Origin of the sequence: Psychroflexus salarius (assembly GCF_900129035.1) — a bacterium.
GTDB lineage: Bacteria > Bacteroidota > Bacteroidia > Flavobacteriales > Flavobacteriaceae > Psychroflexus > Psychroflexus salarius.
The window spans coordinates 115,344-173,014 of record NZ_FQTW01000003.1; the positions used below are offsets into that span (position 1 = coordinate 115,344).

Sequence of the window (57,671 nt, forward strand, 5' to 3'; positions counted from 1 at the left end):
ACATATTATCTACAAATTGAATTTTATCACCAAGTTTTTGCTTTACATTTTCCATCGCTTCTGGGTCAAAGGCTTTTATTTTTGCTCCAGCTTCAAGTAATTTTTCTATCATATAAAGTGATGGTGCTTCACGAATATCATCGGTTTCTGGCTTAAAGGCTAAACCCCAAATACTAATGGTTTTGCCTTTTAAGTTTCCACCAAAATGGTTGTTGATTTGAGGAAAAAGTATAGTTTTTTGGGCTTCGTTAACTTCAACCACAGCATCGAGAATTTTAAATTTATGGTTAACGTCTTGACCTGATTTATGAAGTGCTTTAACATCTTTAGGAAAACATGAACCGCCATAACCAATACCTGGAAATAAAAAGCGTTTACCAATTCTGGAGTCGGTTCCCATACCGATGCGAACTTTATCGACATCAGCGCCTACAATTTGACAGTAGTTGGCAATTTCATTCATGAAGGTAATTTTTGTGGCGAGAAATGAATTTGCAGCGTACTTGGTAAGCTCAGCTGACTTTTCGTCCATGAAAATAATTGGGTTTCCTGAGCGTACAAATGGTTTGTATAAGCGATGCATGATTTCTTCGGCGCGTTGACTACTTGTGCCTACGACAATACGCTCTGGTTTAAGGAAATCGTCTACAGCAAAACCTTCACGTAAAAATTCAGGATTTGAAACCACATCAAACTCAGTTGAAGTATTTGCGGCAATAGTAGCCTCAACCTTTTCGGCAGTTCCAACAGGAACGGTACTTTTATCGACAATTACTTTATAATCGGTAATATGTTGGCCAATTTCTTGAGCAACGCCAAGGACGTATTTTAAGTCGGCTGAGCCGTCTTCATCTTCTGGGGTTGGTAAGGCTAGGAAAATAACTTCAGCATGGTCAAGACCTTGAATTAAGTTTGTAGTGAAATTTAGTCGACCGGCTTCTATATTGCGCTCAAATAAAACATCAAGATGAGGTTCGTATATGGGAACTTCTCCATTTTTCATTCGGTTAACTTTGTTTTCGTCTATATCGACGCAAATAACGTTGTTACCATTTTCGGCGAGGCATGTTCCTGTAACAAGGCCTACATAGCCTGTTCCTACTACTGTTATATTCATAGAATTGTAATTTTATGGGACTGGTTAGTAAATTTAAAGTTTAGCCAAAAGTAGTTTATCTGTTAAGTTTTTGCAAATAAAGAATGCTAATATTGGCGTTATTTATTAGATAGATAGAGTTTATATTTTAAAGATTAACACTCATTATTCTTTTACTTTATTTTTATATAAAATTTCAAGTTTGAAAATATTTTTTTTCATATCGAATTCATTTTCGAATTTTACCTTAGACCGATTTTCAAATTTTCTCCTTAGACTATCATCGTTCAACAAAATATTTATTTTTTCAGAAAAATGAGAAGGATTAGAATTAGAGATTACAAAACCATTTTTACCATTCTCAATTAAATCTCGATTGCCATCTGCATCTGATACTACAGCGGCTTTACCTAAAGACAAACATTCGATTACAGAATAGGGTAAACCTTCATATCTTGCTGTAGATATATAGAGTTGTGAGTTAGAGATAATATTAAATATATCGCTCCTATTTGTCCATTCTAGTAAAGTAATATTCTCTTTAAGCTTATATTTTTCAATTAATAATTTCACTTTTTCAAGATTGGGTGAATGATAACCAACTCCCATTAATACTAGATGAATATTCTTTTTTGTTTCCTTTAATTCTGAAATAACCTTGACCATCAATTCTATATTTTTCTGAAAAGAAGGTCTACCTACAGAGCAAATATACTCAGGCGGCCATGTTTTTGGAATTTTTAAGCTTGGTACTTCTTCAATCGGGATAATAGAATTTGAAAACACCTTTACTTTTTTAGGGTGATAACCCACTTCATTTATCGCTCTATTCCTTTCTGAAACTGATGATGCTAAAATGCTATTATTAAAATTTGAAAAAAGTTTTTCAATGTTTAAAAATATAATCCTTTTTAACTTACTTTCAGCACTTAAGTAAGAATAAGCTTGTGGAGTGTGATAACATGGTATTTTTGTTAAAAATGAAGCTAATTTACCTAAAATGCCTCCTTTAGCACTGTGGCAATGAATTAAGTCGGGTTTCTCTTTTTTTAATATTTTTAAAATAAAAGAAAGTGACTTAACATCATTTATAGGGCTTATACTTCGCTTTATTCTAGTTTGGTAAGCGGTTATTGGTTTATTTTTATTGTTTTCAAAACCTATCTTGGTGTCCTCGTAACCATGAATAACAATACTCTCGAATTTACCTGAGTCTAGGTTGTTTAAAATTAAGCGAAGTGAAACATCTACACCTCCTACAGAGTGAAGAATGTGAATTATTTTAATTTTCCTTGTTTTCATGAATTAAATTTGATTTTGAAGACAAAAAGCCCAGAAAAAACCCCATTAATTGAGCTCCTAATTGTCTGTATAGCACGTTTTCAAAAATGAAGAATAGTAAGAATAATAAAAGTATAATGCTATATACTGAATGAATAGAATTATACAATGAAGATAAGAAGAATCCTAAAAGTAGAAGACAAGCCAACCAACCTCCTAATAATAGAAAACCTAAAAATTGATTATGAGTGTTAAATGATTTCTCTTTATAGAATTCAATTTTGCTTGATTGTCGATGAGGTATCTTAGACGTATAACATTTAGTTTGTTGAGCTTTAAGCTTTTGATAATTACCAACTCCTATCAATGGGTTTATTTGTTGGATAAGTTCAGTTGCACATTCCCAAATAATAAATCTTGGTTCATAAGCTTTAAATTTAGCAAAAGAAGATTTTAAATCTTTATCAATACGCATTCGTTTTTGAAAGTTATCATTAAAAAAAAGACTAACTATAACGGCCAAAGACAAGACTAAAACGCTTAACAAAAGATAGATTCTTTGATTTTTTAAAATAATATACAAGTGATAAACTAGTAGTAAAATACATAATAAAGTGGCTAACCTTGCTGAGATAAAAAATACATATGTAATTGCTATTGTTACCCAAGCGTAAAGCCATTTTTGCTTTAATTCACGTATGAGATATAAGCTAAGATGAACGCTTAATGCAAGTGTAAAACCTAAGTAAGGCCTTTCAGCATTTAAAATGGAATTTACGTCTTTCCCAATCGCTAATTTCACAAAACCATTTTCAAAAAAATAATTGAAAATCCCATATGTTGAAATTATAAACTTTACTATTACTCCTGCAATAAAGGCAAATATAACTTTCAAGGAATCTTGATTTATACTCCTAGAGACAAAAAAAATACCGATAAGCATATAAAACTTGGTCAGTAACTTTAGACTTTCTTCAATACCATTTTGCAATAAGCTAGAAAAGCTGATCCAAACTACGGCTGAAATAAAAAAAACAAAACTGTCTTTCTTAGTAAAATTTATGTTATTGTATTTTTTTAAAACTATGAATAAAATTGCTATAGGAATCAAGACCAAATTTGGAAAAGCTTTCGAAAATGGTAATACAAATACAAAAAGCATCCATAATAATGAATAGAGCTTATCAAGATTCTTACTGTTTATCATGAGTATTAAAAGGCTTGATGAAGGTATAATTTTGTTTAAAATTCAAAAATGCAATTTTTAAAATTAATCTTACCATTTTGATTATTATTTTGAAAATATGTAATGCTATATTTGTTGAAAATTATCATCAATTTACAATTTACATCATTTATAATTGTATTTTGATGTTTTATATAAAGACGATTGACTTTTATGTCAAATTAAATAAGCATTATACTTTAGAAGTTATTGATGAATAAAAAGCATGAAATAGTAGTTTTAGTACCACATTTCAATAATCCAGATGGATTACTAAAAAGTTTACTTTCAATTAATAATTTTGACGATAAAGTCTTTGCTTTAGTTGTTGATGATGGTAGCAACAATAAAAAAATTAATAAGCTAGATATACAAGAAAAATGCAAAGTTCATATAGATTTTCTGATGCTTGAAGAGAATCAAGGTATAGAATATGCTTTAAACACTGGGTTAACTCATATACTTAATGAATATAAGAATGTAAAATATATAGCTCGTTTAGATTGTGACGACATTAATTTAGAAAATAGATTAAAACTTCAGTATGACTTTTTAGAAAGAAATAGAGATATAAGTTTTATTGGTTCTAGTGTAAGGTTTGTAGACACAAATAATAAGCATCTTTTCAATTTAAAGTTACCTGCTTCAAATAAAGAAATAAAAAAGAAAATGTACTTCAATGCTATGTTTATTCACCCTAGTATCTTTTTCAGAAAAGAAATCTTAAAGACAACAGGTCTTTATCCAACTAACAAAAAATCTGCTGAAGATTATGCATTCTTTTTTAATGTAATACAACATTTCAAAGTTGCGAATATTCAAAAGGCTTTAGTTGAATGTGTAATGAATCCAAATGGCATTTCTGGTAAAAAAAGAAAAGAACAGGTTTTAAGTAGAATTTCAATAATTAAGCAATACTTTTACTTTGGCTATTATCCTATAATAGGATTAATTAGAAATACTATGCTTTTAGCTGTTCCACAAAATTTATCGAATAAAATTAAGGCTTTATTAAAACCTTAATCTACACAACTTTTGATATGCTTTTTGCCAAATATTATTTTGTTTTGGGTTAAAATGGTAAATAAAGCTAAGCAAATCCAGAAACCGAAAACTCTAAAAGTATCGACTTGAAGCCAGTTTATAGCATAACCCACAAAAGAAACTAAAAGAACAATATAGTAAATGGAACTTTTATCTTTTGAACCTATTTTTTTATAACTCACATAAATTAAGATAAAAACAAAAATCGCAAACAAAAAAAAGCCTATAATTCCAGTTTCAGCAAGTAATCTAGTATAAACATTATAGTTTGGTGGAAATGTTTTATAATTATCATTCAAGTATTTTTGTTCAAACTCCCAGTTATCTTCTGTCGCCCATTTTGGATATAAAGGTCGTGCTGCGTAGGCTTGCATTCCAAATCCAACTCCTTTTATTGGGTTTTCAAGAAAAATTAATCCAGATGTATATATCATACCTAATCTAGATTTATTTGATACGGAGTGTTTACTTTCTTCTAAATCAAAAGAAGTAACTTTATCTGTAATAAATTCGCCAATGGCAGGACCTTTAAGAAGTAAAATTGGAATTGAAATTACAGTTACCAGAAACCCTACTTTAATTAAGTTTTTATGATATTTTCTTTTCTTTATAAAATACAATGAAAAAATGAGTAACTGAAAACCAACCATTACTAAAACTGAGCGTGAATCTGATAAAATTGCAAATAGAACAATTAATATACTTGGAAGAAACTTGAAGAGGCTTTTATGGGTTATAATGTAACTAAACATCCATCCAGCAATAGTCATTAAGTATATACCGAAAACAGGTGGTGCATAGCTTACTGAAGACAACCTTTGGTTTTTATAATCTAACCAAACTTCAGTGAAAGGAAAATAGTCGAATAATTTTATAAATGGCTCAAGAAAACTTAATTTTAGATAAACTATGCTAATCTCAATTAAAGTATATATTGAAACTACTATAAAAGAGTAAAGAAATACTTTGCGAATTATAATAAAAAGTCGGTCTATTGAAAAGCTTTTAAATACATTGTAATAGGTTAAGTATAATATTAATGCAGAAATAATTAAAGCGCCATACTGCCTAATAAATCTATTATTCCCCGTTGTTTTTTTTATGTAATAATCCTGTATGTCTAAAAAGTTGAAAAAATAACTAAGCAAAAACCAAAATAATACAGCCAATAGAAGAATAAAAATAGGATGCTTCCAGGGTATACTAATTTTTTGAGTTAGGATAATTTTGAAGCCTTCAAATAACAATGCTAATGCAAAAAATAAAAAACAAGATTCCTGAGCAAATTCACCCAAAAAGGGAACACCTTCATAAGAATTGAACGGTAAAAAAAACAAGCCAACTAAAATTAAGGTAAGTGTTAAATACCTGTAAGGATAGTGCTTTAATTTATTTTTGGTGCTTTTATCCAATTTGAGAGATCTCTATTTAATAGTTTTTCAAGTTCTAAAATATCATCTTTAAATAAAGCATTATATTTTTCAACAACATCTTGATTAATAACAATATCCTCTTTCTTGTTAGACGTGTTTAAATGTATTATTTTCCATCTTATTTTCGCCTTTTTCTCTTCTGAGAGAACATATGGCAATATTTTATTGACGATGGTTTTTTTTATTTTATTTTCTCCTAAAAGGAAACTCTGCAAAAACTTAGATTTCACACTGCCGGTTTTATTATGCTTATTAAACACAGGAGTGAAATTGGAATTTATAGATAAAAATTTAAAGATGCCTTTTATTGTTTTTTCTGGTTCAGTTTTAAGATCATCGTATAAAATTACCTTGAGTTGGTCTTTACTAAAGTGTTTCAAAAATCGATTGATTTGAGATGCATAAAATCCATGATTTATGTAGGTGCATTCAGATTTAATCTTTAAATCATCTGTGAGCATTCTGTCTTTTTCAGCTTCTAAAGCATCTTCAAAATTTAATTTTTCATAATTAAATTTTCGAGCATATAAAAAGCTTGAAATAGCTCTTTCCATAGGTTGCCTTAAGATTAAAACAAATTTAGCATCAGGATTAAATAATTTAATTCGTTTTAGAGCATCTTCAAAAAATATATAATGGACACTGCCTTGCAACTTAATTTTTTGGTCTTCTTGACAATTTTCATAATGCTTAAGTAAATAGTCAATTCCCTTTTCTTTATAAAACATTGGTCTTGTAAAAAAAGAAATATCTTTCATTGCAATGGGTGCACAAACTTCAGGATGTTGAGACAACCAATTATATATAGAAGTTGTTGCTGCTTTTTGAACCCCAATTAAAAAAGTATTCGGTTTATTCATCATCATTGGTTAAACTTTTATTCCAATACTCTAAATCCAAATCATATTCCTTTTGCAATTTAGATACATCTTCTTTAAATTTATTTACTAAGTATTTTTCAGTTTCTTGAGTGATTGCAGGTGGTTCTTTTCTGTATTTATTAATCAAGCTTTGTTTAAAGTGTTTCATAGCTTTAGTAATTGGGATAATCCTTTTTATAAAGCTCCTTAATGCTGACTGTCTAAAGAAAAATTGTGTTATAAAATTACTTTCGTAAACACCACCTGCGTTATAGTTCTTATCTAAATTTGAAGGTTCAAAATCTTTTACACCTATAAATTTAAATATTTTAGAAAGTGTTTGTAAAGTATTATTTTTTAATTCTTCTGTTGTTATGATCAAAATATCGTCAAATGCCTCATCATAGGCTTTTATTTTCTCATAATAAAATGAATTGAACGAATAATACCAAAAATCTGAGTATTTGTTCTCCATTCTTTTTTGCTCCGCCTGGAGTGCTTCATAAAAAGATAAATTTTCACGTTCTTCTCTAACCAAATGTAAATAATTAGAAAAAGCTCTCTGTATAGGGTCTCTGATTAAAAAAATGAGTTTTGGATTTCCCAAATGGTGTTTAACCTTTGGTATAGTTTGACTTGGATAATTAATGTAAGAAGGCGAGACTTCTCCTATTACTTGATTATTACGAGCTTTTGTAAATTGATTTTTATAATCCTTAAAATTACTGATATGAAACGAATTAACAACTTTATCTTTTGGTCCTTGATCTAAAGAATTTAGTATATCAAAAGTTAAATAGTGTATTTCTTTCTGCTGGGGCATAAATATATCTGGGTGCTCTGCCAAATAATAATATAAGGAAGTTGAACCACACTTAGGAGAACCTGCTAAAATGAAATTAGGAACTTTCATAAACTATCAACTTTATTTTATCCTTGTACTTTTTTTATCATATTAATTCAATCTATAATACGTTACAATATTCATCTTTCTCTTCAAATAAATCGCGCTCCCAATATTCCAAAATACCATACTGATCACCGTTGAAACTGCAGCGCCAACGCCACCATATATTGGCGTTAAAACAAAAGTAAGCATAAGATTTATGACTAAAGCGGCTAATACAAAGTTTTGATATACTTTTTGTTTCCCAATCATTTGTAAAATAACGCCAACCGAACCCGAAAATGAATTGATAATTTGGCCGGCACAAAAAATAAATAAAATAGTTGCACCAGCTGTAAAAGCTTCGCCAAACATGCCTAATAGAAACTTATGAAAAACAATAATGCCTACTACAATTACACCACTAATCATAAAATTTAACTTCGTAGAAAATGCTATTAAACGCTTATAATCTGTCTGGCCTTCTGCATAGCTTTTTGCTATCTTAGGTGCTAAAATCGAATTAATGGCCTGCAAACTAAATACAGATAAACTCGCTACTTTTAAGCTCACATTGTAAATTCCTACATTAGCATCAGTTTCAAAAATGCCCATCACTAAGGTATCCATCCAGCCTAGTAAGATTAATATGGAAGATGAAAGCATCATCGGAAGTGAGTCTTTAAGAAAAAACCAAGAATTGGTCTGCGTTTTCAGTTGAAGTGTTTTCAAGTAATAGACTACTAAACCAAAACTCAAGACCGCCGAAATAGCCACAGCATAAAAATGCGCTTTAAATATAACCATTGCCTCTTGCGAGAAACTATAAAAAATAATTAATAAAACTAAACCAAATAAAAATCGGCTTGGATTATTAAACAAAGCAAAAGCATTGTTTTTTTTCTTGGCTCTTAAAAAACTTGCACTAATAATGGTAACACTCCACAAGGGAATTGCTGCTAACACCCAAGGTAAAAAAGGAATTAACTCTGGCTTAGGCTCTTTAAAAAAATCGAGAACTATAGTCTCTTTAAATAGGTAAATTACACCAGCTAAAAGCGAGCTTAAAACAAAAGATTTTAAAATCGATTTATAAAAAATACCCGATTCCTGATCGTTAGTGTCTTGAGAAAAAAACTTGATCATATTTGTATCTAAGCCCAATCTGCCAACCACACTTAGAATTAAAAACATAGAAAACCCAATGGCAACCAAGCCATAAATATCTTCACCAAATTTATTTGATATGAATAAAGTAAAAAAATAACCTGCAAGTGTACCACCAAGCCTAAACAATAAAAAAGAAAATCCCTTGGTTAGGATTTCTTTAAAATCGGCATCTTTTAAAATATCGCTTAGACGTTTGTTCACAAGTAGTTGTTAGGTTGGTGTTAGCATCTATTAAAGACGGTTAATAAGCGCGGTCACTTTTGCCTTCATAAAAGTTCATAAACGCTTTATTAACCACTTTATTGCCACCTGGCGTCGGATAATTTCCTGTAAAATACCAATCTCCTAAATTTTTAGGACAAGCTTCATGAAGGTTTTCTATGCTTTGGTATATGACGCTTACTTTAGCATTAATACTATCATCACTTAATAATTCGGCTATTTTAGCTGATATATCTTTAGCACTAAAACCTTTATAAACTGCTTTTACATGATTGGTCACTTCATGACTTGGTAAGTCTTTTTCAGCAACACAATTAGTGTAAACTTCTTGCATGACTTGATCGTAAGTTTGGTGGTCTTTATGCAAAGCTAATGCTGCTCTAAAAGCTACAAAATCTTCTAATTTAGCCATATCAATACCATAACAATCCGGATATCTTATTTGTGGTGCTGATGATACAATGATGATGTGTTTCGGACTTAACCGATCTAACATTTTTAAAATACTTTTTTTAAGCGTTGTACCCCGAACAATACTGTCATCTATAACCACTAAATTATCGGTTGGTTTTACAACTCCATAAGTAACGTCATAAACATGCGCCACTAAATCGTCTCGGCTACTATCTTCGGTAATAAATGTGCGCAATTTAGCGTCTTTTACGGCTATTTTTTCAGTGCGTAGACGATAAGCTAAAATTTCAGATAAACGCTCATCTGTAAGTTGATTTTTTTCTTTTAAAATCGCTTCATTTTTTTGTCGATTTAGTTCGTCTTGTGCCGCTTCAACCATGCCATAAAAAGAGGTTTCAGCTGTGTTTGGGATGTATGAGAAAACCGAGTTTAAGGTATCAAAATCTATAGCTTTTAAAACTTCAGGCATCAACAGTGACCCTAATTTTTTGCGTTCAGTATAGATCTCGGCATCACTTCCACGGGAAAAATAAATGCGCTCAAACGAGCAAGCTTTGCGTTCACGTGGTTCTAGAATTTGTTTAAAGCTTACCTCACCACTTTTTTTGGTGATTATAGCTTGACCTGGATCTAGTTCTTTCACGTCATCATAATCAACATTAAAAGCCGTTTGAATCACTGGACGTTCAGATGCAATGACCACAATTTCATCATCTTTATAATAATAAGCTGGACGAATGCCGTTTGGGTCTCTTAATACAAATGCATCGCCATGACCTAACATTCCGGCCATAGCATAACCACCATCCCAATCTTTTGAAGCTTTGCGTAGTATTTTATGTAACTTAATTTGCTCGACAATATGTGGTGAAGCTTGTTGTTTGTTGAAGCCTTCTGCTTTTAGTTTTTTGTAGAGTTTACGAACTTCAGAATCAAGAAAATGGCCAATCTTTTCCATAACGGTTACCGTATCTGCCTTTTCTTTTGGATGCTGACCTAGTGCAACTAAATTCTGAAATAACTCAGTTACATTGGTCATGTTGAAGTTTCCAGCTAAAATTAAATTACGATGCATCCAGTTGTTTTGACGTAAAAAAGGATGAACGCTTTCGATACTATTTTTACCAAAAGTGCCATAACGAACGTGACCTAAATAAACTTCTCCTAAATAAGGTAAATTTTCTTTTTGCAGGTCAACATTGTCTTTTAAAGCTGGATTATCTTCTAAACCTTGATTAATACGTTGATTAATGGTGCCAAAAATATCTTGAATAGGCTGCGCTGCATTAGAGCGTACACGACTAATGTAACGGTGACCAGGCGCTACATCTAACTTCACACTGGCAAAACCAGCACCATCTTGACCACGATTGTGCTGCTTTTCCATCATTAAATACATTTTATTGATGCCATAAAACGCTGTGCCATATTTTTCTTTATAAAAGCTCAGCGGTTTTAGTAATCGCAATTGTGCGATGCCACATTCGTGTTTAATTAATTCGCTCATAAGGGTACAAAAAAAGCCCTGAAAAACAGGGCGAAATGATTAGGTTAAATTTATTTCAAATTGTGTGAGCGACTTAAATTGTTTTAAGCGATCATTCACAGCTTTTATATCGAGTTCTTGCATTTTCTCAGTTCCAAATTTTTCGACACAAAATGACGCTAAATTAGAACCATAAATAATAGCATTTTTCATGTTCTCAAACGAGGTATCTTTAGTCTCAGCTAAATAACCAGTAAATCCGCCTGCAAAGGTATCGCCGGCGCCAGTAGGATCAAACACTTCTTCAAGTGGTAAAGCTGGCGCAAAGAACATTTCATTGCCGTGAAAGAGTAATGCACCATGTTCACCTTTTTTAATCACCACATATTTTGGCCCCATTTCACTAATAATTCGAGCCGCTTTAACTAAAGAATATTCACCTGAAAGTTGTCGCGCTTCTTCGTCGTTAATGGTAATAACATCAACTTTTTCTATTACCTCTTTAAGTAAATCAAGTGTGGTGTCCATCCAGAAATTCATTGTATCTAGTACAATAAGTTTAGGCTTATTGACTTGATTAATGACTGATAATTGAACCGCTGGATGTAAGTTGCCTAACATGACAATATCTGCATTTTTAAAATCATCTGGAACAACTGGTTGAAAATCGGCCAAAACGTTAAGTTGTGTATCTAAAGTGTCTCGCGTGTTCATGTCATTATGATAACGACCACTCCAAAAAAACGTGTCGCCACCATTAACGACTTCTAAACCTTCTAGGTTAATATTATTGCGTTGTAAAAGGTTAATATGTTCTTGCGGAAAGTCATCACCAACAACCGAAACAATTGCGCTTTTTGCTTTAAAATTTGCGGCACTTAGACCTATATAAGTGGCTGCACCACCTAAGATTTTATCAGTTTTGCCAAATGGCGTTTCGATAGCATCAAAGGCAACTGTACCAACTATTAATAATTTACTCATGAGAAGTTTAATTTTGTACAAATATAAAACAATCGTATGGAGAATAAGTTATTCACTAAAATTTCTAACTAGAACTTGTAAATCTGCTGCGGTGTAATGCAATAATCAAGCTTTTGGTCATGAGATTCTGCTTTAATCTTAGCTTCTGGTGGAAATAATGAAACGCCAACTTTTAAGGTGGTTTTACTACATTGTTTTAAAAAAATATCATAAAAGCCTTTACCATAGCCTAGACGATTGCCGTTTTGATCAAAAGCTAATAATGGTATAAACACAACATCCAGCTGAGTTGGTTTAACCGCAATACCTTCAACTGGTTCGGGAATTCCAAACGCATTAACTTCAATTTTTGTAGCATCCGTAAGTAAAATATGTTGCATTTCAAGCTGTTCAAAATCAGATTTCGACACTGCAATTTGCTTGTCTTTACCTTGTAAAATATGAAGCAGATATTCTGTATTAATTTCTTTTAAACGCTTAATCGGAAGAAAAACATGGTAGTAAGTTTGTTGCCAAAGTGCCTCTAATTCTAGACTTTTATTGGCAATTTGTAAGCTGAGTTGGTCTAAGGTTTCTTCTGAAATTTCTTCTCTAAGTTGTTTGTAATGTTTTCTTAAAGCTGGCTTCATAGTTAATTTAACTCGGTTGAAATATGAAATATAGCATCACCTTGATACACAATAGGCGATTGGTTTACGTTGATGATATAGCCATTATTTGTAGCTTTAACCTTATAACGCAAACTGCCGTAAGCATCGGTAATAAAAGCAATGATTTCGCCTTTTTCGACGTATTTACCAATAGGTATTTCACTGTGAAACATACCGCTATACTTCGCTCGCATCCATTTGGTTTTACTAATAAAAGTGCTGTATTCATTTAAAGTTGTGATGCTAAAACTGCTTTTAAGCATATCGAGGTGATTTAATATACGTTTGACACCTTCAACGCCATATCGGGTAATATCACTGTTTTTATCGATTGATTTGCCACCTTCAAATAATAGAATAGGAATGTTTTTTTTCTCACAAATTGAGCGGTACGAGTTTTTTAAAGTTTTAGAGTAAATGGTAAATGGGGCATTAAAAATGCTAGCTAAATGCTTTAATTCAGGTTTGTGTTGTGAAATTCGAATTTGTGCTGCATTAAATCGACTTGCGCCTCCAGTATGAAAGTCGAGACAATAATTAGCAACGGGTAAAATTTCTTCAACAAATTGATAGGCGAGTCGGCTGGCTAAAGAGCCTTTTTTTGTCCCGGGAAACATGCGGTTTAAGTCGCGACCGTCTGGAAATTGTCTTGATTGATTTAAAAATCCAAATACATTAATTATAGGAATACAAATAATAGTTCCGATTCGTGGTGTATTGATACCTTTAGCAATAACTTGACGGACAATTTCTACGCCATTAATTTCGTCGCCGTGAATGCCAGCGGTAATTAAAACTACTGGACCTTTGCGTTTAGCACGCCTAATAATAACAGGAACTTCTACCGCTGTATTAGTGTAAAGCTTGGCTGTATTAAAATTAATCCGTGCTTTTTGCCCAGGTAAAACTTCTTCGCCAAGAATGTGCAAGACATTTTGCTCGTCTATATGCGGCATTAAATATTTTTTTCGATGTATTGTATAATGGTTTTAGCAATATCTTTGCCTGTTGCTTTTTCTATACCTTCAAGTCCTGGTGAAGAGTTAACTTCTAAAATTAAAGGACCTCGAGAACTTTGTAGCAAGTCTACACCGGCAACGCCAAGTCTCATCGCTTTTGCTGCTTTTATGGCTGCAATTTCTTCTTCATCACTAAGTTCAATCACTTCAGCTGAACCGCCTTGGTGAAGGTTAGACCTGAATTCGCCTTCTTTTCCTTGACGTTTCATAGCACCAACAACATGACCGTCTACCACAAAAACACGTATATCAGCACCTTTAGCTTCTTTTATAAATTCTTGAACAATCACACGTGCTTGCAAACCGTTAAAGGCTTCAATAACCGATTTTGCAGCATTTTTGGTTTCAGCTAAAACCACACCTAAACCTTGTGTACCTTCAAGTAATTTAACCACTAAAGGCGTACCACCAACATGTGCAATCACGCCTTCTACATCACGAGAATAATTTGTGAAAACGGTTTTAGGTAGACCTATTTTGGCACGTGATAGAACTTGTAAACTCCTTAATTTATCACGACTTCTAACCAAAGCTTCAGAGTCTATCGTGGTAAATGCGCCCATCATTTCAAACTGTCTTACAACTGCTGTTCCATAAAATGTTACTGAGGCGCCAATTCTAGGGATAATGGCATCAGTATCTTTTAAATAATGACCTTTGTAATAAATATTTGGATTGCGTTTTTCAATCACCAAGTCGCATTTTAACGGGTCAATAATTTCAACCTCGTGTTTACGCTTTTTAGCAGCTTCAACTAAGCGTTTTGTTGAATAAAGATTTGGGTTTCTAGATAATACTCTAATGTTCATGATGTTGTAGTGTTGTGTGATAAATATTCTAAATCAGTATCGACTATAAATTTTTTATTCAAAAATTTACGGCCTATTAAAACCGGATTTTTCATGCTTGATCTGTCGGCCAAAGAAAGTGAAATTTTATAGGTTTTTCCAAATAATTGTATGGTCGATTTTATTTGATAACGGTGTTGCACAATACCATTACTACTTTTAACTTTTATATGTTTATAGTCTTTAAAAACAAGTTGTTTATGGTTGCTTTGCTTATCTTTTGGGTTAAGGAAACGACAATGCAACTCATTATTGATTTCTTCAATTTGGTCACAATGTATAGATGAAGTGTAGGCGCCAGTATCAATTTTTATATCAACATGTGCTAAACCAAGATTTGGAAAATTTGCTACATCACGTCTACCAATTATTTTTTTACTCATACCCTAATTTCAATACCAAAATTAAGTGTTGAATTTTAATTAATAGTATATTTAATGAAAAAATATTTTTAATTATGTCAACAACTGATATTTATGATTTACAAAGTCCTTCAACTAATCTTAATCATTTTGCCAATTTGGTGAATCTAGCAGCTACAGACGGCACGATAACCGATTTAGAAAAAGGTTTACTCAAACGATTTGCCCGAAAATTAAACATCGCAGAACATGATTATGCCAAGGTAATCAGTAATCCTGCTAAGTATCCTGTTGAAGGTATTAGCTCACGCGAAAAACGATTAGAGCATTTATTTGACTTGTTTAAAATTATTTATGTTGATGGCGTGATGGATGATGCCGAAGCGGTTTTATTGAAGCGTTACGCGATTGGACTTGGCTTTGACGAAGCTACAGCTGGTGAAGTATTAAATAAATCAATGGTTTTATTTAGTGGTGCTTTTAGTTTTGAAACTTACTTGAATTTTATTGATGGTAAATTTTAATTTCTTAGGCGCACTAAAACACTACTTAATTAAATAAGCTAAATCTCGACCGACTTGGCTACCAATGGCAATGCCCATTCCACCCAATCTAAAGGCACAATGCAAGTGATTTGAAACCGATTTAACCATCGGTTTTTTTTGTTGCCCAACACCTAGAATTCCACTCCAACGTTGGGTGATTTCTACATCTTGATCTGGCAAAATCACCTCTTTTAACAATGATTCAAGCTTGGTTTGTATGAGTTTTGTAAGCTTAAAGTCTGTTGTTGTTTCGGTTTCTGGTGCTAGATTTCTAGCGCCACCAAGTAAAATACGATTGTGAATATTTCTAAAATACAAATAACCTTCATCTAAATGAAAGCAGCCTTTAAGTTGTAAATTATGAATGGGTTGAGTGATTAAAACTTGATTTCTAGCCGGCGTGACCTCAACATCAAGCAGATCTTTTGCAAAAGCATTTGTCGCTACAAAAGTGTGTTGTGCTGTAAATTCTAGGTTGGGAAGTTGAATTTTTACTGAAGAAACTTCAGCTGAAACACTTAAAACTTCGGCTGAATTTAAAACTAAAATACCTTCAGATTGCACTTTTTGAAGTAATTGCTGCATCATTTTTCCAGTATCAATTTGGCCTTCTAACTGATGTTGAATTAATTCGGGTAGGCAGGATTTAAAATTGAAGGTGTTAGGCTTCAGTTGAAACACATCGGTTTTAAAAATAGGATGTAACAACTAATTTAATCGCTTCATTTGCTGATAGCATTCTTCAAAACGCTTTTGGTCAGGATTTAAAAAGACTTCATAACCGCCATATTGTTGATAATCGATGGCTTTATCGCCTAATGTATTGCGCAATAGTTGTAAACCTTTGTAACGCTGATTCACCAAATTGAAAACCTCTTCTTCGGTATGATGTTCTAAATCGGCTAGGAGTTCACTCACACTGCCATAACAGGCAAAACCTGCGTTTTTAGTACTTGCACCTTGTGGTAATTGACCGCGTTCAAGTACAAGAATTTTAGCTTTTGGGTATTTTTGACGTAAGGCTAAGGCACAATTTAAGCCAACAATGCCGCTACCAATCACACAATAATTGACCTTAGAAAACCACGATTGCTGCTCCCAATACGATAAATTCATACTTGCTTATTTAAAGTAATCTTTAATTACTTGTTCAGCTTTTGCTTGGTGATTATGGTCTACGTAAACTTCAATATAACCAAACAATTTGGCGTGTGCAGAATCGGTTTTATTAATCATATGTGGAACAATACCTTGCTCTTCTAAAGCACGCACAATACCGTTGGCTTCAATCTCATTTTTCGAACTATACACACGTATTTTTTCCATTCTATTAATTTTTATTGATGATTGAAAGATAACTTAATCGTCACAAACTTGGTTGTAATATTTTACAAAAGCTATAAATTCTTTCTTAGAATTGATGTTTTTAATTTTTGAAGTCACTTTAGGGCAATCCTTAAAGAAAGTAGATAATTTGTTAGCTTTAGACCTGATTACATTTAATCCTGAATGATAAATTTTTTGAGCGACTTGATCTTTACGTTGATGTTTTATTGCGTAATAATTAATAACAAAACTCGGATTATAATAGTTTGAGATTTCATCATAATTTTTCATTCAAATCTTGTCTTCCAACAATTATTATTATTTCAACAATATTTTCGTTGATTTTATAGTAAATACTATCAACTCCACAAACGCAACGTCTGTAACCTTTTTTTATATAATCAACAGATTCAAAAGAAAAAGGTCGTTCAGCAATGATGTCAAAATATTCAAAAAAAGATGCAAAATATTTATCCGCTTGGGTCATTCCGAATTTTTTAACTCCGTATTGGTGTATCCGAATCAAGTCATTTTTAGCTTCATTTGTCAGTTTGTATTTAGCCATTTAGCATAGACTTTGATTGAGCCAAAATATTTTCTTTTCTGTCATTCGTAAATCCGCTATTTTCAGCATTCTCAATTTTAGCTCGAATCCAGTCAATTTGAACTTGCTGTTTTCGGGCTTGCCTAATCAAATCGTTAACTAATTCGCTTTTGCTTGAATATTCTTTATTGTCCACTTGGGCTTTTAACCATTCATCGTTCGGCTTTGTAAATGATATACTTTGTCTCGTCATAATTTAATTATTTGGTGTAAATATACATCAAAAACGAATCATTTTCAAAATTGTAGCCAACTCGTAAAAACAACAAACTTACGAGGCATTAATAAAATTCCGGTGGTAATTTACTATACAAAAAGTGTTCATAATCTATACTTTTTAAATTGAAAACCAATGATTTACATGATAAAGTTATGCTTTCAATTTTGTTAAATACTTATTATAAATAAACCTAAAAGCTTTCATTTTAGCTTAAACTAAACTTTATTGTATTTTAGAGGTCAAAGTTTCAACCTATAAAATTTAGTTTATGAAATCGGTTTTTTGTATTGGTCTTGCCTTTATTTTAAGTCAGTTTAGTTTTGCTCAAGATCACCAGCTTGATTATTTTTTGCCAACAACTGTTAGCTATAATTCTGAAATACCTAAACCTAGTGAAGTTTTAGGTTTTGTACCTGGTGATTGGCATGCTTCTCATGATCAAGTTGTGCAATATGTGTACGCCTTGGCTGAAGCTTCGCCACGTATAAAAATTGAAAACCGCGGATTTACCTATGAAAAACGGCCGCTAATATTGCTCACGGTAACTTCAACTGAAAACCACAAACAGCTTGAAAATTTAAAAGCTAAACGTGACGTTTTAATTGATAACGCACTTAACAATGCCAATTTTGAGGAACTTCCTATTGTTGTTAATCAGGGTTTTTCAGTGCATGGAAACGAGCCTAGCGGCGTAAATTCGGCTTTAATTTTAGCCTATTATTTAGCAGCGGCTGAAGGTGAAGACATCGAGCGTTTATTAGATGAAACTATTATTTTACTAGACCCAAGTTTTAATCCTGATGGCATACAACGTTTTGCACATTGGACTAATTCTAACCGAAGTTTACATGTTAATCCAGATCCGCAAGACCGTGAATTTGATGAAACTTGGCCAGGCGGCCGAACCAACCATTATTGGTTTGATTTAAACCGGGATTGGTTACCAGTTCAGTTGCCAGAAAGCCAAGCACGTATTGCTACTTTTTATGAATGGCGCCCAAATGTGTTGACAGACCACCATGAAATGGGTTCAAATTCTACGTTCTTTTTTCAGCCAGGTATTCCGCAACGTACCAATCCTTTAACACCACAACTTAACCAAGATTTAACCGCTAAAATTGGCGAGTTTCATGCTGAAGCACTTGATAGTATTGGGAGTTTGTACTATTCTAAAGAAAGCTTTGACGATTTTTACTATGGTAAAGGCTCAACTTTTCCAGATATTAATGGTAGCATCGGAATTTTATTCGAGCAAGCCAGTTCACGCGGTAGTGCACAAGAAACCGACAACGGTATTTTAGAATTTAAATTTACCATTAAAAACCAGTTTACCACTGCTTTATCAACCTTAAAGGCAGCAGTAAATCTAAAACCAGAATTACTGAAATTACAAGATCAATTTTATTACAATGCTTTTAAAAATGCTGAAAAAGGTTATTACATCTTCGGAAAAGAGAAAAATCCTTTTTTAACAGAAGAACTGGCTAAAGTTTTACAGCAGCACCAAATTAAATTACAGCATTTAGCGTCTCCAGTTGAAGTTAATGGCACTAAATTTACCCCTGAAACCAGTTTAGTGATTCCTAAACAACAAGCCCAACAACGCTTAGTTAAAGCTATGTTTAATTCTCGAACAAGTTTTAAAGATAGCATTTTTTATGATGTTTCGGCTTGGGATTTTAAACATGCCTTTGGCGTAGATTTTGAAGAGACTAAAAAATTAGATCTTGGTAAAAACTTTGAAGGAAACCAATTTTACCAACCAAAATTAACTGATAAAAGCACGTATGCTTATGCGATTAGGTGGAGCGATTTTAATGCGCCAAAGCTCATTAACAAATTACAAGACAAGAATTTACGTTTAAAAGTTGCTAAAAAGCCATTTAGTTCAGGCCAAGACAAGTTTGATTATGGTACGATTTTATTACCTGTGGCTAACCAAAAGCTTAACGCACAAGAAATTTACAAGTTAGTGTCTAAGTTAAGTCAAACATATAAAGTTAAAGTAAGCGCTTTAAACACAGGTTTAACTCAAGGTATTAATTTAGGAAGCCCAAATATGGCTCATCTTAAACAACCCAAAATAGCCTTAATCGTTGGTGAAGGTATATCTCCATACGATGCAGGTGAAATTTGGCATTTACTTGACGCACGTTTAGAAATTCCGGTAACCAAATTAGATACAAAAAACTTTAATAGAACTGATTTAAGTCGATATACGCATTTGATACTACCAAGTTCTTACGGAAATCCTGTTAATGTAAAAGGATTAAAACAAATTAAAACTTGGGTGAGATCTGGCGGTACATTAATCGGTTATCGAAATTCTGTAAAATGGTTAAATCGCTCAAAATTGATTGATTTAGAATTTTTGAATGATAGTATTAATGCTAAAAATATTAGTTATGATGAGCGTTCTAGTTTTTATGGGGCTAAACAAATTGGTGGTGCTATTTTTGAAGCTAAAATTGACCGAACGCATCCAATAAATTATGGTTTTAACACCCAAAAAATAGCTTTATTTAGAAACACTGAGTTATTTATAAAACCTGATGCATTAAGTTTTAATAATCCTATTCAGTATACTAAAATGCCTTTATTAAGTGGCTATATTAATGATGAGAATTTAGACTTACTAAAAGAAAGTGTTCCGTTTCAAACTTCTGGTTTTGGTCGAGGTCAAGTCATCGCGTTTACTGATAATACCAACTTTAGAGCTTTTTGGTTAGGTAGTATGAAATTACTCATCAACAGTATTTACTTTTCTGAAGAAATGTAATTTAGCATATTTAAATTAATTAACTATAAATCAATATATTATCTGTTAAAGGTAATTCATTTTTATGAATAGCATTTCTTTTTATGTAAATAAACATATTTATTATGGCTCTTTAGATTTAAATATTTAGCTTTATGGGTGAATAAAGCTAGTATTAATCATTCCCCATAAAAGCAAAGTTGATGCTAAGTTCATTTTTAAATGCTCAGAAATCTGCCTACATCGTTTTACAGGTTGAAGATGAAGCCTATTCAATTATAGACATAAACACAAAAGCAACAGAGTGTTTTGGAGGTTTTAAGCAGACTAATTTTAATGCTTTTTTAAAGCAGCATCTTGTTGATAAAAATTTATTAGCATCAACGCTAACAAAGTTAAAACAACAACCCGAGACACTTCAACTAGAACTTAAAACCAATTGCGATTCAGGTCAATTTCAATTAGAATTTCAGTGGTTTTATGAAGGCCAATCTCAATTTGTTTCCATTAAGTTTCTGCCTTTACAAAGTATAGCTCAACAAGCTGGCGATGTGAGTTTTAAAATTTTTGAATTAAGCCAAAAAGTGGCTCACATAGGTAGTTGGTACTTATTTGTAGAATTTAAACAATTAATTTGTACCTCTAATTTTAAACGTATTCTTGAAGTTAAAAAAGACTATAAACCTGTTTATGGTGATGAATACAATTTTATTCCATCTGAAGAAGATCGGCAAAAACTCAAGCAACATATAAAAAAAGCTATAAATCATGGAAAAGCTTTTGAATTTATCACTCAAATTACCACACAATTAAACCATAAAAAATGGGTAAAAATAAAAGCTGAAGTAGAGCTAGAAAATAATAAAATTGTTGGCTTAATTGGAACTTTACAAGATATAACTGCAGAAAAAGAACAAGAGCTACAGCTTAAAAAACGCAATCATTTTATATCTACGGTTTTAGATAATTTACCGATTGGTGTTGCTATACATGAAATTGATTCAGGAAATCCAACCTATTTTAATGAGGCATTTCAAACTATTTATGGGCATGATAAAGCGGCTATTTCAAGTTTTGATCGGTTTTTTGAATTAGTCTATCCAGAGGCTGAATATCGTGAAAAAATCAAATCTGAAGTAATTAAAGATATTAAAAGTGGTGATCCCAGCCGTATGACTTGGGATAACTTAAAAGTAACCACAGCGAAAGGTGAGACAAGATACATTAGTGCAAAAAATATTCCACTTTTTGAGCAAAATATCATGATTTCTACGGTTACTAATCAAACCCAAACTTATCTAGCAAATCAAGAGCTTAAACATGTAAAAGACCGTTTTTTATATGCCTCTAAAGCAGTGAGTGACGCCATTTGGGATTTTGACGTTATTAATGATACACGTTATTGGAGTAATAGTTATCAACAGATTTTTAATGTAAAACTGAAATCTAATATTGTCGATGAAGCTTTTTGGCGCAAGCATATACATCATCGGGACTTAGAACACGTAATGTCAAGCTTTTTTGAAGCTGTAAGAAACTCAAAAAAAGAAAGATGGTCTTGCCACTACCGCTTTAAAAATGGTAAAAACACCTATGCTGATGTGTTTGATAATGCGGTGATTATTAGAGACAAAAAGGGTAAAGCTATTCGGGTAATTGGTGCTCTTAAAGATATCTCTAAAGAAAAAGCTAGAACAGACCATTTAAATTTACTTGAATCTGTTATAGAAAACACAACAGATGCCATTTTAGTATCTGAAGCTGAACCATCAGACCAATCTGGTCCAGTAATTGTGTATGCAAACCAAAGTTTTAAACAGTTAACTGGTTATGATGTTGATGAAATTATTGGTCACACGCCTAAACTTCTTCATGGTGAAAAAACAAGTGCTGAAACCATAAAGCTCATGTATGACAAAATGTTAAGCTATGAGTCTTTTGAAGTTGATGTACTAAATTATAACAAAAAAGGAGAAGAATTTTGGGCGAACATATCAGTATCACCGATTACTAATTCTGAAGGAAAATATACCCATTGGGTTTCTGTTGAAAAAGATATTACAGAAAAGAAATCTAAAGAAATTCAACAAGAACTCATTAAAGAAACCAATAAGCTTTTTAAAAGTTCAACTAATTTAGGTCAAGCTTTAAATGAAACTTTTAAAGTAACACAGGCATTTACAGATTTTGATTATGGTGAATTATGGGTGTATGATCAACAAGAAAAAAAGCTTAAACAACAGTGTTTTATTGAAGATAAAAAGCTTTATAATTCTGAATTTAGTGTCAAATTAGCAAACGAAGATTTTAGCAAATTATTTATTAGTCAGTATTGGCATACCAACTCAATAAAGGCTATAAAAGGTATTTCAAATAAACAAGTGTTTACGAATGTTGAGCGTGAGAGTCAAGTTACCGTATTTTATGTTCCGATTAAACAAAATTCAGAAAAAACCGCGGTTTTAATTCTTGGCTACAACAACTTTACTAAACGTAAAGATTTCCTTATCAATCTTTTAGAGGAATATAAAATCTATTTGGCCAGTGAAATAAAACATAAACAAGCCGAAGATGAACTTAACCAAATTGTAAATTATGCACCAGACTTTATTTGTATAGCTCGCAAAGATGGTTACTTGAAAAGAGTTAATCCGTCTGCTTCAAAAATTTTAGGTTACACTAATGCATTTTTAATCAACAATCCAATTATTAACTTTTTTCATCCTGATGATTACCAAGAACTCATTGAAAAACTTAAAAATGCAACATACAATAGACCAATTTATCTAGAAAGTAGGGTTTTAAGTAAATCTAACTCATACGTTCATATCGCCTGGTCCATATCACGTTCAAAAACAACAGGGCTGTTTTATGGTGTCGGTAAAGATATTACTGATAAAATTAAAACTGAGTTAGAGCTTAAAAACACAAAAAATAAATTTGAGCTTATTTCTAAATCTACTAATGACGTTATTTGGGAGGTTAACTTAGTTGAGGATGCTATTGATTGGAGTGAAGGTTTTGGACGACTTTTTGGCTATGAAGTTGAAGATTATCCTAAAACTATTAACCAATGGATAAAGCATATTCATAAAGATGATGTAGAACGTGTTGACAAACATTTTGATCATTGCATTAAAAATCCAAAATTAAACTATTGGTCAGACAATTACCGATTAAAAGATAATAACAACAGCTTTAGATATATCTACGACCAAGGTTATATTATAAGAGATCAAAACGGTAAAGCCCTAAAAATTGTTGGCGCCTTACAAGATATAACCAATCAAAAAAACTACGAAGCACAACTTGAGAAATTAAATTTAACTCTTAAAAACCGAAACGAAGATTTAAATCGCTCTAACAAAGAGTTAGAACAATTTGCCTACGTTGCATCACACGATTTACAAGAACCTTTACGTATGATTTCTGGCTTTTTATCTCAACTTGATAAAAACTACGAGCATTTATTAGATGAAAAAGCCAAACAATACATCTATTTTGCTGTTGATGGTGCGCAACGCATGCGTAAAATTATTTTAGACCTACTTGAGTTCTCTAAAGTAGATAATGCCAAAAACAAATCTGAAGAAATAAATGTAGCAACTATTATTGAAGAAGCTAAGTTACTCCTAAAAACTTCAATAGAAAACACCAACACCATAATTACATACCATGATTTACCAACTCTAGTTATTTCTAAATATCAACTTCGCCAATTATTTCTAATTCTAATTGATAATGCCATTAAATATGTTGCCAAAAATCAAACACCTAACATAAAAATTACGTCTGAAATTCATAAAAACCAAGTTATATTTAGTGTTAAAGACAACGCAATTATTATAAATAATAAGCAATATAAAAATATATTTTCTATCTTTACAAGACTTAAACAATTACCAGAAGTTAAAGGCACAGGTATAGGTTTAGCAACGGCTAAAAAAATTGTGATAAGACTTGGTGGTAAGATTTGGGTAGAATCTCATGCCAACGGAAATCTGTTTAAGTTTAGTATTCCTTTAAATAATGGCGAATGACGACAACGGAACCCCACAAAAAATTATCAGAAAAAGAACGCTTAAACGAACTTTACAATTATAAAATTCTTGATACTGGCCCAGAAGAAGCTTTAGATGAACTCACTGAGATAGCTTCAACAATATGTGGTACAAACATATCTTTAATCTCTTTAATCGATCATGACCGGCAATACTTTAAATCTCGTAAAGGTTTAAATGTAACTGAAACACCACGAAATATTTCATTTTGTACACATGCAATACAAAAACCTGACGAGCTTTTTATTATAAATGATGCTAAAGCAGACCTTAGGTTTAAAGACAACCCTTTAGTGACTTCAAACCCGCATATTAGGTTTTATGCTGGTGCGCCACTAATTTCAAAAAATGGTTATGCACTTGGTACGCTTTGTGTAATTGACCATCAACCATCTAACTTGAATGAATCTCAAAAAAAGGCGCTTAAACAACTAGCAAAACAAGTGAGTAGAATTTTAGAGCTTCATAAACAAGAACGCTACTTAAGAGAGTCAAGAATTCAAATTAACGAGCAATCTAAACTGATTAAAGAAATTGTTTTTACACTTGCTCACGACTTAAAATCGCCTATTACATCTACAAGTAGTCTATTAGAGATTTTAAAAGAAGATTATAAAAATACACTAGACGAAAAGGCTTTACAATACATTAATTATGCCTTACAAAGTAATCATAAAGTCTTACAGTTAATTGAAGAAACACTTGAGTTTGCAAAAACAGGTGTTGATGAAAATTCCTTCACTTCAATTAATACAGAAGATTGTGTAAAATCAGCTATTCAGCTTTATAAAAGTGAAATTCAAAAAAATAAGGTTCACATTCAATTTGAAAATTTGCCAACCGTAGAATCTGTTGAAATGCCACTGAATATTGTATTTCGAAACTTAATAAGCAATGCTATTAAATACAGGCATCCTAATCGTAATTTGATCATCAATATTACAGCTGAACACCTTGATAATTACTGGAAATTTAATGTCATTGATAATGGTATTGGTATCGACGAAAAAAACTTTGAACACATCTTTAAGTTATTCAGAAGGTTACATAATGATGATAATGGTATTGGTATGGGATTGGCATTATGTAAAAAAATTGTGCTAAGTTTAGGTGGTAAGATATGGGTAAAATCTACATTAGATAAAGGAAGTCAATTTAGTTTTACCTTACCAAAAATTTAGGATTAGAAGCAAATGAATATATCTGAGAATACATATCACATTTTATTAGTTGAAGATAATCCTGGCGATGCCTTTCTTGTAAAAGATTATTTAAGTGAAAAGATTATTAATCCTATAATAGATCATGTTACTAATTTTCAACAGGCTGAAGCTTTATTAAAAGAAAAGAATTTTGATATTATTTTATTAGATCTTTCTTTACCAGATTTAGATGGCAAGAAGCTTATTAATAAAATAGTTAGTTTATCTAGAGATACACCAATTTTAATACTAACAGGTTTTCCTGATATAGACTTTAGTTTAGATTCACTTAAACTCGGCGTTTCTGATTATTTAGTGAAAGATGAACTTAATGCTACAGCTCTATTTAAAAGTATAGTTTACAATATAGAACGTAAAAAAACATTTTCTAGACTTGAAACTTCAGAAAAACGTTATAGCGATTTATTTCATTTAAGTCCGCAACCCATGTGGGTTTATAATGAAAAAACTTTGCGATTTTTAGATGTTAATAAGGCAACTATTGAAAAATATGGCTATAACAAAGACGAGTTTTTAAAACTAAAATTAACCGATATTCAAAACACTTTTAGTGGTAAATTAAATGCTTTACTTCAAAATACTAAAGGTAGAGAAAAAATGTTCTTGCAAAATTTATCTCAACATAAGACCAAAAATGGTGATTTAATAAAAGTAGAAATTAAAAACACAAGAATTAATTATAAACAAGGTTATGCTATTTTATGTATAGCAACTGATATTTCTGAACGCTTAAGCTACTTTCAAGCCTTAAAAAAACAAAATGAAAAGCTAAGTGAAATTGCATGGATACAATCACACATGGTAAGATCTCCCTTAACTAAAATAATGGGTATTGTAGATTTGCTTAAAAATGAAGGAATATCTGATGAAGAGTTTGATTATTTAATTAAAAGCCTAGAAGATTCATCTAAAGACTTAGATCAAATTATTAGGAAAATTAATAAAAAATCTAAAAATATAAATTTAAACCAAGGTCTCTCATGAATTTTAAGACGCTACTTGTAGATGATGATCAAGTCATATTGTTTTTACATCAAAAAATGTGTCAGCTATCAAATTTTGATTCACAAGCGATTACATTAGATTCTGGTGAAAAACTTTTAGATTACCTTAAACAGAATGATGATGATAAAGCTGATTTTGTCATTTTTTTAGACATTAATATGCCTGGTTTAAATGCTTGGGATGTTTTAGACCATTTAAAAAATAATAAAATACTTGCAGAACTTTATATTATTTTAGTAACCTCTTCTGTAGATAATGCTGATAAAACCAAAGCAAAAGATTATAACTTAATCTTAGACTTCATTGAAAAACCGATTAAAGTTGAGCAACTTAAAGACTTACAAAAACATCCTGGTTTACAACATTTATTTTAAGCTTCATCTATCTGTAAATACCATTCTTGCTTAAATCTTTCAACAAAATTTAGCATGTAATTATGGCGTTTTTGGGCTATTTTTTTTGCGGATTTAGTGTGCATTTGATCTTTTAATAATAAAAGTTTTTCATCAAAATGATTTAAAGTTGGTGCTTTAGATGCCTTATATTCAGCTTTAGATTGTTGAGGTTTTGAAGGGATTTCTGGATTATATAAAGCTCTGTTTTTATAACCACCAAAATTAAAAGCTCTAGCAATTCCAATAGCGCCCATCGCATCTAAACGATCTGCATCTTGAAGGATTTTTAAATCATCTGAAGTATAACTAGCCGCTTCTGTTTTAAATGAAATATGTTTAATAATTAATTTAACTTCATTAATAACTGCATCATTTACCGCATGCTTTTCTAAAAATTGACCGGCGATTTGAGGTCCTAAATCTTCGTTTCCATCATGAAATTTTGCATCAGCAATGTCATGTAATAAAGCACCTAATTTAATGATGAGTAAATCGTTGATACCTTCTTTTTGAGCTATATGAAGTGCTAATTGATAAACACGCTGAATATGAAACCAATCGTGACCAGCTTCTGCATCAGATAATTTATGCTTAACAAATTGTTTGGTTGTTTTTATTAATTCTAATTCAGTCATCACGTTTCATGGCTATATGAGGAATTCCATCTTCTAAATAACCTTTACCAAAGGCTATAAATTGATGCTGTTCATAAAATTTTATTAAGTATTGTTGCGCAGATATTTTAATGGGCTGATTTGTATAGTTCTCCTGGCAAAATTTAATACAAGTCTGCATTAATTGATGACCTAATTTTTGACCTCTAAATGATTCTTTTACAATTACGCGGCCAATGCTTAATTCTTTAAAATAAGCCTTTGGTGGTAATATCCTGGCGTACGCAGCTAAAATATTATTTTTGAAGAACATCACATGTTGTGCCTTCTGGTCATAAGCATCAATATCTTGGTAAACACAATCTTGTTCAACAACAAAAACTTCTGAACGTAATTGTAAAATGGCATATAATTGTTTGATATTGAGTTGTTTAAAATCTAAAATTTGTATTTGCATGATTAATCTTGAACTATAATATTTTTATCGTCGGTTTTATTAAACTCTGGCTGAATATTAATATGATTAATGCCGTACTTTTCAAGTAAAGTAACTTCAATTTGTTCTAAAATCGCTTCAAACTCTGTAATTGAAATATCTTCACTTAAATCTATTTCAGCTTCAAGATGAATTTCAGCTTCATTCAATTGCCATATATGAACGTGATGCATGTGTTTAACATGATCAAGTTGATTAATATCATTAACTAATTCATCTATTTCTATAGATTCTGGCGTAAATAACATTAATACGCTAAATGAATTCCGCAAGAGTTTAATACCAACAATAATAAGGTAAATAGCAATCGCTGCGGTTAAAAAACTATCAACCCAGAATAAGCTATAGAATTTCATCAATAAACCACCAATTAACACAGCTACTGATGCAAGCATATCGGTAAACAAATGGGCATAAGCTGAAGCTAAATTCATGTTCTTTTTACGATCATTTAATAGTAATAAAACGCTTAAACCGTTGCCAACTATAGCTAAAACTGAAAGCCAAATTACCAAAGTAGAATCGATAGATTGAGGTTTTAAAAAACGCTCTACAGCTTCAATAATTAAGATAATAGCAATTACTATTAATGTTGAAGCATTTATAAAAGCAGCAATAATTTCGGCACGTTTATAACCAAAAGTTTTACCTAATGAAGCATCTTTTTTAGAAAAATTAGCGGCAACATAACTTATAATTAAAGACACAACATCAGTAAAATTATGTAAAGCATCAGACAGTAAAGCTAAACTACCACTAAGTAAACCACCTATAATTTGGGCTAATGTAATACCGATGTTAAGTAAAATACTTACACCTAATTTTTTTTGGGAATGGTGGTGATGCGTCATTTAAAATTTATTGACAAGCAATTTTTCCAATACGATTTTGGTGGCGACCACCTTCAAATTCAGTTTCTAAAAAAGTAGTGACAAATTGAAGCGCTTGCTGCTCAGATACAAATCGCGCTGGAATACTCAAAACATTTGCATTATTATGTTGACGCGCTAGTGCCACAATCTCTTTAGTCCAACACAAAGCTGAACGAATACCTTGATGTTTATTGGCGGTCATATTTGCACCATTGCCGCTACCACAAATAATAATACCAAATTGGGCTTCACCATTTTCAACATCTTGAGCAACAGGATGAATAAAATCTGGATAATCTACACTTTCAGTTGAATCGGTTCCATGGTTAATCACTCTAATACCTTTAGCTTTTAATTGATTTAAAACACTCATTTTGTAGGCTGTACCTGCGTGATCGTTTCCTATTGAAATTGTCATGATATGATTTTTGAACAAAAATAAAGATTAGTAATTTGAAATAATGACTTTTTAAAATATAAATTTAAATATCTAATTATCAATACTTTAAATAATTAAAATCCATTGTTAATAACTTTTAAACTTCAGTTGATTTTCAAGACTTTAGTTATCAACAATTTTGTTAATAAGTCAACTGTAAAAACTGAAAAGAAAATTTTGATAAACAACAAATTTATCTATATGAAATTTATAATTTAATATCAAATTGATAAGTCCCTAAATTTTAAAAAACTTATCAGCACTTATTAACCAGTTTTCAACAAGAGTTTTAATTGAAGTTTTAAAATAAAATAACTAAGCATCAACTTTAAAAGTTGTGAATAACTTATACTAAATAATTGATCATCAGCTATTAAAAATTAACAATCTCATCACAAATCTGTTGAAGAAATTTAAACTTTAATTAACACAACTAAATTCTAATAAAGTTTTACTGAAATTAACACGCAATAATCATCATTATTTAGTTTTTTAAAATTTAAAGAAAGAAAAATAAGATGATATATAATGTGAATAACTTTGAAAAAATAGATTGAATTGAATTTTAGTTTTATTGACTTGCTATCTTTGCAATCTATTAAAAACTATTATGGCGAAGATTAGAATAACCAAACAATTTACTTTTGAAACAGCGCATGCTTTATACGGTTACGACGGCAAATGTAAAAACATTCACGGCCATTCCTACAAGTTAGATGTTACTGTAATCGGCCAACCAATAGCCGATACAAGCAATGTTAAATGCGGTATGGTTATAGATTTTGGCGATTTAAAAAAAATCGTTAAAACTGAAGTCGTCGATGTGATGGATCACGCCATAGTTTTAAATCAACACACACCACATATTCAGTTAGCAGACGATTTAAAAAAAACTGGCCATAATGTCGTTTTAGTCGATTATCAACCTACAAGTGAAAACATGGTCATAGATTTTGCTAATCGCATTCAATCTAAATTATCTTCAGAGCTAAGTTTACATAGCCTAAAACTTCGTGAAACTGAAACTGCTTTTGCTGAGTGGTACGCCAGTGATAATTAAGTCTCTTATAAAGTTAAATACTTTTTTATAAGATAGCTTTAATGAAGTAGAGTAGATGCAGCCTATTTTAAGCTTAACTACAACCAATTTTATTTATCTTATTTTATGGGAGATTTGGTATTATATCAATTCTTAACATTTACTTGAGTTTTATCAAGCTTAGATTGCCGTATTTTTAAAGTATGAAGTTATTTGCTGAGCTTGTTAAAACCATAGATAGCACTAATAAAACCAATGCTAAGGTTGAAGCTTTAGCTCATTATTTTAAAACAGCGCCAGATCAAGATAAAGTCTGGACCATTGCTATTTTATCACATCGGCGACCAAAACGACCAATAAACTCTACTTTAATTAGAGAATACGCTTCCAAACTCGCTAATATTCCACTCTGGTTATTTGAAGAATCTTACCATATTGTTGGTGATTTAGCTGAAACCATTGCACTTGTTGTTCCTTCATCTTCCAATAATTCAGATAAAACTTTAACGCAATTTATCAATGAAATTATTGCTTTAAAATCAAGCTCCGAAACCAAAAAAAAAGATTATCTCATAACTAATTGGCAAAACTTAAATTATTACGAACGTTTTGTGTTTACTAAACTTATTACCGGCGGATTTAGAATAGGTGTTAGTCAGAAATTAATGACTAGAGCATTGTCTAAAGCCACTGAAATTGATGAGGAAACCTTAGCTTTTAAATTGATGGGAAATTGGAAACCTACTGAACTTTCTTTTCAAGAATTAATTTTAGAACCTAACCCAAAGGCTGATTTATCAAAACCTTATCCTTTTTACTTAGCTTACCCAGTTGAAGATGATGTCGTGAATACAAAAAACGTCTCACAGTTTTATTTTGAGCATAAATGGGATGGTATTCGCGCACAAATTATTTGTCGTCAAAACGAATGTTTTGTGTGGAGTCGTGGTGAAGAATTAGTGACCCATCAATTTCCAGAATTTAAGAGATTTGCTGAAATTTTACCAGATGATACTGTTTTAGACGGTGAAATTTTAGCCTTTCCAAATCAAAGTATTGGCGATTTTAAAGACCTTCAACAGCGCATCAATCGTAAAACTGTTTCTAAAAAGATGCTGCAAAAAATCCCTGTAATCTTTAAAGCTTACGATTTGTTAGAGTTTAATAATCAAGATATTAGATCACAATCTTATCAAGAACGGCGACGTTTATTAGACCATTTATACATAACTTACCATTCAGAAATTAAAGCCTTTCATTTATCGCATCTTATGCAATTTAAATCTTGGCAAGACGCAGTCAATGAGCGCGAAACAGCAAGAGAAAAAAAATCTGAAGGCTTGATGATCAAACGTTCTGCATCAAGCTATGGTGTTGGACGTAAAAAAGGCGATTGGTATAAATGGAAATCTGACCCATTTACCATCGATGCTGTTTTAACTTATGCAATGCGCGGTCATGGTCGGCGAAGTAACTTATTTACAGATTATACCTTTGCCTTATGGGATAACAACCATGAAAATCTTGTTACTTTTGCTAAAGCTTATTCAGGCTTAACAGATGCCGAATTTAAAGAAATTGATAAATGGATTAAAGCCAACACATTAGAGCGTTTTGGTCCGGTGAGAAGTGTAAAACCACATCATGTTTTTGAAATTGCCTTTGAAGGTATAGCTACATCTAAACGGCATAAAAGTGGGGTTGCTACTAGATTTCCTAGAATTGTACGCTGGCGAAAAGATAAACCCACAACCGAAGCTAATACTTTAGAAGAATTGAAAGCTTTAATACCTAAATAACACATTCAGGTCTAGATGAAAATTTAATCTTTAAGGCTTTAAAGTGCTTTGGTATTTCTTGGTGTTATTCAACAGGTCAACCGCTGTTTTAACAGTTTCGCCATACTTTACATGATATTGATAAACGCCTTCTTCAAAATATTGATGTTTTACCAATTCTTGATGTAATAACAATTCTATCGCTTCAGCTGATTGTTGAAGTAAATCATCTTCTATTGAAGCTAGTTGGTCTTCTAAATCTTCAATTTGACGATTAATTTCTTGTAAAATAGCTTCATTTTCAGCTGAAGTTTTTAGTTGTTGTAATTGTACTTCAGTTTTGGTTTGATAGTTAAAATCGACATCATTTAAATAAGACTTAAAATCTTTTACTAAATTCATCTGAGCAATTTCATCTAAACTCATTTCTGCTTTAGATTGTTTTAAAATAAAATTGAAGATTTGATTTTTATTAACCAAATCTTTTACAAAAGCAGACTGTTGGTCTTGGTTTAATAACACATCTGGCATTACACCGCCACCGCTAAATACATCACGACCATTTTTGGTTGTAAATTTTTGGTAGGTATCTTCTGTTTTTCTAACTGCTTCGCCATCAATATAATCTAAAGCTTGAATACTTCTACCACTTGGTGTATAATAGCGTGAAATGGTAATTTTAGCTTGCGTACCATAATTGAGCGGTTTAGGTCTTTGAACCAAGCCTTTACCAAAACTGCGATGCCCAATAATAACACCACGATCTAAATCTTGAAGGCTACCAGAGACAATTTCACTAGCCGAAGCACTGCTAGAGTTGATTAAAACAGCGACCGGAATTTGGGTATCTAGAGCACGATTTTGAGTAACATAAGTGCGATTATACTTTTCGATAATCGATTTTGTCGTGACAATAGTAGTGCCTTTTTCTACAAAAATATTTACAATATTGATGGCTTCAGAAAGTAAACCGCCAGGATTATTTCGTAAATCAAGAATAATAGAAGTTGCGCCTTGTTCCTTTAAATCAGCAAAAGCCTCAATAACTTCATCAGAAGCTGAACGGCTAAATTGTGATAACACTATATAACCAGATTGATCGACTAACTTATAAAATGGAACCGCTATTTTTTTATCGCGTTCACGGGTAATTTGTAGTGTTTTTGTGCTGTTATTTCGTTTAATAGTTAGTTTTACTTTGCTACCAGGCTTTCCTTTTAACAAAGTTCCCGCGTCATCTTGGTATTGGTCAATGCGTACTTGATTAATTTGAATAATTTCATCACCAATTTGGAGTCCACTTTGGTTTGCAGGGCTATTTTTTTTAACCGATTTAACCAAGAGTTGGTCACTAAATACATCGACTTGAATACCAATCCCCGAAAAATTTGCTGCATAGTTTAATTTACCATTCTGCACTTCTTGTTCATTGTAATAAACCGTGTACGGATCTAAATCTGCTAACATTGCTGTTATAGCGGTGTCCATCAATTCAGCAGGATTTACTTCATCTACATAATTCATATTAATTTCTTTATACAAATTCGTGAAGATTTCAATTTGTTTGGCAATTTCAAAGAAGTCGTTTTTAATAGATTTAAAACTGAACAAGCTCAAACCTAGAATTGAAATGAGGCTGAATATGATAAATGTTTTTTTCATGACTTTAATTGATTTAAGAATGAAATATGGCGTTTAACCGCCTTAAAAATCTGCTCAAATTGAAGCTGTTGAGGTGATGTATAAATAAACATCATATTAAAATGTACCTTTTGTTGAAGTTCATGTTTCTGTAAACGAAAAGCCTCACGTATTTGTCTTTTAATTTTATTGCGGTCAACAGCATGTTTATGTAAGCGTTTTGGCACAACTACAGCAAATTGATGATGTGTATTAGTCGTGATTTCGTATTGTAACTTTAAAGGAAAAGCCTTGTTAAATTGCCGTTGACTAAACAAGCGGTCAATGGCTTTTCTTGACTTTAAACGTTCAGTTTTATAAATAGTTTGTTTAGCCATGTTTTTAAAAGCACAAAGATGCTAATAAATACTCAAATTCGATTTCTTTCTACTTAAATTACGAAATAGGTTTTAGTTATAAATATCAGTTAGGCTTTATAATTTATAGATTTACTAATTATAAATAGTATCAATTATTAAAAAGCAGATAAAAGCCTTATAATATTAATTTTTTGTTAAATTAATTCTACGATAACGTTTTCGTAATGCCTCAATTTTTTGTTTTTAGTTCTTCTTTTCTTTACTTTATATTAACATTAACTTAAATCAATAGATATGAAACACTTATTACTTTTATTAAGCTTGATTGTAAGCTTTTATGGATTTAGTCAAACTACTTATTCAGGAAATGGAAACTCAGGCTTTGCTGGTCCAATTGGCGGAAGTACTTTAGAATTTGATGATGATGGTACCACAATAACAGGAACTTTTACAAAAGGTGCTGGCGATTTTAATGATGTGATGGTTATTTACATTTCAACTGGTGCGTCAGGACGTTCAATAATTGATGCTGATGTTAACGACCAAAATGATGATAATAGAAGAGCAATTTCTTCGGCAGGTGTTGATGCATCAGATATTAATTTCCCTTCTGGTTTTGAAGCTACTCACGCAATAGGAGTATATAGTAACGTTTTTGGTGGTTTATATTCTATACCTGCAACTGGTACAATTGGAAATAATGGTCTTACTTACTTGAGTCCTGTTGGTCAACCACTTACACCAAGTGATGCTTCATTTACCTTCAGTTTTGATTGGTCAGAAATTGGTTTAACTTCAAGTGATAGTTTTGAGTTTATCGTTGTTTATATGAATGGTGGTAATGGTTTTCTATCTGATGAAGCTTATGGAGATGGAATAGCTTCTGGAAATCCAGGAAGTGCAAATGTAACTTTTACTAGTTTCAGAAATTATCCATTTTACTATGTTTATGATAATTCTTGGACACCAAGCAATCCCGATGGAGTTACACAGACCGCAAAAGATGTTATGGTTAAAACTGGTTCAACTTCTTTAACTTCAGACACGAGCTTACGGTCTATAACCATAGAAAGTGGCGCATCACTTGATATTGAAAATTCAGTTTTAACCCTTTCAGGTGATATTGATAATAACGGTACTTTTACCTTTAAGAGTAATGGTACTAGCACAGCACAGCTAGCAAACTTTACTGGTAGCATCACTGGAGATATTACCGTTGAGCGTTTTATTCCAGCCAAGCGTGCTTTTCGTTTATTAAGCTCTTCGGTTGGTGGTCAAACTTTTGCCAATGCCTGGCAACAGGACACGCATATTACGGGTTCTGGTGGCGTTACCAATGGTTTTGACGCTACAAGTACTGATAACCCATCACTTTTTACTTTTGATAATAGTTTAGATCCACAAGTGGTTGGTGGAGAACCTCAATCTTGGCAAGCCGTCACTTCAACCAGTGATGTGATTTCAGCAGGAACGCCTTACCGCTTAATGGTGCGTGGTGACCGAACCATCGACTTAACTAATAATGAAGCTTCAGCGACTGCAACGACTTTAAGTGCTTCGGGTACAATGCATACAGGAAGTTATTCACCAACTTTAGCCTCTGCAGCTGATAACTATAGTTTTGTTGGTAATCCTTATCAAGCTGTGGTTGACTTTGCTTCGGTAACTAAATCTAATCTTACAGATTTTATCTATGTTTGGGATGCTTCTGTTGCTGGGTCTAATGGCAATGGCGGTTATGTGACCGTTCAAGTTTCTACTGGAAATATCACAGCTCCAAGTCCAAGTAGCTCTGATGCCTCGCAATACATTGCACCAGGTCAAGCCTTTTTTGTGCAAAATAATGCTACTGGTAACGGATCAATTACGTTTGAAGAAGCTGATAAAGCCACAGGTCAAACTCAAGTCGGTATTTTTAGTACCTATACTAACTTTTATATCAACTCGCGTTTATACAAAGCTTCAGCTTTACAAAACGGTGAGATGGAAAGCGATGCCATTGGTTTACGTTTTAATGAAAACTATACCACGATTGGTAGTGATGAAGATGCCAGCAAATTAGCCAATCCAGGTGAAAACTACGCGATTGTGAACAATGGTTTTAAATCGATTGATAAGCAAAACATCCCAACTGATGGCCATCAAATTGATTTATTGATGATGAACTATGAAGATACGGCTTACAGCTTAACCTTCAACTTAGGGAATCAGCCTGAAACGCTTAAGGTTTACTTAAATGACAACTATTTAAATACACAAACCGAGTTAACGGAAAGCACAACTTATGACTTTACAGTTGATGCTAATGTGCCAGAGAGTATCGATCAAAATCGTTTTCATTTAAGTTTTGAAGAAGTGCCTTTAAATAATCAAAACTTTGATGCCGGACAAGTTCGTTTGTATCCTAATCCAGTGGTAAATCAATTACAAATTGAATTACCAGCGTCAGTTGAGATCAATTCAGTTCAAGTTTTCAATACTTTAGGTCAAGAGGTGCTAACAACCACGCAATCTCAAGTTGATGTGAGTCGATTAGCCTCAGGTGTTTATGTGGTTGAGCTAGAAACCTCAGCCGGGAAAGTGAGCAAGAAAATCATCAAGAAGTAATTCAAAACAAAAAAACATGAGACATACTTATAAATATGCATTACTAATAATGATGGTTTTATTGGCCACTCAAGTTAATGCACAAGGATTAGAAGATGCCATTGGATTTGAAGACACAGTGAGTGACACGCCAGCGGCACCGATTCATTTTTTAATTCCACTAGCGATGGCCGTGGGCGCTTTTTTAGGCATTAAGAAATTGAAGTAGATTTGTGATTTACTAAATAAAAAGCCCTCAACCAAAAGTTGAGGGCTTTTTTAATGTTTGAAAATTAGTTGAAGTCTATTGTAGCGCTTTAATACCAGGTAAAGATTTACCTTCTAACATTTCAAGCATGGCACCACCACCAGTCGAGACATAACTCATTTGTTCAGCGAGTCCAAATTGTTTTGCAGCAGCAACACTATCGCCACCACCTACAAGCGAAAATGCACCGTTTTTAGTTGCTTCACCAATGGCTTCACCTAAAGCTATGGTTCCTTTAGCAAAGTTTTCCATTTCAAAAACTCCTAAAGGTCCGTTCCATAAAATTATTTTAGATGCTTTAATAACTTCAGCAAAGTTACTTCTTGATTGCGGACCAGCGTCTAATCCCATTCTGTCATCAGTTATTTGATCGATTGGTTCTGTTATTTGTTCTGCATCGTTATCAAATTCTTTTACAGCAATAACATCAACTGGTAAATGAACTTGTACATTTTGTGCTTCGGCTTTTTTTAGTATTTCTAAAGCTAGTTCTTGTTTATCGTCTTCAACTAATGAGTTACCTATTTTTCCGCCTTTTGCTTTTATGAATGTAAAACTCATTCCGCCACCGATAATCAAATGGTCTACTCTTGGTAAAATATTTTCAATCACTGTAATTTTGGATGACACTTTTGCACCACCAATTACCGCAGTAACCGGTTTTTCTTTTGAATGTAGAACTTTATCTAAGCTTTCAATTTCTTTTTGAAGTAGTTTTCCAACTATTTTGTCTTCAAAAAATTGTGCAATGACAGTGGTAGATGCATGGGCGCGATGTGCAGTGCCAAATGCATCATTGATATAGACATCTGCATAAGTAGACAGTTTTTGAGCAAAGGCTTCATTTCCTGCTTTCTCCTCTTCGTGAAATCTTAGATTTTCAAGCAAAAGAATTTCACCATTTTTTAAATTTTTAACTGCTTCTTCTACTTCTTCACCAACGCAATCATTCACAAATTTTACGCTAACGCCAATGACTTCTGTTACTTTTTTAACAATGTGACTGAGAGAAAATTTATCTTCTTTGCCTTTAGGTCTGCCTAAGTGCGACATTAAAATAGCCGATCCGCCATCTTCTAACACTTTAATAATTGTTGGTTTAGCAGCTACAATTCTACTATCATCGGTGACTTCAAATTGTGCGTTAAGTGGCACGTTAAAATCTACTCTTATGATGGCTTTTTTGTCTTTAAAATTAAAGTCTTCTGTTGTTTTCATGATGATTTCATTTATTGAATTTCAAAGGTAAGTAATTATTCTTTTTTTGTAGTTGAGCTTTACTTTCGGTTTTTATTTTGATATTTTAGCCGTATGAATTATGATGATGTACTTGGGCTCGACCATCTTAAAAATCACCTGAAAACTACTGTAGAGAAACAACGTGTTGCTCACGCTCAATTATTCATAGGTGAGCATGGTTATGGTGTTTTACCATTAGCTCTAGCTTTTGCAGAGCATTTAGTAACCTTTGCTGGAAAAAAGTCTTATCATACTTCTATTCTTGAACATCCTGATGTACATTTTGTTTATCCTGTGAATGTCACAGAGAGCTCCTCTAAGAAACCGACAAGTCAAGAATTTCTTGAAGATTGGCGAAGTTTTATTAGACAATCACCTTACCAAAATTTATTTGATTGGTATCAGCATATTGGGATTGAAAAGAAACAAGGTTTAATTAAAGTAACTCAAGCAGAGGAAATTTTAAAGACCTTAAGTTTAAAATCCTTTTCTGGTGGCGTAAAAGTGATGATTATTTGGTGTGCTGATTTAATGAATCGTGAAGCTTCAAATAAATTATTGAAGTTAATTGAAGAACCACCAAAGGACACTTTTTTTATATTAACAACTTCGAATCCTGATCAAATTATTGATACAATTAAATCGCGTTGTCAATTACTTAATTTTCCGCCATTAAGTGAGTCTGTTATAGCTGATGCTTTAATTGAACAATCTATTGAATCGCATTTAGCAAAATCAATCGCGCATCAAGCCGATGGAGATTTTGTTAGAGCTTTACACCTCGCTTATCATAATGAAGACGAATTACAATTTGAAGATTGGTTTATATCTTGGGTACGTTCTGCATTTAGAGCTAAAGGAAACAAAGCAGTTGTTGATGATTTAGTCAATTGGTCTGAAGAACTTGCTAAGCAAACTAGAGAACTACAAAAGCGTTTTTTAGAATACTGCTTACAATTTTTTAGACAAGCATTGTTGCATAATTACAAAGCAAATGACTTAGTATTTTTAAAGCCTAATGATAAAAAGTTTAAGTTTGAAGCCTTTTCAACTTTTATAACTGGTGCTAATATTCAGCCTATTTTTAATGCGATTTCTGATGCTATTTACCATATTGAACGTAACGGTAATGCTAAGATGATTTTTACAGATTTATCGTTTCAACTCACAAGGTTTTTGCATAAAAAAAACTAGCCGAAGCTAGTTTTTTTAAAATCTTTTCAATCAAACTATTTTTCTTGAGCTAAAGAATCTTTTTTGTTTAATTCTCTTAAGATTTCATCAGTTAAGTCTAAACCTTTTTTAGCGTACATAATGTTAGCAGATTCATTAGAGCCAAAAATGTAGGTATATCCATTTTCTTTACCATAATCTGCAACATAGTCTTTTACATCATCAATGATGGCATTAATAGCTTTATCACTTTCTTGACGCAGCATTTGGCTTTTTTGCTGCTGTTGCTGTTGTAGCTGTTGTTGTTTTTGCATCAAGCGGTTTTGTTCGCTTTCTCTCTTAGACTTTGACATTGATTCCATTTCAGATTGAAACTTTTGTACTTCTTGCTGAAATGCCATAGCAACTGAATCTAATTCTGAAGACAAAGCATCGTTTTTCTCCTTAAACTCAGCTTCTGTTCTTTTCATTTTGCTGTAGTCTTGTATCAATTTAGAGTTATTGACATAGGCTGTTTTATCTTGTTGACAAGACCATAAAGTTGCAATTGTAAAAACTGAAAGAATTATTTTTTTCATGTGTATAATTTTATGCCAAAGGTATCATAATTTTTATACCGAAAAAATCATTATCATTTACTATCAAAAGTTAATATTAAATTGTTTTTACCTATCAAAATCAGAGCCTATAGTTGACGTCTAAAGCAACTTTTTACTTTTTAAATAAAAAAGTATACACAAGTATAATAAGCATGATATATGCGTTTATTTTACTTTTTTAAACACAAATTGATTTGAAGAGTAGTTTTTTGTAAGGAGTGCTTTAAGGTTTGATATTACGCCAATCAATAATCCCTTTAATCGGCTTGAATTTTTGAAAGTTTCAGATACCATTGAAATATATAATGCATCAAACCACAGAGGCATTGTTTTTATTAACTTAAATGAGTATGATTCTATTGTGTTTTTTAATCCAATTTTATTAAAATGCCAAATATGTCGAGGTACATCCCAAGCCGCCCAAAATGTTTTGTAATGTTTGGCATCGTAAGCATCGTGATTAGGAACAGCGACAATTAAAATCCCTTTATCATTTAATTGTTGGTGTAATTGTTTAAGTTTTTTGTCTAAGTCCTCGATATGTTCTAAAACATGATACAGACAAATGACATCATATTTATTTTCTTTAGATAAGGTATCGATTAATTTCACACCATTTTCTAGCGCTACTCTTCTTGCTTTCTCATTAGGCTCAAAGCCTTCTGCTTCGTGTCTTTTATTTTTTAAATAGCTAACAAACTCACCAACGCCACATCCATAATCTAAAATTCTTAAGTTTTTTTTATTGGTATGTTGTTGTATAACTTTTAACTTCCTACCGAACATGAATTTTTTAACAAACTGATAAATCTTTTCTGTTAGTGTCTTCTTTTCATTTTGGTGTGAAATATAATCTTTGAAGTTGTAGTAGGCTTCAAGGTCTTGAGGAATATTAGAAAGTCTGTATACACCTTTACCAATTTTCTTAAGTTCAAATTCTTTCTTTGAATGCGCCCAATCAGTTATTTTCATCTTGTTAATTGTTCCACGTGAAACATTATCGTCCCATATGAACTAAAAGCACAGAAATATCACTTGGATTTACACCACTAACTCGTGATGCCTGCGAAATGGTTCTGGGCTTAATCTTATTTAATTTTTCCCTTGCCTCGAATGACATGGATTTTAAAACAGAATAGTCAAAATTATGTGGGATTTTTATATTTTCTAATCTATTTAATTTGTCAGCATTTTGTTTTTCTTTATCAATGTAACCTGAATATTTGACTTGTATTTCTACTTGTTCTAAAACGCTTTTGCTAATGTTATTTTCTTCTACATAAGATTTGACTTTATCTATTTGCAACATATCCTTCATTGTAACATTAGGACGTGCAAATATTTTAAACATTTTACCTTGTTGTTTTATTGGCTTAGAATTTTTTGATTCTAATATCGGATTCATTTCACTAGTGGTTACACTTTCATCTTCAAAGAACTTTACAAATTTCTCAGATTTTTCTTTCTTTTCACACATGATATTGTATCGTTCCTTTGAAGCTAAACCTAATTCATAGGCGCGTTGAGTTAATCTGAAATCGGCATTATCCTGGCGTAACAATGTTCTATATTCAGCTCTTGACGTAAACATTCTATAGGGTTCTTCTGTTCCTTTAGTAATTAAGTCGTCTATTAAAACACCAATGTAGGCTTCATTTCGTTGTAAAATGAATTCTTCTTTTTCTTGTAGTTTTAATGCTGCATTAATTCCTGCCATTAATCCTTGTGAGGCTGCTTCTTCATATCCTGTGGTACCATTAATTTGTCCAGCAAAATAGAGATGATCTACCAGTTTAGTTTCTAAGCTATGTTTAAGTTGAGTTGGTGGAAAGTAATCGTATTCAATAGCGTATCCAGGTCTAAAGAATTTCACTTTTTCGAAACCTTCAACTGACCTTAATGCTTTAAATTGAATGTCTTCAGGTAGGGATGTTGAAAATCCATTGACATAATATTCAACAGTATTCCATCCTTCAGGTTCAACAAAAATTTGATGCCGATCTTTAGTTGCAAACCGATGAATTTTATCTTCAATACTTGGGCAATACCTAGGGCCAGCACTTTCAATGGCACCGTTAAACATTGGAGAACGATCAAATCCTTCTCTTAACAAATTATGAACTTCAGGCGAAGTGTAAGTCATGTGGCATGAGCGTTGTTTTGTTAAGGGTTTTGTTTCGTTTGAATATGAAAATTTATCTGGCTCTTCATCACCTGCTTGTTCTATCATTTTTGAGAAATCTAATGAACGCCCATCGACTCTTGGCGGCGTTCCGGTTTTCATTCTACCTGCTTCAAAGCCTAAGTCAATTAAATCTTTTGTTATGCCTGTAGAAGCGCGCTCTCCTGCTCTACCACCACCAAAGTTTTTCTCACCAATATGAATTAAACCATTTAAAAAAGTGCCGTTAGTTAAGACAACAGCTTTAGATTTTACTTCTAATCCAAGAGAGGTTTTTACACCTGCAATTTTATTATTTTTGATTAATAAACCAGCAACCATTTCTTGATAAAAATCAAGATTTTTGGTTTGTTCTAATTTTAATCTCCAGTGTTCAGCAAATAACATTCGGTCACTTTGCACACGAGGACTCCACATGGCTGGACCTTTTGATTTGTTGAGCATTTTAAATTGAATTGCACTTGTATCAGAGACTATACCGCTATAACCGCCCATAGCATCAATTTCTCTTAAGATTTGTCCTTTTGCAATACCACCCATAGCTGGATTACAGGACATTTGTGCAATGTTTTGTAAGTTCATGGTGATAAGTAATGTTTTACAACCCATGTTTGCAGCACTAGCTGCGGCTTCGCTTCCGGCGTGGCCACCACCAACCACGATTACATCATATTCATGTTCAAACATAAAAATTAGTTTTGTTCCACGTGGAACATTTGTATTTTTTCGTTTTCCTTTTTACGCATTTTTAATTGCTCTTCTTCAGTCTTATCGCCATATTTCATGCAATGTAGTACGCCGTGAATCATGACACGTTTTAATTCATCATTAAAATTCACTTCATAGGTCTTTGCATTTTCTGCAACACGTTCTGAGCTGATATATATTTCTGCTGAAATGCTTTGCCCCAAACTTTGGTCAAATGTAATTATATCAGTTAATGTGTTATGGTTTAAAAACTGCTGATTAATCTTTAGTAAATAATCATCATTACAGAACACAAACTGTAATTCTTGTAGATTGAAATTTTCACTGTTCACTACGCATTCTATCCACTGCATATATGCTTTAGGATTGTCGAGTTTAAAACCGTTTTGAGATTCAAAATTAATCATTTGTTAGTTTGAAGTATTGCTCAATAAGCAATTTAAATTTAGGTTGCAAAGGTAATTGTTGGCGGTTTAATAATTCAGTTGAATTAAAATATTCTTTAGATTTTTCAATCCAATTTTCTTGATTGCTGTTAAAAGTTTTTGTGTTGGTTTCAGCTTGGCGCTGCTCTTCTTTACCTTGTTTATTAGCCGCTTCTTCAAGTTTTAAGAGCTGGTGTTTAACCGATTCCATTTTCTGAAGTAGTTTGTTAGTAAAACCCTTCATGAGTAATTCTTGTTCAAGTTCATTTAAACTTTTATCAAGTGCGTTAGTATTGGCATCTAAACCTAATTGCTGAATACGATCTTCAAGTTGTTGTCTTAATTTTTGTTGTTGTTTGAAGATGCGATAAATTTCATCTGCATTTCCATTTGAATCAGCATTTTTTCCAGTTTGTCCTTTATCACTACTTTTCTGATTAGATTGAGGTTTACCGTTTTTACCATTTTGTTCATTCTGTCCTGAAGTATCGCTTTGCCCTTCACCTCCACTTTTTTCTCCACCTTTATCGGCTTTTTGACCTTTTTTCTTTCCGCCAGATTTTTGACCTTTTTGTTGGCCTTGTTTCATGGCTTTTGAAAGTTCATCATGAGATTTAATTATATCAGACAATTGTTGTCCTGAACCTTGGCCTTGTCCAGGTTTTGGCTTGCCACCTTGACCTTGTCCAGAACCACTCATTTGTTGTTGCATTTGATCTAGGGATTGACTTAATAGATTTGCTAATTGATTAGCATCTTTCATGATATATTGCTGATAGCTCATACCACGATCTATTTTATTTTCAGCAAGGTTTTCTAAGGTTTTTTTGGTATTAAATTTAATGTCTTCAATAGCATTGTTAACTAAAGCCGTAATCATCATATTGCGCTTTGCTAACTCAAATAAACTATCATCAACATGTTTAAAGTTTTCTCGTAATTCTGCCTGACGCCTTAATTTCGAGGCAAATAATGGGTTTTTATTAGTAAGTCTAGAGAAATCGTTCATCAATTTTTCTTGCTCAATAGAATACACAATAAGGTTATCTAAAATTTGTTTAAGCATTTCGGCATCTTCCTGCTGCTGTTTCATACCACCTGCCATCATTTGCTGTTGCATTTTTTTGGATAACTGACGCATTTGCTTGGCCGCGTTTTGCTGTGCTTTTTGTGCTTTCTGTTTAGATTGCTGCTTATTATCCTTGTTTTCTTCAGATTCAGATAGTTTTTCTTCTGCTGTGTTCTGATCTGTTTTAATATTCTCTTCCAAAAACTTATCGCTGCCAATATCCATCGGCTTTTCTAAGTCTTCATTTTCTTCTTTTAGTTGCTTAATTTCATCTTGCAGTTCTTTAAAGTCTTGACTTAAGTCTTTTTGTTTTTCTGATGAATTTTCTTTGCTTTTTGCTAAGTTTTCTTGTTTCTCAGCAAGAGATTTCAGTTCGTCTGCTAATTGCTTTTGCTTTTCTTCTACATAAAAGCGTTTGGTTAGCTCTAATAGTTGCTCTAAATTTTGTTCTTGTTTTTTCTGCTCTTTATCAAACTCATCTAGCGCATCATCTAAGTTTTCTTGATCAATTTTTTCTTGAAGTTTTTGTAGCTCATCTAACAACTTTTTGTTTTGTTCTATTTGTTCTTGGTTTTGCTTTAAGCGCTCTTCAAGTTCATTTTTATCTTGGTTTTTGCTGTCAAAATCTTTAAGTTGTTTTTCTAATTTTTTTGAATAAGATTTCATCAAGGCCATTTGTTGTTTTTGGCGCTCAACAAAACGTTTTAGCTTTTGCTTATCAGTATAATTTAATTGCTGCTTTTCTTTGCTTATTTGCTTTAAATCTGACAGTTCTTTCTCGGCTGCTTTGTTTTTAGAAAGTGATTGATTTATCTGGTTTATAGCTTCTTGTTGTTGCTTTAAATTATCTTTTTTAGCTTCGGCTTGGCTTGGTTTATTAAAGTAAAATATTTCAGATTGAGAACTTTTTTGACCATTGACTGCGTCATTATCATAAACCTTGAAAACATAACGATAAGTAAAACCAGGTTTGAAGTTTAATTCTGGATTAGGAACGGCATAATTAAAGGTTGCAAATGAATTTTTTGCAATTGAAATCGGTTGGGTAAAACTTGAATCGGTTTTTGTATTTGTAATTTCAATTTCGGCTTTTGTTAAGCCATAATCGTCACTTAACTTTGCAAAAAAATAACGTTGTTGTTGATTGATGGTATCTTGCTTAGTTTGAAGCTTAAGCTGAGGATATTCATCTTTAACTACTTTAATTTGATAACTTAGTTTTTCAAAATTTGAAAACAAAGCATTTGAAATACTGAGTTGGTAATTAAGGTTTTGAAATATTTTTTGTTGATGGCTAAAAATACCATCTTCATCTTGAAAACTTACTTTTTCTGTATCGCTCAATAAATTGACTTGGCTAGTGTGTGCAGTTGAAATTTGCCAACTAACCATTGTGCCTTCAGGTATGGTAAGGTTTCCTGTACCTTTTATATTAGAAGCTGGGCGTTTAATATAAGATGGAAACTTCAACTGTAAGTTTAAGCCTTTTAACTGTGGCGTTTGTAATAATGAAATCTTGTAAGTTCTAGATTTAATTTTATTGGCGCTTAAGTAAAATTCAGTTGTTTCTGTTAAGTTTTGTAAATTAAAAATATGACTTCCATCAGCCAGTTGCTCTAAACTAAATTTTTCATCATTAAGATGAATACTAATTTGTTCAGGAGCAATTTCACCATGCGTTATAGCCTTAATGGTAAAATCGCTTCCAGCAATCGCTTCTAAGCTATCGTTTAAAATATGAAACTGAAACGGTGCTGGCGGCTCAAATTCTTTTTGATAATTGGCCATGCGGAAATAAGAATCTGAAAAAAACTGACCTTGCCCTGAAACCCAAATCGCTACAATAATTAGCAGCGGAATAATCGCAAAACGCAGATACTTCAAATTATAGTTGAAGTTAACAGCCATTTGAAAAGGAACAGACTTAATTTCTTTAGACTTTTGCTCGATACTAGCAATGATAAATTCATTTGAAGCGCCTTGTTCTTTTAATTGAAGAATATTTGTGAGTTTATCATCAACTTCTTTAAAGTGTTGACCTATTAAGTTAGAAGCGCTATAAAAATCAATTCCTTTCGAAATTTTAGTCAGTTTTAAAATCGGCTTAATAACAAACAGGCTTAAAATAGCTACCATAATAAAACAGCCAACTATGAGTAAAATTAAACGACCAGTCGAGTTTAGCCATAAAAAATATTCTACAGCAGCTATTAAAATACTTAGCGCTAAAATAGAACCTAAGCTTATAATACTACCTTTAATTAACTGGTTGTAGTAGTATTTTTTAATAAACTGCGCGAGTTTATGTTCAATTTGTTGGTAATGCTGCATTTTGATAAATCAATAATTTGCTAAGGTATTAAAAATGCGAATGTTAATGATGTGGTTAATTGTGTTTTAACAAGCAAAGCAGATTTAAAAACATTAAACTCAATTACACATTAAAAACTTAATATTCAAACTTAATGCTTTGTACTGTTTTCTGTAAACCCTTAATTAATTTTATCTTTGTCAAAAAATAGAAATATGTCTACAAGTGTTCGCGTAAGATTTGCTCCTAGTCCAACAGGACCATTACATATTGGTGGTTTAAGAACTGCACTTTACAATTATTTATTTGCTAAGAAAAACGACGGTAAATTTATTTTGCGTATTGAAGATACTGACCAAAACCGTTTTGTTGAAGGTGCCGAAAACTACATCATTGAAAGTTTAAATTGGGCTGGTATTCCTTATGATGAAGGTCCAGGAAAAGAAGGAAATTTTGGTCCATACAAACAAAGCGAACGCAAAGATATTTATGTTAAATATGTGAATCAACTTATTGAACATGGTAAAGCTTATTATGCGTTTGATACACCAGAACAATTAAATCAACTACGCCAACAAGCTGAAGCTAAAGGAGAAAAATTTGCTTATGGACCTCAAACACGCCAATCACTTAATAATTCATTAAACTTATCCAAAACCGAATTAGATGAGCGTCTGGAACGAGGAGACGATTATGTTATTAGATTTAAAACCTCAGTAAGTCGTCATTTACACTTGAAAGATGTTATTAGAGGTTTAATTGAAGTTGATACAGCTGTTCTAGATGATAAAATATTATTTAAAAGTGATGGTTTACCAACTTATCACTTAGCTAATATTGTAGATGATCACTTAATGGAAATAACACATGTTATTCGAGGAGAAGAATGGTTGCCTTCGCTTCCACTTCATGTTTCACTTTATGAAGCTTTTGGTTGGGAACCACCAAAATTTGCGCACCTGCCATTGATTTTAAAACCCAACGGAAAAGGGAAGTTAAGTAAACGCGATGGCGACAAGTTAGGTATTCCTGTTTTTCCATTAGAATGGAACGACCCAAAATCTGGTGAAACTTCAAAAGGTTATCGAGAAGACGGTTATCTATCAGAAACTTTAGTAAATACCTTAGCTTTATTAGGTTGGAATGATGGAACCGATAAAGAATTTTATAATTTAAAGGAACTTATTGAAGCCTTTGATTTGACTAGAGTTCATAAAGGTGGAGCAAAATTTGATCCTGAAAAGTTGAAATGGTTTCAGCAACATTATTTACAAAAAGCTCCAATAAATGCTTTAGTCAACCAATATAAAACCATTTTAAATCAAAAAGGGATTGAAGTTGGCATTCCTTACATCGAGCATGTTGTGGCTACCATTCGTGAACGAGCTATTTTTGTAAGTGATTTTTGGGAATTATCACACTTTTATTTTCAAGCGCCAGAAACGTACGACGCAAAAGCTTCTAAAAAAGCTTGGAAATCCGGTACATCTGAACTAATGCGCCAATTATACGATGATGTTATTTCAACTCAAAAGCCATTTACAGAAGAAGGTTTAGAACAAGCTGTAAAAAAATGGATTAACGATCATGACTTAGGTTTTGGGAAAGTAATGCAACCATTGCGCTTAGCATTAGTCGGTGCCATGCAAGGACCAAGTATTTTTAATATTGCCGCAGCAATTGGTCAACAAGAAACCGAACAACGGATTAAAGCAGCGATAAGTAAATTTAGTGCATCTAATTAGTTTTTAACTAAATTGTTTTGCTATTCATTTAACATTAAAATTAATTTTTTATAACTAAGCTTATTTTTTTAGCTTATTTTTAAAGACAATTTAAATTATTAAATATGAACTCATTTATCACAGTCTTTATTATTGTATTTATTGTCTTTGTAATCATTTCTGGCATATTTACCGTTAAACAACAAACCGCTGCTATTGTAGAACGTTTTGGGCGATTTAATAGCGTTAGAAATTCAGGTTTGCAAATTAAAATTCCTATAATTGATCGCATCGCTGGTAGAATAAACTTAAAGATTCAACAGCTTGATGTCATTGTAGAAACCAAAACAAAAGATGATGTTTTTGTACACTTAAAGGTATCTGTTCAATATCAAGTCATGCGTGCTAATGTTTATGATGCATTTTATAAACTTGAAAGTCCAGCTGCGCAAATTACATCATATGTGTTTGATGTTGTTCGTGCTGAAGTTCCTAAAATGAAACTTGATAATGTTTTTGAACGTAAAGATGATGTGGCCAATGCAGTTAAAGCTGAACTCAACGATGCTATGCTAGATTATGGTTATGATATTATTAAAACACTAGTGACCGATATTGATCCTGATGAAAAAGTAAAAGAATCAATGAACCGAATTAATGCTTCTGAAAGGGAAAAAGTTGCTGCTGAATATGAAGCTGAAGCTGAGCGTATTAAAATTGTAGCTAAAGCACGTGCCGAAGCTGAAAGTAAGCGTTTACAAGGTCAAGGTATTGCCGACCAACGTCGAGAAATTGCACGTGGTCTTGAAGAAAGTGTAGATGTTTTAAATAACGTAGGTATTAATTCTCAAGAAGCTTCTGCCTTAATTGTGGTGACGCAACATTACGATACACTTCAATCTATCGGTGAAAAAAATAATTCTAATTTAATTTTAATGCCAAATTCTCCTGAAGCTGGAAGTGATATGCTTAATCAAATGATAACTTCGTTTAGAGCTTCTAGCCAAATTGGAGAAGAAATGAAACGTTATAATAAGGAACAACTAAATGATAATAATTCAGCTAAAGACGGCGACGGCGAATAAGCTAAACTTTTATTTTCTTCAGTAAAGTCGCTCCTATTTTCTTTAGAATGTATTTTCGACTTAATTGGGAAATTAATTCAGCCGTTAAATTGCTAAAACTAAGGCTATCTTTGATAAATGTAATATCAATTTTAGCCTTTTGTTTATAAATATCAGCTTCTAAACGTTTGATGCGCAAATCTTTATCGAGGTCTTTAAAAGAAGTGTAAGTTTTCATAATTTATTCATTAGATGTTAAATCTTCTGCTTTAGCCTCAGAATCATTAATAATTTGACTTAAAAACATGAGAACTTTACGTTCAATAATTGGTTTAGCAAAAGCAAAAATTAGTACAAAAAGCAAGGCATAAAAACCACCCATAATCAAGAAACCATATGCAATTGTGCCTAAACTTTCTCCAATTAAGAAAGACAGACCTATTGAAATAAACAAAAACAGCAATAGCCCTATGCCTCCTAATAATAATAAATTTAAGGAGGCTACAAGGCTTTTGCTTAGCTTTTTAAATGCATCTAACTTATAATACGCAATTAAGCTTTTAATGTAGTTTTGAGAGTCTTCTGAAAGATGCTCAACATGATCTTTAACTGCTTTCATTCTACTTATTTAGTAGCTGATTTCAACTCTTTTTGAAGTTTTTCATTTTTCTTTTTCAGTTCATCTAATTCAGCTTGAAGTTTTCCTAACATATCATCAGCTTTTTCATTGGTAGAATTAAAAGTATGCTCTAAGCGCTTTTCAATATCATTTTTAGTTCGATTTGTGAAGTCGACTAACTGATTTGAAATATCATCATATTGACTTGATAAATTGTCTTTTAAATCTGCGGCGCCATCTTTTAAATCTTTACGTGTTTCTTTACCACTTTTAGGCGCGTATAATAATCCTAAACCAGCACCTATAGTTGCGCCTGTTAGTAATGCGATAATTGTATTTCCTGTGTTATTTGACATGATTATATATTTTATTGTGATTTACTCAAATATACTAAAAAGCCTTCTTAATCTTGTTAATATGGGGTTAAGACTTGTTTAAGAGTCTCACAATACTAGATTTATAGGGTTTGTAGTTAAGCAAACAAATCTATTATACTGTTAAACCCATTTTTTTGGTTTACGTAAAACCTCAAGTAGTTTGGCTTCTTCAGAATGAGGCTCTGGAATATGGTTATAGTGCCACTGTACATGAGGTGGTAAACTCATTAAAATACTTTCTATACGGCCATTGGTTTTTAGTCCAAACAAAGTGCCCTTATCGTGAACTAAATTAAACTCAACATATCGACCACGCCGTATTTCTTGCCATTCACGCTGCTTTGCATTGTAAGATATATCTTTTCGCTTATTAACAATCGGAATGTAAGCTTCAGTAAATGAATTGCCAACTTCAGTTACAAAGTTGAACCAATCAGTCATGCTGTGGTTCTCATTGGCCTTTAAATAGTCAAAAAATAAGCCGCCGATGCCGCGCGCTTCGTTTCTATGACTGTTCCAGAAATAGTCATCACAACGTTTTTTGTATTGAGGATAAAAATTTTGGTCATGATGGTCACAAGCCGTTTTACAAACTTGGTGAAAATGTTGAGCATCTTCTTCAAACAAGTAGTAAGGTGTTAAATCTTGCCCACCACCAAACCATTGGTCAATAATTTCACCTGTTGAATCATACATTTCAAAATACCGCCAATTGGCATGTACAGTTGGCACCATTGGGTTTTTAGGGTGTATGACTAGACTAAGTCCACAGGCAAAAAAATCACAATCTTTAACCCCAAAATACTTTTGCATCGAACTTGGTAAAGCACCATGAACAGCTGAGATATTTACACCACCTTTTTCAAAAACTGCACCGTTTTCAATCACGCGTGTTCTGCCTCCACCACCTTCAGCGCGCTCCCAAAGGTCTTCTTTAAATTTTGCTTGACCATCAACTTGCTCTAAATCCTTGGTGATATGGTCTTGTAATTGTTGAATATAAGTGTAAAATTCATCTTTCATTTTAAGCAGCTTTAGCGGGTAAAATATGTTCTGTAATAGTTGCTTCAACTCGGTCAATTAAAGTATCGTAGTTGTCAAATTCAGCCAAGTCTAAAGTCTGGTGGACTTTAAATTTTAAGTTTAAACCTACATTCATCGGGAACATTCCAAATTTTTGTAATTTCCATGAGTTATTAATACTTACAGGAACAATTTTAGCAGTTGGGCAGTGTTCAAATAAGGTTTTTAATCCATTTCTTGAAAAGGCTTTTGGCTTACCAGTTCTAGAGCGTGTTCCTTCAGGAAAAATAACGGCAGAACGATTAAATTGATTTAAATATTGACCAAATTTTGAAATTGCATTAAGCGCTTGATTTCTATCGTTTCGATCAATTAAAACTGAACCGCCATGTTTCAAATTATAAGAAATACCTGGAATTCCTTTACCTAATTCTTTTTTTGAAATAAATTTAGGATGAAGCTGCCGAAGATGCCAAATTAAAGGTGGAATATCGAACATACTTTGATGATTAGCAATTATAATATGTGGTTGATTTCGTTTAAAGTTGAAGTTATTTTCAAAACTTACCCAATTACCAAGTAAATTGAGACATCTTAGTAGAAAGAAATTAAAGATATCAACACTTTTTTTGTGGGCTTGGTAACCGAAACCTTTAAAGCAAATTACTTGTACCACATGAAAAATAACTAAGCATAAGCCAAATGCTAAATAAAATGGAACTGATAAGATGCTAGCAATAATTTTTCGCATGGGGTTTAAAAGACAAAAGCCGTTTAAATAACGGCTTTAGGTTAATTAAAAATTTATAGCAGATTAACAATGCTCATCATAAGCACTTTTTAAGTTATCGGCTATCATTTCAGCCGGTCTGCCTTCAATGTGATGACGCTCTAACATGTGTACCAATTCACCATCCTTAAATAAAGCCATTGAAGGTGAACTTGGTGGAAATGGTACCATTTGGGCACGTGCTTCGTCAGTTGCTTCTTTATCAACACCAGCAAATACCGTTACTAAATGATTTGGTTTTTTAGAATGCTCTAAAGATTGTTTAGCGCCTGGACGTGCATTTGCAGCAGCACAGCCACAAACAGAATTAACAACCACTAATGTAGTTCCTGATTTTGCTAAAGCATTAGAGACATCAGATTTACTTTTTAATTCTTGAAAACCGATGCTAGTTAGCTCTTCTTGCATTGGCTTAACGAGTTCTTGTGGATACATATCTAGTAATTTTAAAGACTTAATATTAAGATACAAATATAGAATTTTTCAAATTGGTCGACATGCGCATTAACTTAAATTAAAGGTTGTAAGGTATTCTTTTTTGATGTTATGGTTTCACATAAACTTTTCCGCCTTTCATCACGAAATTAACCTTTTCCATCAAAGAAATATTTTTTAATGGATTTCCAGGAACAGCAATAATATCAGCCTGTTTGCCTTCAGTTAAAGACCCTAATTGGCTGTGTACTTTTAATAGTTTAGCCGCTATAATTGTTGCTGACTGTATGGCTTCTAAAGCTGGCATTCCGGCTTCAACCATATAAGTAAATTCTTTAGCATTGTCGCCATGTTTAAAAACTCCTGCATCAGTTCCAAAGGCAATATTAACGCCATTTTTATAGGCTTTAGCAAAGGTGCCTTGAATTTGAGGTCCAACGGCTTTGGCCTTTGGCACAACGACTTCTGGATAGTAATTAGGGATTTCAGCTAATTCAGCAACGCTTTTTCCTGCTGTGATTGTTAGGACAAGATAGGCATCATATTGCTTCATAAGCTGCATTGTTTCTTCACTCATGTAGGTACCATGTTCAATAGTTTTAATTCCTGCTTTAATCGCACGTTGCATGCCATTGTCACCGTGCGCATGTGCAGCTGTCAAAAAACCATAATCATTTGCTGTTTGAACAATGGCTTGAAGTTCATCATTAAAAAATTGTGGGTTTTGCCCGTTTTTAGCTAAGCTTAAAACGCCACCAGTAGCTGTAATTTTTATGACATCTACGCCGTTTTTATAGCGCTGTCTTACTGCTTTTCTAGCATCTTCTGGACTATTAATAACACCTTGTTTTGGTCCAGGGTTTCCCATAAGTTCTTTTCGATACCCATTTGTAGGGTCGGCATGACCGCCAGTAGTTGCAATTGATTTTCCGGCTGAATAGACGTGAGGACCAATTACGTAACCTTTGTTAATAGCATCTCTTAAGCTTGTATTAACGCCACTACCACCTAAGTCTCTTACCGATGTAAATCCAGCTTCTAAGGTAATTTTAGCATGTTTAACAGCTTTAAAAGCCACATCGGCATCATTTTCGGTAAAGCGTTTTATGTAGCCGTTTTTTGAAGTTTCGGTTTCTAAATGCACGTGCATATCAAACAAACCTGGCATTACAGTAGATGATTTTAAGTCGATGTAATTAGCCTTAGAAGGAATTTTAGTGTAGCCTTTTTTTATACGCTTAATGCTGGTGCCTTCAACTATTATTGTATGTTCTTTAAGTAATTTGCCTTTTTCAACATCGATAAAATGACCGGCGTGAATATAAGTGGTTTGTGCAAATGTTGTGATTCCGAAAAATAAAAAAACACTACATACTTTTAGTAAAAATTTCATACGCTTACAATTTTCAATCTGACCAAATATAATGAAATATAGCTTTAAATAATTGAAATTGCTGTGTAACTAATTTTCAAATTAGTCCTCACCAACACGAATGTAGACGAGTTCAATTTTTTTAGAAGAAGCTTCTAATATTTTAATATGAAAATGCTCAATTGTAATTTCACTTCCAATCTCAGGAATTTCTTCAGCGTGATTAACAATTAATCCGCCAAGGGTTTCATAATTATCGCTTTCAGGTAGGTTGAGTTTATAGCTTTCATTGAGATAATCTACTTCATGACGGGCAGAAAATTTGAAGTGATGTTCCGAAAGCTGTTCTTCAGTAAGTTCGGCTGAATCGTGCTCATCTTCAATTTCTCCGAATAGCTCTTCTACAATATCTTCTGTGGTCATTATACCGCTGGTTCCGCCATATTCATCGACAACCACCGAAATGCTGGTACGCTTTTTAATCATTAAGTTTAAAACGTCTTTAACGAGCATAGTTTCAGGAATAAAAACGACTTTACGAACTATTTCTCGCAAATGTTTTGGTTTTTTAAAGAGTTCAAATGAATGGATGTAGCCCAAAATGTCATCATTATTAGCTTGATAGACTAAGATTTTAGAAAGTCCAGTTTCAGTAAATTTTGTGCTTAGTTCGTCTTGATGTACATCAATATCTACTGAAACAATTTCATTTCGGGGAATCATGACTTCACGGGCTTTTACATCTGAAAACTCTAGGGCATTTTGAAAGAGTTGTATTTCAGAGTCAACTTCTTCTTTTTCATCAATAGCTTCCATTTGTTCATTAATGTAATTGCCTAACTCTACTTTGCTGAAGTTTAATTGAACTTGGTCGCCTTCAACTTTAAAAAACACTCTTAACACTGAGTCTGAAATCCAAATAATGAATATAGAAATAACATAAAAGATGCTGTAAAAAATAAATGCTGGTATGGCAAATACCTTTAACATGGTATTGGCGTAAACTTGAAAAAAAACTTTGGGTAAAAATTCTGCTGTGAGTAAAATAACTAATGTTGAAATCAAAGTTTGTGAAAACAAACTTGCTTCGGTTAACAGATATTCTAAAATTATATTATTGTAAGGCGCTAAACTTTGAAACCAATCGATAATTAAATCACCCATAAAAATACCGTAAACCACTAGTGCGATATTGTTGCCAATAAGCATAGCTGCAATAAACTTTGAAGGTTTATTGGTAAGTATTTTTAGAACTTTGCTGGTTAAATTTTGTTGATTTTTCTCTAGTTCTATGTGAACCTTATTTGAGGATACGAAGGCTATTTCCATGCCAGAGAAAAAGGCTGAAAGCAGTAGTGAAGCTAGAATTACCAGAATGGTGACACTCATTTATTCGACTTATCTTCGTATTTTTTCCTGAATCTACGTTTGAAGAAATACATAAACACAGCTACTGCAGATAAAAATAGATATAAATAACTTTGTTGTTGGTTTTCAGACCAAGATTTTATGGCTTCATAAATAAAAAAAGCCGCAAAGGCAATGTAGGCGTATTCAAAGTACTTAAAAAATTTCATACTGTTTTTTATAATTCGTTGTCTTGGTCTATAATCTGTTTCCCTCTATTTGATCTTGAAATGAAAATAGTAAATTTTTGATTAGCATCAAAGCCTTGTCCATTATTTGTAGTGCCGTTAGGCATGGTAATCGTGTAGTTTTGATCTGTAAAAATCCAGCCTTTATTTTGATCCCAGTATAACTGTTCGCCTTGTAAAACTAAACCCTCTGCGGTTGTTATTGAAACGCTGTCTTGCATATCTACTAAACCCGTTTGTTCATAAATGATGGCATATTTGGCAAAAATGCTAGACTTAGATGAATCAGCATCAAAAAAATCGACATCTACTGTATTGGGAAATTCACGATATGGAAATTCAAAATGGGTATAATCTAGAACTAAAGGGCTTCTTAAATTGACTTTTACTTTGCCACTATCGGTATAAAACAGGTTAACGTTGTAAGCTTTTGCTTGTGGGTCATTAGAAATTTGATTGCGTTTATTAACCTCATCTAAGTTACCTTTACATGAAAAAAGTATTGTTGCCCAAAGCAAAGCAACAATACTTTTTTTAATGATTATAAGGTTTCGAAACATGTTTAGTAGCTCGGTACTTTTACAGACTCGCCAACCCAACAAGAAAACGTCACTGTTTTACCACTCATGCCTTCTTGAAAAATATCGGTTTTTTGTGGCGCGCGTGCTCTGTAGCTTTCAGCAGCAGCAGCTGCATTAGATTTTAATGCAGGGTCTACACGGCCAGCACGGTTAGCATAATCTGCGGCTAACCAGTAGATAGCTCTTTTCTCGAAACTTGTTTCACCACAATTGTTAGCACTTTTTGCATACATTTCGGCAATTTTTAAATAAGCAGCTCCAAGTGAAGGCTTTATGTTAAGCGCTTTTCTGTAGTAACTTCTTGCTGAAGAGTAACTTCCCATGTTTTTATAAGTTTCTGCGATACTGTAAAAAACACGAGCTTTATTAGATTTAGACTCTTCTAAACTTGCTGATTGTTTATAGTAATCAAGTGCTTTATTCATTTCTCTATTTTCTTGTGCTAAACGGCCTAAATATAAAGCGGTTTTAGCTGAAGGTTCTATTTTATTTTGAGCTTCAACTACTTTAAAGAAAATAGGGTCTGAAGTACATTCTTTAGCATAAAGACGACTTGCTGCATTTTTTAACCACTCGATATCGGTTTTCTTAGCATCAAAATCTTTTTGGTACATAGGAATTAAGTTATCACAATCGGCTTTACTTCCTAACAAACCATTAACACTACCTTTAATTTTACTGTAATTTCTAAGGTAAATTTCAGAATTCTTTAATATTCGCTTTTCACGTCTTGTTAACTCTTCATTGTTCTGTTCCTTAGCAATTAAAGGCTGAGCTTGCGCCGCTTTCTTGTTTTCTTGAGTTTCAAGAAGTCCAATAACTTCATCGTACTTATCAAATAAAAATTGGATGTCACGTTTGCCTTTATCATTCAGCGTGTTGGCTGTTCTAAAATAAGCATAAAGGGCAACTGGATTATCAAAATTATCGGCATCTTCTTTCACAATAGCTTCAAAAGCTTCTAATCGTTCCTCTAAAGTCCCAATTTTATTTTTGTACTTAATAAGTGCAATGCTTTCAAGTACGTCAGCATTATTGGTTTTTTCAGGAAAATATTTTAAACGTAGGTTTTGGTTTTTGATATACTTCTCAACCAAGCTTAATTTTTCTTCTTTAGTCTCAGCAGCTTCAATTAAATCTTCAAGCATTTTTTCACCACGTTGGTAAAGAAGAAGT

54 protein-coding genes and 1 pseudogene (2 of these 55 cut by a window edge) are annotated in these 57,671 nt (G+C 32.5%); 14 read left to right on the forward strand and 41 right to left on the reverse strand.

The features are described from left to right. The 3 genes from BUB82_RS05225 to BUB82_RS05235 all read right to left on the reverse strand — a co-directional run. Positions 1 to 1,117, reverse strand: partial view of a UDP-glucose dehydrogenase family protein gene (locus tag BUB82_RS05225; protein WP_073192552.1) — the 5' portion only. It extends 191 nt beyond the left edge of the window; 1,117 of the gene's 1,308 nt are visible here — the first part of the coding sequence; its start codon is at positions 1,115 to 1,117; its stop codon lies beyond the left edge, outside the window. Positions 1,118 to 1,261: 144 nt separating this feature from the next. Beyond that, positions 1,262 to 2,398: a glycosyltransferase gene (locus tag BUB82_RS05230; RefSeq protein WP_073192553.1), complete on the reverse strand. Its 1,137-nt coding sequence runs from the start codon at positions 2,396 to 2,398 to the stop codon at positions 1,262 to 1,264. Continuing rightward, complete coding sequence (locus tag BUB82_RS05235) at positions 2,379 to 3,584, reverse strand: O-antigen ligase family protein (protein ID WP_073192554.1); 1,206 nt, start codon at positions 3,582 to 3,584, stop codon at positions 2,379 to 2,381. The genes BUB82_RS05230 and BUB82_RS05235 overlap by 20 nt, the downstream gene beginning before the upstream one ends. A 231-nt stretch (positions 3,585 to 3,815) precedes the next feature. Between BUB82_RS05235 and BUB82_RS05240 the strand changes: the two genes are divergently transcribed. Then, complete coding sequence (locus BUB82_RS05240) at positions 3,816 to 4,625, forward strand: glycosyltransferase (protein ID WP_073192555.1); 810 nt, start codon at positions 3,816 to 3,818, stop codon at positions 4,623 to 4,625. On the opposite strand, the gene BUB82_RS05245 is transcribed toward BUB82_RS05240, so the two are convergent. The 10 genes from BUB82_RS05245 to BUB82_RS05290 all read right to left on the reverse strand — a co-directional run bounded on the left by BUB82_RS05245 (position 4,622) and on the right by BUB82_RS05290 (position 15,001). Next, positions 4,622 to 6,058 carry an O-antigen ligase family protein gene (locus BUB82_RS05245; RefSeq protein WP_073192556.1) on the reverse strand — a complete coding sequence of 479 codons (1,437 nt, stop codon included), beginning with the start codon at positions 6,056 to 6,058 and terminating at the stop codon, positions 4,622 to 4,624. The genes BUB82_RS05240 and BUB82_RS05245 overlap by 4 nt on opposite strands. Next, a complete protein-coding gene (locus tag BUB82_RS05250; RefSeq protein WP_159432025.1) occupies positions 6,031 to 6,939 on the reverse strand; it encodes a sulfotransferase family protein in 909 nt (302 codons plus the stop codon). Before BUB82_RS05250 ends, BUB82_RS05245 begins: the two co-directional genes overlap by 28 nt. Then, on the reverse strand, positions 6,932 to 7,852 hold the full coding sequence (locus tag BUB82_RS05255) for a sulfotransferase family protein (protein WP_073192558.1): 921 nt from the start codon (positions 7,850 to 7,852) through the stop codon (positions 6,932 to 6,934). The genes BUB82_RS05250 and BUB82_RS05255 overlap by 8 nt, the downstream gene beginning before the upstream one ends. A gap of 42 nt (positions 7,853 to 7,894) precedes the next feature. Then, positions 7,895 to 9,196, reverse strand: a complete 1,302-nt coding sequence (locus tag BUB82_RS05260) for a flippase (protein WP_073192559.1) — start codon at positions 9,194 to 9,196, stop codon at positions 7,895 to 7,897. A gap of 40 nt (positions 9,197 to 9,236) precedes the next feature. After that, positions 9,237 to 11,138 (reverse strand): amidophosphoribosyltransferase, encoded by a 1,902-nt coding sequence (locus tag BUB82_RS05265; RefSeq protein WP_073192560.1) that lies wholly within the window; start codon positions 11,136 to 11,138, stop codon positions 9,237 to 9,239. A gap of 39 nt (positions 11,139 to 11,177) precedes the next feature. Further along, complete coding sequence (locus BUB82_RS05270; RefSeq protein WP_073192561.1) at positions 11,178 to 12,101, reverse strand: PfkB family carbohydrate kinase; 924 nt, start codon at positions 12,099 to 12,101, stop codon at positions 11,178 to 11,180. Positions 12,102 to 12,169: 68 nt separating this feature from the next. Further along, positions 12,170 to 12,730 (reverse strand): 5-formyltetrahydrofolate cyclo-ligase, encoded by a 561-nt coding sequence (locus tag BUB82_RS05275; RefSeq protein WP_073192562.1) that lies wholly within the window; start codon positions 12,728 to 12,730, stop codon positions 12,170 to 12,172. Positions 12,731 to 12,732: 2 nt separating this feature from the next. Then, the gene (locus tag BUB82_RS05280; protein WP_073192563.1) at positions 12,733 to 13,707 is read right to left on the reverse strand and encodes a succinylglutamate desuccinylase/aspartoacylase family protein; all 975 of its coding nucleotides are present in this window, start codon (positions 13,705 to 13,707) and stop codon (positions 12,733 to 12,735) included. Then, positions 13,707 to 14,579 carry a 30S ribosomal protein S6--L-glutamate ligase gene (gene rimK / locus BUB82_RS05285; protein ID WP_073192564.1) on the reverse strand — a complete coding sequence of 291 codons (873 nt, stop codon included), beginning with the start codon at positions 14,577 to 14,579 and terminating at the stop codon, positions 13,707 to 13,709. The genes BUB82_RS05280 and rimK overlap by 1 nt, the downstream gene beginning before the upstream one ends. Then, the gene (locus BUB82_RS05290) at positions 14,576 to 15,001 is read right to left on the reverse strand and encodes an ATP-dependent zinc protease family protein (RefSeq protein ID WP_073192565.1); all 426 of its coding nucleotides are present in this window, start codon (positions 14,999 to 15,001) and stop codon (positions 14,576 to 14,578) included. The genes rimK and BUB82_RS05290 overlap by 4 nt, the downstream gene beginning before the upstream one ends. Positions 15,002 to 15,075: 74 nt before the next feature. On the opposite strand from BUB82_RS05290, the gene BUB82_RS05295 reads away from it, so the two are divergent. Further along, the gene (locus BUB82_RS05295; protein WP_073192566.1) at positions 15,076 to 15,504 is read left to right on the forward strand and encodes a tellurite resistance TerB family protein; all 429 of its coding nucleotides are present in this window, start codon (positions 15,076 to 15,078) and stop codon (positions 15,502 to 15,504) included. 21 nt (positions 15,505 to 15,525) lie between these two features. Here BUB82_RS05295 and BUB82_RS05300 read toward each other — a convergent pair. From BUB82_RS05300 to BUB82_RS05320, 5 genes and pseudogenes are all read right to left on the reverse strand, one after another. Then, a pseudogene (locus tag BUB82_RS05300) lies at positions 15,526 to 16,641 on the reverse strand (NAD(P)/FAD-dependent oxidoreductase). 6 nt (positions 16,642 to 16,647) lie between these two features. Continuing rightward, positions 16,648 to 16,851 carry a putative signal transducing protein gene (locus tag BUB82_RS05305; protein WP_073192567.1) on the reverse strand — a complete coding sequence of 68 codons (204 nt, stop codon included), beginning with the start codon at positions 16,849 to 16,851 and terminating at the stop codon, positions 16,648 to 16,650. Positions 16,852 to 16,884: 33 nt separating this feature from the next. Further along, a complete protein-coding gene (locus BUB82_RS05310) occupies positions 16,885 to 17,142 on the reverse strand; it encodes a hypothetical protein (RefSeq protein WP_073192568.1) in 258 nt (85 codons plus the stop codon). After that, entirely contained in the window at positions 17,129 to 17,416 is a 288-nt protein-coding gene (locus BUB82_RS05315; RefSeq protein ID WP_073192569.1) for a type II toxin-antitoxin system RelE/ParE family toxin, read from the reverse strand. The genes BUB82_RS05310 and BUB82_RS05315 overlap by 14 nt, the downstream gene beginning before the upstream one ends. Next, positions 17,409 to 17,648 carry a ribbon-helix-helix domain-containing protein gene (locus BUB82_RS05320; RefSeq protein ID WP_073192570.1) on the reverse strand — a complete coding sequence of 80 codons (240 nt, stop codon included), beginning with the start codon at positions 17,646 to 17,648 and terminating at the stop codon, positions 17,409 to 17,411. The genes BUB82_RS05315 and BUB82_RS05320 overlap by 8 nt, the downstream gene beginning before the upstream one ends. A 295-nt stretch (positions 17,649 to 17,943) precedes the next feature. On the opposite strand from BUB82_RS05320, the gene BUB82_RS05325 reads away from it, so the two are divergent. The 5 genes from BUB82_RS05325 to BUB82_RS05345 all read left to right on the forward strand — a co-directional run bounded on the left by BUB82_RS05325 (position 17,944) and on the right by BUB82_RS05345 (position 27,096). Further along, the gene (locus BUB82_RS05325) at positions 17,944 to 20,454 is read left to right on the forward strand and encodes a M14 family metallopeptidase (RefSeq protein WP_073192571.1); all 2,511 of its coding nucleotides are present in this window, start codon (positions 17,944 to 17,946) and stop codon (positions 20,452 to 20,454) included. Between the two features lie 182 nt (positions 20,455 to 20,636). Then, entirely contained in the window at positions 20,637 to 24,473 is a 3,837-nt protein-coding gene (locus BUB82_RS05330; protein WP_073192572.1) for a PAS domain-containing protein, read from the forward strand. Beyond that, the gene (locus BUB82_RS05335; RefSeq protein ID WP_073192573.1) at positions 24,470 to 25,675 is read left to right on the forward strand and encodes a GAF domain-containing sensor histidine kinase; all 1,206 of its coding nucleotides are present in this window, start codon (positions 24,470 to 24,472) and stop codon (positions 25,673 to 25,675) included. The genes BUB82_RS05330 and BUB82_RS05335 overlap by 4 nt, the downstream gene beginning before the upstream one ends. A 12-nt stretch (positions 25,676 to 25,687) precedes the next feature. After that, entirely contained in the window at positions 25,688 to 26,701 is a 1,014-nt protein-coding gene (locus tag BUB82_RS05340) for a response regulator (protein ID WP_073192574.1), read from the forward strand. Beyond that, positions 26,698 to 27,096, forward strand: a complete 399-nt coding sequence (locus BUB82_RS05345; protein ID WP_073192575.1) for a response regulator — start codon at positions 26,698 to 26,700, stop codon at positions 27,094 to 27,096. Before BUB82_RS05340 ends, BUB82_RS05345 begins: the two co-directional genes overlap by 4 nt. On the opposite strand, the gene BUB82_RS05350 is transcribed toward BUB82_RS05345, so the two are convergent. The 4 genes from BUB82_RS05350 to rpiB are packed head-to-tail and all read right to left on the reverse strand — an operon-like array spanning position 27,093 to position 29,517. Continuing rightward, entirely contained in the window at positions 27,093 to 27,752 is a 660-nt protein-coding gene (locus tag BUB82_RS05350) for an HD domain-containing protein (protein ID WP_073192576.1), read from the reverse strand. The genes BUB82_RS05345 and BUB82_RS05350 overlap by 4 nt on opposite strands. Further along, complete coding sequence (locus BUB82_RS05355; protein ID WP_073192577.1) at positions 27,745 to 28,188, reverse strand: GNAT family N-acetyltransferase; 444 nt, start codon at positions 28,186 to 28,188, stop codon at positions 27,745 to 27,747. The genes BUB82_RS05350 and BUB82_RS05355 overlap by 8 nt, the downstream gene beginning before the upstream one ends. A gap of 2 nt (positions 28,189 to 28,190) precedes the next feature. Further along, complete coding sequence (locus BUB82_RS05360; RefSeq protein WP_073192578.1) at positions 28,191 to 29,078, reverse strand: cation diffusion facilitator family transporter; 888 nt, start codon at positions 29,076 to 29,078, stop codon at positions 28,191 to 28,193. 7 nt (positions 29,079 to 29,085) lie between these two features. Beyond that, the gene (gene rpiB / locus BUB82_RS05365; protein WP_073192579.1) at positions 29,086 to 29,517 is read right to left on the reverse strand and encodes a ribose 5-phosphate isomerase B; all 432 of its coding nucleotides are present in this window, start codon (positions 29,515 to 29,517) and stop codon (positions 29,086 to 29,088) included. Between the two features lie 631 nt (positions 29,518 to 30,148). Between rpiB and BUB82_RS05370 the strand changes: the two genes are divergently transcribed. Beyond that, a complete protein-coding gene (locus BUB82_RS05370) occupies positions 30,149 to 30,598 on the forward strand; it encodes a 6-pyruvoyl trahydropterin synthase family protein (protein WP_073192580.1) in 450 nt (149 codons plus the stop codon). 182 nt (positions 30,599 to 30,780) lie between these two features. Further along, positions 30,781 to 32,376 carry an ATP-dependent DNA ligase gene (locus BUB82_RS05375; protein ID WP_073192581.1) on the forward strand — a complete coding sequence of 532 codons (1,596 nt, stop codon included), beginning with the start codon at positions 30,781 to 30,783 and terminating at the stop codon, positions 32,374 to 32,376. Between the two features lie 30 nt (positions 32,377 to 32,406). Here BUB82_RS05375 and BUB82_RS05380 read toward each other — a convergent pair whose 3' ends face one another. Together BUB82_RS05380 and rnpA are read right to left on the reverse strand one after the other, a co-directional pair. Continuing rightward, positions 32,407 to 34,017, reverse strand: coding sequence for a S41 family peptidase (locus BUB82_RS05380; RefSeq protein WP_073192582.1), 1,611 nt, complete (start codon positions 34,015 to 34,017; stop codon positions 32,407 to 32,409). Beyond that, positions 34,014 to 34,373 (reverse strand): ribonuclease P protein component, encoded by a 360-nt coding sequence (gene rnpA / locus BUB82_RS05385; protein ID WP_073192583.1) that lies wholly within the window; start codon positions 34,371 to 34,373, stop codon positions 34,014 to 34,016. Before rnpA ends, BUB82_RS05380 begins: the two co-directional genes overlap by 4 nt. A 276-nt stretch (positions 34,374 to 34,649) precedes the next feature. Here rnpA and BUB82_RS05390 point away from each other — a divergent pair, with 276 nt between their 5' ends. Both BUB82_RS05390 and BUB82_RS05395 read left to right on the forward strand, forming a co-directional pair. Then, complete coding sequence (locus BUB82_RS05390; RefSeq protein ID WP_073192584.1) at positions 34,650 to 36,962, forward strand: T9SS type A sorting domain-containing protein; 2,313 nt, start codon at positions 34,650 to 34,652, stop codon at positions 36,960 to 36,962. A gap of 16 nt (positions 36,963 to 36,978) precedes the next feature. Further along, the gene (locus BUB82_RS05395; RefSeq protein WP_073192585.1) at positions 36,979 to 37,170 is read left to right on the forward strand and encodes a hypothetical protein; all 192 of its coding nucleotides are present in this window, start codon (positions 36,979 to 36,981) and stop codon (positions 37,168 to 37,170) included. 75 nt (positions 37,171 to 37,245) lie between these two features. Here the strand turns inward: BUB82_RS05395 and BUB82_RS05400 are convergent, their stop codons facing one another. Beyond that, entirely contained in the window at positions 37,246 to 38,427 is a 1,182-nt protein-coding gene (locus BUB82_RS05400) for a phosphoglycerate kinase (RefSeq protein WP_073192586.1), read from the reverse strand. Positions 38,428 to 38,520: 93 nt separating this feature from the next. On the opposite strand from BUB82_RS05400, the gene BUB82_RS05405 reads away from it, so the two are divergent. After that, the gene (locus BUB82_RS05405; protein WP_073192587.1) at positions 38,521 to 39,642 is read left to right on the forward strand and encodes a DNA polymerase III subunit; all 1,122 of its coding nucleotides are present in this window, start codon (positions 38,521 to 38,523) and stop codon (positions 39,640 to 39,642) included. Positions 39,643 to 39,677: 35 nt separating this feature from the next. Here the strand turns inward: BUB82_RS05405 and BUB82_RS05410 are convergent, their stop codons facing one another. From BUB82_RS05410 to BUB82_RS05430, 5 genes are all read right to left on the reverse strand, one after another. Further along, positions 39,678 to 40,199, reverse strand: a complete 522-nt coding sequence (locus BUB82_RS05410; protein ID WP_073192588.1) for an OmpH/Skp family outer membrane protein — start codon at positions 40,197 to 40,199, stop codon at positions 39,678 to 39,680. Positions 40,200 to 40,385: 186 nt separating this feature from the next. After that, positions 40,386 to 41,192 (reverse strand): class I SAM-dependent methyltransferase, encoded by an 807-nt coding sequence (locus BUB82_RS05415; RefSeq protein ID WP_073192589.1) that lies wholly within the window; start codon positions 41,190 to 41,192, stop codon positions 40,386 to 40,388. A gap of 25 nt (positions 41,193 to 41,217) precedes the next feature. Then, positions 41,218 to 43,089, reverse strand: a complete 1,872-nt coding sequence (mnmG, locus tag BUB82_RS05420; RefSeq protein ID WP_073192590.1) for a tRNA uridine-5-carboxymethylaminomethyl(34) synthesis enzyme MnmG — start codon at positions 43,087 to 43,089, stop codon at positions 41,218 to 41,220. 5 nt (positions 43,090 to 43,094) lie between these two features. Then, complete coding sequence (gene ybeY / locus BUB82_RS05425) at positions 43,095 to 43,517, reverse strand: rRNA maturation RNase YbeY (protein ID WP_073192591.1); 423 nt, start codon at positions 43,515 to 43,517, stop codon at positions 43,095 to 43,097. Next, positions 43,510 to 46,935, reverse strand: a complete 3,426-nt coding sequence (locus BUB82_RS05430) for a DUF4175 family protein (protein WP_073192592.1) — start codon at positions 46,933 to 46,935, stop codon at positions 43,510 to 43,512. Before BUB82_RS05430 ends, ybeY begins: the two co-directional genes overlap by 8 nt. A gap of 195 nt (positions 46,936 to 47,130) precedes the next feature. Between BUB82_RS05430 and gltX the strand changes: the two genes are divergently transcribed. Together gltX and BUB82_RS05440 are read left to right on the forward strand one after the other, a co-directional pair. Further along, complete coding sequence (gene gltX, locus BUB82_RS05435; protein WP_073192593.1) at positions 47,131 to 48,660, forward strand: glutamate--tRNA ligase; 1,530 nt, start codon at positions 47,131 to 47,133, stop codon at positions 48,658 to 48,660. A gap of 104 nt (positions 48,661 to 48,764) precedes the next feature. Then, positions 48,765 to 49,724 carry an SPFH domain-containing protein gene (locus tag BUB82_RS05440; protein WP_073192594.1) on the forward strand — a complete coding sequence of 320 codons (960 nt, stop codon included), beginning with the start codon at positions 48,765 to 48,767 and terminating at the stop codon, positions 49,722 to 49,724. Between the two features lies 1 nt (position 49,725). On the opposite strand, the gene BUB82_RS05445 is transcribed toward BUB82_RS05440, so the two are convergent. The 11 genes from BUB82_RS05445 to BUB82_RS05495 all read right to left on the reverse strand — a co-directional run. Next, positions 49,726 to 49,941: a DUF6327 family protein gene (locus BUB82_RS05445; RefSeq protein WP_073192595.1), complete on the reverse strand. Its 216-nt coding sequence runs from the start codon at positions 49,939 to 49,941 to the stop codon at positions 49,726 to 49,728. A 3-nt stretch (positions 49,942 to 49,944) separates the two neighbouring features. Beyond that, entirely contained in the window at positions 49,945 to 50,322 is a 378-nt protein-coding gene (locus tag BUB82_RS05450; RefSeq protein WP_073192596.1) for a hypothetical protein, read from the reverse strand. Between the two features lie 5 nt (positions 50,323 to 50,327). Further along, positions 50,328 to 50,678 (reverse strand): YtxH domain-containing protein, encoded by a 351-nt coding sequence (locus tag BUB82_RS05455; protein WP_073192597.1) that lies wholly within the window; start codon positions 50,676 to 50,678, stop codon positions 50,328 to 50,330. A gap of 141 nt (positions 50,679 to 50,819) precedes the next feature. Beyond that, the gene (gene hemF / locus BUB82_RS05460) at positions 50,820 to 51,722 is read right to left on the reverse strand and encodes an oxygen-dependent coproporphyrinogen oxidase (RefSeq protein WP_073192598.1); all 903 of its coding nucleotides are present in this window, start codon (positions 51,720 to 51,722) and stop codon (positions 50,820 to 50,822) included. A 1-nt stretch (position 51,723) separates the two neighbouring features. Next, positions 51,724 to 52,473, reverse strand: coding sequence for a lysophospholipid acyltransferase family protein (locus BUB82_RS05465; protein WP_073192599.1), 750 nt, complete (start codon positions 52,471 to 52,473; stop codon positions 51,724 to 51,726). Between the two features lie 63 nt (positions 52,474 to 52,536). Then, the gene (locus BUB82_RS05470) at positions 52,537 to 52,947 is read right to left on the reverse strand and encodes a BrxA/BrxB family bacilliredoxin (protein WP_073192600.1); all 411 of its coding nucleotides are present in this window, start codon (positions 52,945 to 52,947) and stop codon (positions 52,537 to 52,539) included. A gap of 109 nt (positions 52,948 to 53,056) precedes the next feature. Next, positions 53,057 to 54,340: a metal-dependent hydrolase family protein gene (locus BUB82_RS05475; protein WP_073192601.1), complete on the reverse strand. Its 1,284-nt coding sequence runs from the start codon at positions 54,338 to 54,340 to the stop codon at positions 53,057 to 53,059. An 81-nt stretch (positions 54,341 to 54,421) separates the two neighbouring features. Next, positions 54,422 to 55,708, reverse strand: a complete 1,287-nt coding sequence (locus BUB82_RS05480; protein ID WP_073192602.1) for a hemolysin family protein — start codon at positions 55,706 to 55,708, stop codon at positions 54,422 to 54,424. After that, complete coding sequence (locus tag BUB82_RS05485; protein WP_073192603.1) at positions 55,705 to 55,896, reverse strand: hypothetical protein; 192 nt, start codon at positions 55,894 to 55,896, stop codon at positions 55,705 to 55,707. The genes BUB82_RS05480 and BUB82_RS05485 overlap by 4 nt, the downstream gene beginning before the upstream one ends. A gap of 8 nt (positions 55,897 to 55,904) precedes the next feature. Further along, a complete protein-coding gene (lptC, locus tag BUB82_RS05490) occupies positions 55,905 to 56,474 on the reverse strand; it encodes an LPS export ABC transporter periplasmic protein LptC (RefSeq protein ID WP_073192604.1) in 570 nt (189 codons plus the stop codon). Between the two features lie 2 nt (positions 56,475 to 56,476). Next, positions 56,477 to 57,671 carry the 3' portion of a tetratricopeptide repeat protein gene (locus BUB82_RS05495; RefSeq protein WP_073192605.1) on the reverse strand. Its footprint extends 173 nt past the window's final position, so only the last 1,195 of its 1,368 coding nucleotides appear in the window; the start codon falls outside the window, past its right edge; it ends in the stop codon at positions 56,477 to 56,479.

Coding starts and splice junctions, on each gene's coding strand:
- BUB82_RS05355 (WP_073192577.1), bottom strand. CDS start 28,188: ATGCAAATACAAATTTTAGATTTTAAACAACTCAATATCAAACAATTA.
- BUB82_RS05305 (WP_073192567.1), bottom strand. CDS start 16,851: ATGGAAAAAATACGTGTGTATAGTTCGAAAAATGAGATTGAAGCCAAC.
- BUB82_RS05335 (WP_073192573.1), top strand. CDS start 24,470: ATGACGACAACGGAACCCCACAAAAAATTATCAGAAAAAGAACGCTTA.
- rimK (WP_073192564.1), bottom strand. CDS start 14,579: ATGAACATTAGAGTATTATCTAGAAACCCAAATCTTTATTCAACAAAA.
- hemF (WP_073192598.1), bottom strand. CDS start 51,722: ATGAAAGATGAATTTTACACTTATATTCAACAATTACAAGACCATATC.
- ybeY (WP_073192591.1), bottom strand. CDS start 43,517: ATGATTAATTTTGAATCTCAAAACGGTTTTAAACTCGACAATCCTAAA.
- BUB82_RS05255 (WP_073192558.1), bottom strand. CDS start 7,852: ATGAAAGTTCCTAATTTCATTTTAGCAGGTTCTCCTAAGTGTGGTTCA.
- BUB82_RS05275 (WP_073192562.1), bottom strand. CDS start 12,730: ATGAAGCCAGCTTTAAGAAAACATTACAAACAACTTAGAGAAGAAATT.
- BUB82_RS05330 (WP_073192572.1), top strand. CDS start 20,637: ATGCTAAGTTCATTTTTAAATGCTCAGAAATCTGCCTACATCGTTTTA.
- BUB82_RS05450 (WP_073192596.1), bottom strand. CDS start 50,322: ATGAAAGCAGTTAAAGATCATGTTGAGCATCTTTCAGAAGACTCTCAA.
- BUB82_RS05250 (WP_159432025.1), bottom strand. CDS start 6,939: ATGAATAAACCGAATACTTTTTTAATTGGGGTTCAAAAAGCAGCAACA.
- BUB82_RS05475 (WP_073192601.1), bottom strand. CDS start 54,340: ATGAAATTTTTACTAAAAGTATGTAGTGTTTTTTTATTTTTCGGAATC.
- rnpA (WP_073192583.1), bottom strand. CDS start 34,373: ATGGCTAAACAAACTATTTATAAAACTGAACGTTTAAAGTCAAGAAAA.
- BUB82_RS05340 (WP_073192574.1), top strand. CDS start 25,688: ATGAATATATCTGAGAATACATATCACATTTTATTAGTTGAAGATAAT.
- BUB82_RS05395 (WP_073192585.1), top strand. CDS start 36,979: ATGAGACATACTTATAAATATGCATTACTAATAATGATGGTTTTATTG.
- BUB82_RS05440 (WP_073192594.1), top strand. CDS start 48,765: ATGAACTCATTTATCACAGTCTTTATTATTGTATTTATTGTCTTTGTA.
- BUB82_RS05455 (WP_073192597.1), bottom strand. CDS start 50,678: ATGTCAAATAACACAGGAAATACAATTATCGCATTACTAACAGGCGCA.
- BUB82_RS05405 (WP_073192587.1), top strand. CDS start 38,521: ATGAATTATGATGATGTACTTGGGCTCGACCATCTTAAAAATCACCTG.
- BUB82_RS05415 (WP_073192589.1), bottom strand. CDS start 41,192: ATGAAAATAACTGATTGGGCGCATTCAAAGAAAGAATTTGAACTTAAG.
- BUB82_RS05410 (WP_073192588.1), bottom strand. CDS start 40,199: ATGAAAAAAATAATTCTTTCAGTTTTTACAATTGCAACTTTATGGTCT.
- BUB82_RS05235 (WP_073192554.1), bottom strand. CDS start 3,584: ATGATAAACAGTAAGAATCTTGATAAGCTCTATTCATTATTATGGATG.
- BUB82_RS05230 (WP_073192553.1), bottom strand. CDS start 2,398: ATGAAAACAAGGAAAATTAAAATAATTCACATTCTTCACTCTGTAGGA.
- BUB82_RS05400 (WP_073192586.1), bottom strand. CDS start 38,427: ATGAAAACAACAGAAGACTTTAATTTTAAAGACAAAAAAGCCATCATA.
- BUB82_RS05465 (WP_073192599.1), bottom strand. CDS start 52,473: ATGCGAAAAATTATTGCTAGCATCTTATCAGTTCCATTTTATTTAGCA.
- BUB82_RS05240 (WP_073192555.1), top strand. CDS start 3,816: ATGAATAAAAAGCATGAAATAGTAGTTTTAGTACCACATTTCAATAAT.
- BUB82_RS05270 (WP_073192561.1), bottom strand. CDS start 12,101: ATGAGTAAATTATTAATAGTTGGTACAGTTGCCTTTGATGCTATCGAA.
- BUB82_RS05315 (WP_073192569.1), bottom strand. CDS start 17,416: ATGGCTAAATACAAACTGACAAATGAAGCTAAAAATGACTTGATTCGG.
- BUB82_RS05430 (WP_073192592.1), bottom strand. CDS start 46,935: ATGCAGCATTACCAACAAATTGAACATAAACTCGCGCAGTTTATTAAA.
- BUB82_RS05470 (WP_073192600.1), bottom strand. CDS start 52,947: ATGTATCCACAAGAACTCGTTAAGCCAATGCAAGAAGAGCTAACTAGC.
- BUB82_RS05480 (WP_073192602.1), bottom strand. CDS start 55,708: ATGAGTGTCACCATTCTGGTAATTCTAGCTTCACTACTGCTTTCAGCC.
- mnmG (WP_073192590.1), bottom strand. CDS start 43,089: ATGTTTGAACATGAATATGATGTAATCGTGGTTGGTGGTGGCCACGCC.
- BUB82_RS05375 (WP_073192581.1), top strand. CDS start 30,781: ATGAAGTTATTTGCTGAGCTTGTTAAAACCATAGATAGCACTAATAAA.
- BUB82_RS05295 (WP_073192566.1), top strand. CDS start 15,076: ATGTCAACAACTGATATTTATGATTTACAAAGTCCTTCAACTAATCTT.
- BUB82_RS05310 (WP_073192568.1), bottom strand. CDS start 17,142: ATGAAAAATTATGATGAAATCTCAAACTATTATAATCCGAGTTTTGTT.
- BUB82_RS05485 (WP_073192603.1), bottom strand. CDS start 55,896: ATGAAATTTTTTAAGTACTTTGAATACGCCTACATTGCCTTTGCGGCT.
- BUB82_RS05265 (WP_073192560.1), bottom strand. CDS start 11,138: ATGAGCGAATTAATTAAACACGAATGTGGCATCGCACAATTGCGATTA.
- BUB82_RS05290 (WP_073192565.1), bottom strand. CDS start 15,001: ATGAGTAAAAAAATAATTGGTAGACGTGATGTAGCAAATTTTCCAAAT.
- rpiB (WP_073192579.1), bottom strand. CDS start 29,517: ATGACAATTTCAATAGGAAACGATCACGCAGGTACAGCCTACAAAATG.
- BUB82_RS05445 (WP_073192595.1), bottom strand. CDS start 49,941: ATGAAAACTTACACTTCTTTTAAAGACCTCGATAAAGATTTGCGCATC.
- BUB82_RS05370 (WP_073192580.1), top strand. CDS start 30,149: ATGGCGAAGATTAGAATAACCAAACAATTTACTTTTGAAACAGCGCAT.
- lptC (WP_073192604.1), bottom strand. CDS start 56,474: ATGTTTCGAAACCTTATAATCATTAAAAAAAGTATTGTTGCTTTGCTT.
- BUB82_RS05280 (WP_073192563.1), bottom strand. CDS start 13,707: ATGCCGCATATAGACGAGCAAAATGTCTTGCACATTCTTGGCGAAGAA.
- BUB82_RS05320 (WP_073192570.1), bottom strand. CDS start 17,648: ATGACGAGACAAAGTATATCATTTACAAAGCCGAACGATGAATGGTTA.
- BUB82_RS05390 (WP_073192584.1), top strand. CDS start 34,650: ATGAAACACTTATTACTTTTATTAAGCTTGATTGTAAGCTTTTATGGA.
- BUB82_RS05360 (WP_073192578.1), bottom strand. CDS start 29,078: ATGACGCATCACCACCATTCCCAAAAAAAATTAGGTGTAAGTATTTTA.
- BUB82_RS05345 (WP_073192575.1), top strand. CDS start 26,698: ATGAATTTTAAGACGCTACTTGTAGATGATGATCAAGTCATATTGTTT.
- gltX (WP_073192593.1), top strand. CDS start 47,131: ATGTCTACAAGTGTTCGCGTAAGATTTGCTCCTAGTCCAACAGGACCA.
- BUB82_RS05380 (WP_073192582.1), bottom strand. CDS start 34,017: ATGAAAAAAACATTTATCATATTCAGCCTCATTTCAATTCTAGGTTTG.
- BUB82_RS05325 (WP_073192571.1), top strand. CDS start 17,944: ATGAAATCGGTTTTTTGTATTGGTCTTGCCTTTATTTTAAGTCAGTTT.
- BUB82_RS05350 (WP_073192576.1), bottom strand. CDS start 27,752: ATGACTGAATTAGAATTAATAAAAACAACCAAACAATTTGTTAAGCAT.